This is a genomic window from Sphingomonas oligophenolica (assembly GCF_039522915.1).
GTDB lineage: Bacteria > Pseudomonadota > Alphaproteobacteria > Sphingomonadales > Sphingomonadaceae > Sphingomonas > Sphingomonas oligophenolica.
This window is the reverse complement of the sequence record NZ_BAAAEH010000059.1, coordinates 1-57,671: the sequence shown is the minus strand read 5'-3', so window position 1 is coordinate 57,671 and position 57,671 is coordinate 1. Positions and strand designations below refer to the sequence as shown.

Genomic DNA, 57,671 nt, shown 5'->3' with positions numbered 1-57,671 from the left:
GCCCCGCCAAGGCGTAGTATTGCCGCGTCACTCCCCTGCGGCAGCACGACCGACGCTGCGACCGGCGCATCGCGAAAGCTCAGCCGATCGCGCGGTTCGCGGGCGATGTTGAGGCTCGCTCGCACATCCGCGTCGCCTGCGGCAAGCAGCAGCACGGTCGGCTGCCCGCTGTCTGCTGTCACGGCGATGACATGATCGCTATGTCGCCCGAACGGAACGGCATCGGCCACGCCGCTTGCCCTGCCGTTTGCGATCACGAGATTGTGCCGGTCGCAAATCCCGATCGGGCCGGCCACCGCGTCGATGCCGGCGCGGCTGAGCAACCAGTTGCCGAGCATCGTCTCGCAGACCGGCGCGGGCACGGACAGCGCGCCCGCACACAATGCGACGTCCACCGTGTCGGCCCAGCGCGCGCCAACGCCGCCCCGCGCTTCGGCGGCCAGCGCCAGCGGCAGTCCGGCTTCTTCCACGGCGGCCCACAGCGCCGCCGGCCATGCGCCCTCTTCGGCCGTGGCGATCGATCCGCATGCGACATGCTCGGCGAACAGTTTATGTGCCGTCGTCTCGAACAACTCCCGCATCAGCGCAGCCCCAGCCCGCGGGCGACGATCCCGCGCAATATCTCCCGCGTCCCGCCACGTAGCGAGAAGGACGGCGCGGTCTGCAACAGCAGCCCGAGCACCAGCGCATGATCGGTCCCGCCGTCGGCACTTGGCTCGATGTCGAGCAGGAGGCGGGCCATTTCCGGGATCTCCTGTTCAAAGGAGGTGCCGATATCCTTGACGACCGACGCCGCCCAGGTCGGGTTTTCGCCGCGATCCAGCTGGCCGGTGACGGCAAGCGACATCGACCGCAGCGCCGCGAGCCGGGCGACCAGCCGTCCCACTCCGCGCGCCTGCGCCGTGTCCGGCGCCGCGCCGATCGCATCGATCAGCGTCTTGATCAGCGCGATGCTGCTGAGGAACCGCTCCGGGCCGCTCCGCTCGAATGCCAGCTCGGCCATGACCTGTTCCCAGCCATTGCCTTCCCGCCCGATCAGCGCGTCCGGCCCGAGCCGCACGTCATCGAAGAGTACTTCGTTGAAATGCTCTGCGCCGGACAGATCCCTGATCGGGCGGACGGAGACGCCTGGCGCGGACAGGTCGATCAGGAACTGCGAGAGGCCCGCATGGCGTTCGCTGCTCTTGTCCGAGGTCCGGAACAGGCCAATCATGTAATGAGACCGGTGCGCGTAAGTGGTCCAGAGCTTGCGCCCGCTGAGCACCCAGGCGTCGCCGTCGCGACGCGCGCGGCTCTCGACTGATGCGAGGTCGGATCCTGAACTGGGCTCGCTCATGCCTATGCACATGAACAGCTCGCCGCGGCAGATCGCCGGCAGGATCCGCTGCTTCTGCTCCTCGGTGCCGTAGCGCAGCAGAAGCGGGCCGCTTTGCCGGTCGGCGATCCAGTGTGCCGCGACCGGGGCGCCGGCCGCGAGCAGTTCCTCGATGATCACATAACGCGAGAAGATCCCGGCGTCCTGGCCGCCATAACGGCGCGGCAAGGTCATACCGATCCAGCCCCGCGCGCCGAGCTTGCGGCTGAATACGGCATCATAGCCGCCCCAAGATTTGGCCCGTTCGACCGGGCTCATCCCGGTGAGCGCGTCGCCCAGAAAGGCGCGCACCTCGGCGCGAAGTTGCTCAGCCGCGGATGGGATCGCGGCGGGTCGGAACTGGCGCGTGAGGCTGCTCATGCCGATATCGGGTCGCCGCTCAGCTAACCTGGCCCAGCACGCCGGATCGCGACCAGCGCCTCACGGCAGCGCCGCCATCTGACCGTGATCCTTGAAGACCTTGCCTCCCTTCATCACGAACTGAACGTTTCGAACGGCCTCGATACGGACGAGCGGATCACCGTCGATGGCGATGATATCGGCATAACGCCCCGCCTCGATCACGCCGATGTCCTTGCTGCCGATCAGGTCGGCATTCGTCCCGGTTGCGGCGACGATCGCTTCCTGCGGCGTGAGACCCGCCTGTACCAGACGGATGATACCGTCGGCCTTGTTCGCACCCGCGCCCAGGCTCGATTGATCGGTGCCCATGACGATTTTCACGCCCATCTTGTGAGCCGTTTCAGCGACAGCAATCTGCAGTGGCCACGCCTTCAACCCCTTCGCCACGACTCTCGGGTCATAGACGCTGGGGTTCGCACGAACCGCTTCGAGTTTCACATAGGCGGTGAGCACCGTCGGATCGAAGAACGTCCCCTGCGCCTTCATCTCCCTCAGCGTATCCGCGTCGACGAAAATGCCGTGCTCGATCGAGTCGACGCCGGCGCGGACGGAGGCCTTGATCGCTTCCAGACCAATGGCATGAGCTGCCACTTTCAGGCCAAGCGCATGCGCCGCATCGACGACGGCTTTGATCTCCTCATAGGTCATCGTCAGCGCGTTCGGATCGTCGTTCAGCGACGACACGCCGCCGGACGGCATGATCTTGATGAGATTGGCCCCCCGCATGAAGTGTTCCCGAACCTTGTCACGGGCATCGTCGGCCCCGTGAACCAGGGCATGCTCTCGCTCGTCGGCAGAAACAGTGTCGCCGCCTTCCTGATTCCAGGGATCGGAGTGGCCTCCGACCGGGCCAAGTGGCTCGAGCGCCGCCCAGATGCGCGGCCCGATCAAGCGCCCTTTGGCGATCGAATATTTGATCACCTTCATGTCTACCATGTGAGATCCGCAGTCACGCGTCGACGTGAAACCGTTGGCGATTTCGGCGTAAGCGTTGCGGACCAGGCGGACGTACGCTTCGCCGGAAGACATCATGCGAGGCTTTTCATCATCGCGGTCGTTTGTCAGGACGAGATGATCATGGGCTTCGATGAAGCCCGGCATGACGGTCTGGTGCGAAAGATCGATAATCTCCGCTCCCGCCGCATCGACGAAGCCATCCGTGATCGAAACGATCCGATCGTCCTTGATCACGATCGAAATGTTCGATCGAACCGGTCGCAGCGTGCCATCAAGAAGCCGGCCGGCATGAACAATGATGTCCTTGGCCTGGGCGCCGGAGCCCGGCACGACAAGAAAGGCCGCCGCGGTCAGCGCAGCCAACGCCTTCGATCTGGATTTTGGCACCCTCACGCTCGACACTCCCCGGATCATGATGGCCGCTCCGCATCCGACTGCGAATACCGGCCGGCGACCGAACCAACGATCGATACAACATTGCCAACACTTGGAATTTCGATATTCCTTATGCGCAAGCCCGAAATATTTGTGACCGTCCGCGACTGCGCCGCGCCACCGACGACGGCGCCGGCAAAGATCACCAGTCAGAACCGAGGGAACGATCGGCAACATCCCGCCCACGTTCCTCCAGGGTGTTGTGCAGCGCCCTTCAGCGCGCGACAAGCTCGTGCCCGACGGCCAGATAGCCACGCCGCAGCCGCACCTTCGCTGCGTCGTCGAAGGTCCAGAAGTCGGCGAACTCGACGGCGCGGCGATCCCCTGCCTCGCCCTCTCCCGTAAAGCGACCGCAAATCACCACCAGTCGCTGATCGCCATCATCGACGATCGTCGCGATGTCGTGCGACCCGTTGATCTTCCGCTCTTCGCGGAAGAACCTCTCGATTGCCGCCTTTCCGTCATAAACCGCTCCGGCCCGTCTGTAACAGGCATCGTCACAAAACAGCGCCATCACCCAATCGATGTCGAGCGCATCGATCCGGTGATAATATTCCATGACCAAGTCCGATCGAATACTCACTCTGATCTCCAAACGCCCGCACGCGTGACCGTGCGGGCGTCGTTGGTGTGATGGCGTGAAAGGCTGCGATCAGTAGTTGATCCTGACCTCGGGTGTCGGCTTCGGGTCGACCGGCGCGAAGCTGCGATAATCGTTGGGATCGCCCTTCCCTTTGTAACGGAACTGCGTCGGATAAGGGTAGATCGGCCGCGAAAAGGTGACTTGATCGCCGGCCGTCGGCGCGCGCGCAAATTGCGGCGATGACCATGACTTGGTGCCCACCTCGAGATGGTATGCCACCAGCATGTCCGGCGCCTGCTTCTTCTCGACCCAATTTTCGAGATAGGTGAGGTAATCAGCCATGTTTGCCCCCGATCCCCGGCCGCAATGCGCGGCGCCCGGCATCATGAACAGGCGGGCGAAGTCCTTGGTCTTCTCCGGCCCGCCCATCACGCGCTGGACCTCCTCATAATAATCGACGTTGCTCAGCGGCGACGGCAGACCGCTGTCGTTCCAGCCCTGCACGATCATAAGCTTGCCCCCGCGCGCCTTGAATTCGCGAAGGTCGGGATTGTCCGCATCGAACAGCGTACGCGCGACCCCCAGCCGGGTATAATCAGTATCCGGATCCATCTGCTCGCGCGTCCAGGTTGGGCCGAGGTCGGGAGCGAACAGCATGTACTTGTAATATTCGCTGTACCTCGAATTGGGGACATCGTTGAAGCCATAAGGCGGATCGAGCTCGGTGCCGGGCATCGAACCGTAAAAGACCTGTTTGCCGGTCGACGTGCGAATGCCGGCGTAGATTTTCCTGGCCGCATCCACCTGCTCCTTGCTCAGGCAGTTGCCGGTTGCACCCGCCTTGCATTCAAGCGTCCCCGGCTCGAACCTGCAGAGGCGCGGATCGCCGACGACGCCATCAGCGAGACCATCGATCTTGTCGCACGCCCTGAGCACGGCTTGGTGCAGCAATTCCAAGTCAGAGCGCTTGAAGATCGGCGTGCCGTCGGCGTGCGTCACGGCCTGATAATTATATTCGAGCTGAAGAAGCGAGCGCGACCAGCGCATCACCGGGTCGATCGCGACGATTCCGTCGAACTGGCTGGGATAGTGCTGCGCCATGATCATCGCGCTGCGGCCGCCATCCGAACAGCCGAGAAAATAGGTCAGCCTTATCGCCGCCTTGTAGAATTTCTCGGCGATCGCCCGCCCCGCGATCGTCGTCGCGCTCATCGCCCGCCCGGCATGGTCGATCTTTGCCTGCGGATTCTGGTAGGACCAAAGCCGATCCAGGGCTGGTCGAACCGGGGTCACCGTGAGGTTGGGGCCATGCCCCTGGTCGGTCGCGGCACAAGCATAGCCCCGGCGAAGCGCCTCGGCGCACCATTCCAGCCCAGGGCGATAGGACCCGCACGAGCCGCCACACCCCATCATGATGAATTTCGAGTTCCAGTTCTTCGCTGGCAATTCCAGGCCGAAACCGATGGCCGGCGCAATATAACCCTCGACAAGGCAATGCGCCGGCGCGGACGCGGTCGCCTCCATATATTGCGCTTCCATGATCTGCGTCGGGGCGTCGCGCGTCAGCGAGAAATCCATATCGGCGACGGTCTCGCACGCCGTCTGTTCGGCGGATGCCGGCTGAGGGGCAGCGATCGCAGCATCGGAAAGAAGCATCGTCGTGCAAAACGCGAGCAGCAATAGGGCCGCAGCGCGCCAAACCCGTGGCGTCATTTCACCTCTCCTGTGGTTATGATGGATCAACGCTGCCGCAGCCATCCGGCAGCGGCGCGGGAAGACGGTCGCGATCAATGACGGAAGCGCGGAGGTCGCGAGCCGGGCGGTGTTACCGATCACCAGTTTGGCCCGGTACGCGAGGCACACTTCATCGACCAGGAAAACCCGGGTCATGATTCCTCTCCCTGATCGCCCCGCATGGCGCGGAGTCTTGCTGCTGCGGAAAAGAGAATTCCTGCGCCGCCCGTGAAACCGCGGATGCATCGATCCCGTTGTGCACCGCCCTTCGGCGTCTGCATTTTTCCAAAAGCTTAAGCGGAATCGTAATCCCGCGGTCGTGCAACCGTCAAGGACTTTTCAGTATCATGTACCATCATTCAATATGATGAATAATAGATCGATCATCGGTTCCCCAGGCCGGTCGTGCGCGCCGCCGACGGGCGAGGAATTATGTCGCGAGCCTCGTCCGGCTTTCCAATTCGCTCACCGGCGGCCCCCGAATGTTAGGTCACTGCCGCGGCCCTCGGCAAAGCGACTGTCCGTTCACCTTGTTTATCCTGTCGGACGATCATACCAGGTTCGGCATTGGCACCTGGTTGTTTACAGGGATCAAGCGCACCTTAAATCCAAGATCTGACATCTCCGGGGATTTCCTTGATGCACATCGCACGTTTTTCCGACGGTGACGACACGCGCCTCGGCCTCAAGGTCGCCGATGGGCTGGTTGACTTGACCGCCCGGTTGGAGGGCGCGCCGCGCGACACTGTCGACCTGATGAGTCTTTGGCCCGACCTGGCGCTGGACCTGGCGGCCCTGGCTGCCTTTCCTGCGGACCACGCGCTGACGGGAGTGCAACTGCTTGCCCCTGTTCGCCGTCCACACAAGATCCTGGGTATCGGCATGAACTATGCTGACCATGCGCGCGAAATGGGCCTCGAACTTCCGACCTCGCAATTCTGGTTCTCGAAGCAGAGTTCGGCGCTGAACGATCCGTTCGGCGATGTCGAAATGCCGGTGGGCTCGATCGAACTGGATTACGAAGCCGAGTTGGTCTGCGTGATCGGCCGGCATGTGCGCAATGCGGACGCGACCGGCGCCAGGGAAGCGATCTTCGGCTATTGCGTGGGAAACGATGTTTCTGTGCGGGACCGGCAGACCGAGACGAGCCAGGTCATGCTCGGCAAATGCGGCGACACGCATGCGCCCGTCGGCCCCTGGATCACGACGGCGGATGCGATCGATGTCGCAGACATCGCGATCAGGACGTGGGTAAATGGCGACCTCCGCCAAAATTCGCGTACGCGAGAGATCATCTACGATTGCGTCCGGATGATCGAACATCTCTCGCGGGTCATGACTCTCGAACCCGGGGACCTGCTGTTCACCGGCTCGCCATACGGGGTCGGCAAGGGTTTCTCGCCGCCGCGCTGGCTTCAGCCCGGCGACCGCGTCCGCGTCGAGATCGAAGGCCTGGGCGCGATCGAGAACAAGATCGTTCCGGCGCCGATACCATGAAGGACGACAGACAGCCGTCAGATTTGCATGGGATGGCGCCGAAGCTCGATGATGCCTTTGTTGCTGTTGATCCCCACCGCATGAATGCCGGGCGCCTTGCCGTTGAAGCGCAGCGGGAGTGCCGCCATGCCATCCCCGATCCACTTCGCCATTTCCTCCGCCGACCCGCCGAGCTCAAGCCAGGCGAACCCCGACGGGGCGACCGGTCCGGGTGCGATCGGCTTGGGCGTCCCGTCCCAATAGGTGAAATTCGGCAATCCCTTCGCCCAGGTGGCGGCCGTGTCGGGCACGTGGATGTAAGCGGGGGCAGCGCTGCCATCGACATTGCGGGTGGCGGTGGCTTCGCTCACTTCCGCGCCAAGCCGCCGCGCGATCGCCTGCAATTCCTGCCGAGATCGCACGCGCACGGCCCAGCCGATGAAACAGTCGCCATCACGAAAACGGGCTAGCATCTGGCCGAGGTGCGGGTTGGTCTCGGCCAGATAGGGATCGGTAATGGCATTGACCTCGAGCACCGTATTATCGCCCGTGCGAAAATAGCGATAGGCCATCCCGCCGGTTGGGAACCAGCCTCCCTCGTGGCTAGGCAACCCCATTTCACGTGAGATCCGCGCCGAGCCTTCGAAAAGGTTCCTGACCCCCATCGCAACGTGATCGATCGCAAGCGTTGTCGACGGCGCGCCTGCCGCCCTGCTTATGGCAGAGCCGACTATGAGGCTCCCTAGCCCAGCGGTAACGACCCTTCTGTCCAACATGACGCGCTCCCCATTCTTATGCCGCAACGGCTAACATCCACGGCAATGCCACCGATCAACATAGGCGCGCGGTCAGGGCTTCGCGGCCTGCGCGAGCAGCGCCGCGAAAACCTGCTTTGCCTTGCCGGGATGATCGACCTGCGCGGCTGCCGCCAGGTTGATCGGCTTGCCTACGACGATCAGCCCCACCATTCCCATGGCGTAATGAGGGGTGCACTTGAACCCATAGACCCCGGACTTCGTAACCTTGATCGTAAAGGCCTGGCCCATCTCTCCCTTGAACGGCGCGACACCGGCCGGCAGCATGCCCGGCACGGCGACGACGTCATGGCCCATGTCGGTAGGGACGAAACGAATGGTGTCACCGGGCATGGCCCGGGTCAGAGAAGGCTCGAACACGAAGAAGCCAGACGCGCCACGATTGCGCATCTGGACGATCCGTTCGTGGGGGGTGGCTTGCGGTGCAGCCCGCTCGCGGGCGATGGCTTGCGTCGTCGCCAAAACAGCGCCGACAATCATCAATGATTTCATGAAGGACATAAGGTCTTTCTGCACGGTCTCGGGTTCCAAGGGAGATGCCGTCACCTCGATCATCTCCAGGAATCGCGGCTTTCTTTGCCCGATACCCGTTCGCACCATAGCTCCGCGCCCGACCAGTCTCCAGATCAAACAAGTTATGGCAACCCCCGAACTATATTTGCGCAGTCTTTCTTTTTCCGGCTCGGGCGGGGCGGCAGATCATCACGCGAGCGCGTGAATAGTCGATATCGACACCGGGAACGGCGCGCCGGCGAAGCTCGCCCCGATGCAGCCGATACCCAAACATGGCATAGCATAGCGAGAATATGGGCGCTTTGAACAGAATAGGAGCTTAGGCGCTATGACTCCAGATCATATCCAAATGCCACATTGAGCGATTGCCGCCTGATCCGCAAACACGGATGTTGAGCAACATTCTGGCTCAATCTCGATAGCTGACAGAATATTCGCATGGTAAAAATCGGCGAAAACCTACCTGTCGGCATATAAGCCGCGAACAGAGACAGATAAGTTACGGCAGCGAAAATAAAAACAGGCTGCCGCCTAAATTTACTGTTATTTCAAATTGGGGGATTAGATGATTTTGAAGAAGCAAGCATTCGGCGCCTATCTCCTGGCGAGCACATCAATGCTCTTGATCGCACCAGGCATGGCGCACGCGCAGGTCGCGGCAACTGCCGACGCCAACGCCGACAAGGACGCCACGGGAGCGCCCCCCGCCGACACGACCGCCCAGGCGAGCGAAAGTACCGGGGAGATCATCGTTACTGGAAGTCGCCTGCAACATTCCGGCTTTGACACCCCTACCCCTGTCACCGTGATCGGCGCCAAGGATTTGGCGCAGCGCGGCGCAACGAGCATTTCGCAGGTGCTGCAACAGCTGCCGTCAGTGACGGCGTCGGCCACCGCGCAATCCACCGGACTCCTGTCGGGCGGCGGTAGCGGAAACTATCTGAACCTTCGCAGCCTCGGCACCGCGCGAACGCTTGTTCTCATCGACGGCCAGCGCATGGTCCCGACCTATTCCTCCTCCGCCAACCTGTCTGGGGCGGTCAACCTGAACGTCATACCGTCCATTGCGATCGGCCGGGTCGATATCGTGACCGGCGGCGCCTCCGCCGCCTACGGTTCCGATGCTGTCGCGGGCGTGGCGAACATCATTTTCGATCGCGAGTTCAAAGGCTTCAAAGCCGATCTTCAATACGGGATTAGCCAGCGTGGCGACCGGCCCGACTACAAGATCGGGCTCATGGTCGGACAGGACTTCGCCGATCATCGCGGTCATTTCGTCATCGCCGGTGAGTGGGAGCGCAGCGGTGGCATCGCGAACCAGGGCGCGCGGGCCTGGGGTCGCAAGGGCTACATGATCTACCCCAATCCGGCCAATACCAGTTCCACCGACGGCATCCCGGCGCTGATCACCCGCGCCAACGTCCGCATCGCGGCGACCTACGGCGGACTCATCACGAGCGCCACCCAGAACGGCGTCTCGGCCAGCACCCTCGGCAATTCGACCAGCCCGCTATCCCACATCCAGTTCGGAGATGGCGGCACGCCTATCGCCTTTGTAGACGGAACCGAAGCCGGCCCATCTTACCGGGTGGGCGGCGACGGCGTCAAAGCCACCCAGATTGCACCGATCACCGTGCCGCAAGACCGTAAGGACGTGCTGGCAGCGGCTGACTACAAGATCACGGACAATATCACGGCATTCGGTGACTTCCTGTTCAGCGATAGCCGTGGATCATGGGCGATCCAGCCCTGGTTCAATGCGCTTGGGACTGACCTCACGATCAGCAGCGGCAATCCCTTCATTCCCACCTCTATCCAACAGACCATGACCGCCAACAACATCACGGCGTTCAAGCTTGGCCGGATCAATCAGGATTTCGGTTCGGTGCACGTTGATAACACGTCCACCACCTATCGAATCGTCGGCGGCCTCAAAGGCACGTTGGGCGACACCTCATGGAAGTGGGATGTCGCTGGCTACTACAGCAAGCTCGATTATTCGACGCTGGGTCTCGGCAACATCAACCTGACCAATTACGCTCTGGCGGTCGATGCGGTACGTGACCCGGCGTCGGGCAAAACCGTCTGCCGCGCGACGCTCAATGCCGCTTCGCTCCCGGCCCCGTTACAAGCCTTGGCAAAGGCCTGCGTACCGATCAACGTCTTCGGCAATGGCTCGCCGTCCGCCGCGGCCCTTGCTTATATCAAGGGCACCAGCGAGTATATCTCCACAAATACGATGAGTGGCGGCACCGCCAACATTAGGGGCGATCTGTTCAGTTTATGGTCCAAGCCGGTTTCTCTTGCCCTCGGCGGAGAATATCGGCGGGAACGGCTCGACTCCGATGCCGACCCCGTCATGCAGCAACTCGGCTGGGCGGTCATGAACACTTCCGGCGTCCATGCTGGCCTCGAGGTCAAGGAAGGTTATGCCGAGATCAACGCGCCAATCGTCGACAGCAAGCCCTTTTTGAAATCGCTCGAGGTCAACGGCGCATTCCGGTACACCGACTACAGCACCTCGGGCAGTTCGAATACCTGGAAGCTCGGCGCGATTTGGGAACCGGTCTCGTCGCTCCGGCTTCGCGGCACTGTCTCTCGCGACATACGAGCGCCCAATCTCCGAGAACTCTTCTCCGGCGCGCAGATCACGAATTTCTCGCCCAACGATCCGTGCAATGCGGTTAACCAGGCGGCGAGCGCGACGACGGCTGCCAATTGCCGCGCGGCAGGTTTGCCGGCGAACTTCGTTAGCACGGTGGGCAACGCCCTCACGGTCACTCTTGGCAATACCGCGCTCAGGCCCGAAATCGCCGACACCAAGACGTTCGGCGCGGTCTTTAGCCCGAAATTCCTTCCCGGTTTCCGCATGTCGGTCGACTGGTACGACATCAACATCAAGAATGCGATCGGCGCCATCGGAACAAGCCAGAACATCCTGGATTTCTGCTACAAGCAAAGTCGGCCGGTCTGCGGTTACATCAATCGCGATGCGAATGGCCAGTTGATCTCCGTCAACAATGTCAACATCAACGGCTCGATCGAGACGGAGAAGGGTGTCGATTTCGACATACTGTATGGCTTCGATCTCAATGTCCTTTCTACGCATGGCCGCCTGACGACACATATTCTGGCCAGCTATGTCTACTCGGATTTGCGTTCGCCGGACGGCGTTACCTTCATCCAGCGTGCTGGCGATCTCGTCGGGCGGCCGAAGTGGACCGGGAATGCCACGATCAGCTACGACACCGACAAGTTCGGTTTCTCAATTCTCGAGCGGCTGATCGGGAAGGCCCATATCGACAATACCTTCACCTCGATCGAAAACATCGACAACAACAACATGCCGACGATGCTCTACACCGACATCAACCTGCGCTATGCGGTCACGAATGGCGGCAGGATCGAGCTCTACGGGGGCGTCCACAACCTGCTCGACAAGGATCCGCCGGTAGATCCGGTTCAGTTCATCTATTCCTACGGAACCAACCTGACTTTCTACGATGTGGTCGGCCGCTCCTTCTACATCGGCGCCCGCGTGAAGTTCTGATGCGGCGATGGGGAAGGCCTGCCTTCCCCGTCACTTCAGGATCCGAGACTGTGCAGGCGAAAACCGTCTCAAGAATGAGAGACAAGAACGTTTCGATCTGGAGGAGGGGATTACCCGACCACACCTCCTCCATATCCCAATCCCAAGGACATGCCGCGTTGGCCCATATCGTGAGCTTCTAGATGAGACGTCCGCATCCTCAAGTCCTGACTGATGGGCTCGCAGGATGCGCAATAATATCGGCGATCTGGAGAGAACCCATGGCTCGATCGAAGGAATACCTCTCAGCTTTCCGAAAATTCTGGTTGATATTCGCCGCATTGATCGGCGGCACGGCGACACTGCCGGCGGCGGCGCAGAAGATCGAGCTCTTGCCCGGCTTTACCCAGCCGGAGGATATGGAATTTCTCCCGGGCACGGGGCTGATCATCGTCAGCAATATGTGGAGCGCAACCCTAACCAGGCCCGCTGGGCTCAGCCTGTTCGATCCCAAAACCAATGCGGTAAGCTGGCTCCCGATCACCAATGAGTATGAAAAAGGCTGGGGTGCGGCGGACTGCACGACCCCGCTTCCGAGGATCGGCCCGCACGGCATCCATCTAAAGAAACGGCGCGACGGGCGACTTGAGCTGTTCGTCGTCAACCACGCCGATCGCGAGTCGATCGAAATGCTGGAAATCAAGGTCGACGCGCCGGGTCCGCGCGCGATCTGGCGTGGCTGCACGGTGATGCCGAATCCGGAGGGAACGCGCGGATTCAACGATGTCGCGGGTCTTCGCGACGGCGGTTTCATCGCCACCGTTCCGATTGTCCCGGCGATCTACAAGGCCAACGGTAACGATCCGCGTAACGGAAAGGATTCGGGCTATATCGTCGAGTGGCACCCCGGCGGGACGGTCGTGGAACTGCCCGACAGCCATGCGCCCTTTCCCAACGGCGTTCAGCTCAGCGACGACGAGAAGACCCTCTATTTCAACGCCTGGACCGCCCTGGAAGTGCGGCGGTATGATCGCGCTGCGGGAAGGGTGACCGGACACCTCACGCTCGATTTCATGCCGGACAATCTGGCGCTTCGCCCGGACGGAAAGATTCTGGCGGCCGGCATCACCGACATCGTCGGTTTCTCTACCGACCCCTCCTGCCCCAAGTTCGACGGGATTTGCGCCAAGCCCTTCGGGGTGGCCGTGATCGACCCGAGGAAATGGACCGCGACCGACATCTATCATGCCGGCGCGGCGGTTCTGGCCAACGCCTCGATAGCGCTTCAGCAAGGCAAGACGCTGTATATAGGCGCCTTCCGCGGCGAACATCTGCTCAAGGTCAGGTTGCGGTGACGCCTAAACGCCTCGCTCGCACCGCGTTGATCGCGGGCTCCGCCCTTTTGTTCGCCATGGCGACACAGGCAGCGCCATCCGGTCGGCAGCAGATCGCTGGCGCTGACTGGCCCGGTTACGGCGGCGGCGAAGGCGATACGCGTTACAGCCCGCTTGCGCAGATTCGTCAGGACAATGTCGCCAGCGTCGGACTGGTCTCGCAATACGACATCGACGTCGGCGGCAGTGGACTGACCGCAGCGGTCGAGCATGGAGGCGTCGTCTATTTTGCGATCGGCCAGGCGGTCGTTCATGCCGTCGATCCGCTGACCGGCACGCTGCTGTGGAAATATGATCCCGAGGTCGGCGCGGTTGCCGGCCCGGAAATGCGCGGTGCCTGGGGCAGCCGCGGCATGGCATATGCCAACGGCCGAGTTTTCGTCGGCACCTCGGACGGCCGCCTCATCGCGCTCGACGCCAAGACCGGGAAACTGGCCTGGAGCGCCAAAACCACCGAGAAGGGTGACGGACGCTACATCAGCGGAGCGCCCTGGGTGTTCAAGGACAAGGTGGTGATCGGGCACGGCGGCGCCGATTTTGCGCCGGTGCGCGGCTATGTCACCGCTTATGACCAGAAAACCGGCAAGCAGGTGTGGCGCTTCTACACCGTGCCGGGAAACCCCGCGAAAGGGCCAGACGGCGCCGCTTCGGACGGGGCGATGGCGATGGCTGCGAAAACCTGGAAGGGAGAATGGTGGAAATATGGCGGCGGCGGCACCGCCTGGAACGCCTTCTCCTACGACCCGAAATACAATCGCCTCTATATCGGTACCGGCAACGGCACGCCCTGGAACCAGAAGATCCGCAGCCCTGGCGGCGGCGACAATCTGTTCGTCTGCTCAATCGTCGCGGTCGACGCCGACACTGGCAAATATATCTGGCATTATCAGGTCAATCCCGGCGAGACATGGGACTACAATGCTGCCCACGACATGGTGCTGACCGATCTGATGATCGGCGGCAGGAAGCGTTCGGTGCTGCTGCAGGCACCCAAGAACGGCTTCTTCTACGTGATCGATCGCGAAACCGGGAAGCTGATCTCGGCCGAAACCTTCGCGCCGCAGAACTGGGCCCAGGGTATCGACAAGACGACCGGCCGCCCGATCGAAAACCCGGAGGCGCGCTTTCCGAACGGGCAGGTCTTTACCCTTTTTCCCTCGCCTTACGGTGCACATGGCACCCCCGGTATGTCGTTTAATCCCGAAACGGGCCTCGTCTACCTCCCCGCGATGTTTGCCGGCCGCGCCTATGTCGATCCGCCCTCGATCAACGGGATGACCTTTGTCGACGGAGAACGGTTCAACACAGGCATCGGCATACCGCCACCAGTCAAGATGCCGCCGACCAGTTCGGCGTTGCTCGCCTGGAACCCGACCACGCAGAGGGAGATCTGGCGCATCCCGGCGGCCGGCATGTTCGCACAGGGCGCCACTGCCACGACTGCCGGAAAACTGGTGCTGCAGGGCCATGACGACGGGCGGTTCACCATCCGCGCCGCCGACAGCGGCAAGCTGCTCTGGTCCTTCCAGGCACAGGCTTCGACGACTCCGCAACCGATCACGTATCTGGTGAAGGGCCGCCAATATATCAGCATCATCGCCGGCGGGCGGGTGATCAGCGCGCGTGGCGTCGAGCAGGAATGGAACTACCGCACGCAGCGGATGCAATTGTTGACCTTCGCGCTGGGCGGCAAGAGCAAGCTGCCGCCACCCAACACCACCGTCATGCCATATCTCGACGATCCGGCCCTGAAGATCGACACGGCCACGGCGGCGCGGGGGGCGACTGACTTCGCGGATCGCTGCGCCTCCTGCCACGGCGGGGCGGCACGGTCGGGGGGGGCTGCGCCGGACCTGCCGCGTTCGTCCATCCCGATGGATGCCGATGCATTCAAGGCGGTGTTGCACGATGGCGTGCTCACGTCGCGCGGGATGCCTCGCTTCGCCGAGCTGAGCGACGCCGAGCTCGAGGCGCTACGCCTCTACATCCGACAGCGCGCCCGCGAACTCATCGCCGAGCAGGCGAAGGGCACCGTGAAGACGCAGAAAGGTCCCGACAATGGCCAGTGAAGGCGGCCCTCGCCGATCAGGCAGCACGAGACATATGCTTGGAGATTCCATGTTCGCAAAATCGAAGCTTCTTGTGGCGCTGTCCCTCGGTGCGATTCCTCTGGCCGGCCAGCTTGGCGCCCAAAACCTGACACCCGCCTTCCGTGATCCGTCCGCATCCTTCACCGCGCAACAGAGCGAGCAAGGCAAAGCCAGCTACGCGGCTAACTGTCAGGCGTGCCACGGGCCGGATGCCTCCGGTGGCCGGTTCGGGCCTGGATTGAAGGGCGACGCCTTTGCCGCACATTGGAGTGACAAGCCCGCCGCCGACCTCTTCGCCTTCATCCGCTCGAACATGCCGCCGGGCCGCGCCGGATCGCTGACGAATGCGGAATATTCGGCCCTCACCGCCTATATCCTCCAGCAAAATGGCGTCGCGCCCGGCACCAGGGAACTGGCTCTCGGCCCGACAGCGGCTGGCTCTTCCGCCGCGAGCGCCTCGGAAGATCCGATGAAGGCCAGAACGGCCATGATTCGCCGTTTCTTCAAGGCGACCGAACCCAATCAGGACGCGATCTACCAGCGCGAAACGACCCGAAAGACCGCGATCGCGAGCGCGGTGCGGCCCGTAACCGACGCCATGCTGCAGACACCGCCGGACGGCGACTGGCTGATGTGGCGTCGAACCTATTCGAGCCACGGCTTCAGCCCGCTTAAGCTGATCAACAGCAGCAACGCGTCGCGATTGCGCCTGTCATGGAGCTGGACGCTCGGACCGAGCCTCAACGAGATCACACCGCTTGTCCATGACGGCGTCATATATGTCCACAGCGGCGCTTCGGTGCAGGCGCTCGACGGGGCGACGGGTGACCCCCTGTGGAAATACAGTCGCGACCTGCCCGACAACCTACTAGGCGGCCGCGCTGGTCATTCCAAGGGAATGGCGATCTACGGGAACAGCCTGTATCTGCCGCTGGTCGACGGCCATGTCGTCGCGCTGGACGTCAAGACCGGCGCTCTGGTCTGGGATCATGAAGTGATGACGCCGACCGAAGTCGCCAGCGGGGTGATGATGGTCGGCGCCCCCATCGTCGCCAAGGGCAAGGTGATCCTCGGCACCAACCAGTCACAGAGCCGTCCCGGCAGCATTTTCGCACTCGATGCGAAAACCGGCACTCAGGTTTGGCGATTCAGCACGATCGCCATGCCCGGCGAGACCGGGGGCGACAGCTGGAACGGCGTGCCGGCCGAACAAAGGTTCGGCGGCTCGCAATGGACCGGCGGCAGCTACGACCCCGAACTCAACCTCGTCTATTTCGGGATCGGCAACACCTATTCCGCCGCAACGCTGATCCGCCCGGGCGAACCGCCAAGCGCCAAGAACGCCGGTCTGTTCACCGATACCACTGTCGCGCTCGATCCCGACACCGGGAAGCTCGCCTGGCATTTCCAGCACATGCAACGCGATATCTGGGACGTAGACTGGGCATTCGAGCAGTCGCTGGTCGACCTGCCCATCAACGGACGCATGCGTAAACTTGTGGTCACCGGGGGCAAGATGGCCCTGTTCGACGCCGTCGATCGCACCGATGGCAGCTATGTGTTTTCGCGTGACGCTGGGCTCCAGAACATCGTCGTCGCGATCGATCCCAAAACGGGCGCCAAGACCTACAATCCGGCGCTGATCCCCGTTGCGGGGGAGCAGAAGCTGGTTTGCCCCGGTTCGACCGGAATGCGCAACTGGATGGCCACCTCCTACAACCCCGAAAGCCACGTCCTCTACATTCCCATGTTCGAAGTATGCTCGACATACACCTGGACCAAGCGTCCGCCGTCTGAAGTAGCCGCAGGCTTCCTGGATATCGGTTTCCAGAGCCGCCCCATGCCCAATTCGGACGGCAATATAGGGCGCATCCAGGCGATCGATCTCCAAAGCGGGAAGACTCTCTGGACGCACCGCCAGCGGACCCCGGTTTCCAGCTCGATGCTGGCGACCGCAGGCGGCATCGCTTTCAACGCGACCGCGGACCGCTATTTCCGCGCGTATGACGAAAGGAGCGGCAAGATCCTCTGGCAGACCCGCCTGGCGAGCACCGCCAGCTCGACGCCGATCACCTATACCGCCAAAGGCGCGCAATATGTCGCCGTGGTGACAGGCGGCGGCGGCCCGCAAGACGTGGTCTGGAGAGGGCTGGCGCCAGAGGTCGACAGCCCGGCGGGCGGCATCGTGCTCTGGACGTTCCGATTACCGGACCGGGGCGACCGGGGCCGTTGACCGCCCGTCTGTGGCTCGCGCGCAAGGGACTAGGTTCCGGCAACATCTATTCGCGATTTCTCAAAGGTTATTGACGTTGAAGAGCCGGAGCTTGGCCGCCAAAATCCCGATCTTACAGCACGAAAGCAGGCGGCGCCCGTCATCCGAGCAGAGCTGACGGCGCAATAACGTCACACGATAGGAAGATATGATGATCAAGGGGGTTCGCCAGGGCGCGTTGGTCGCGGGATCGGCGTTGCTGATTGCGATCGTAGCACAGGCTGCACCCGTCAAGAACCGGATCCAGGATCAGGACTGGTTCGGCTATGGCGGCAACCAGGATGACACACGCTACAGCCCGCTCGATCAGATCCGCCAGGACAATGTCGCGCAGCTCGGTCTCGTTTCCCACTTCGACTTCGACGTCGGTGGCATCACCAATACGGCTCCGATCGAACATGACGGCATCGTCTATTTCGCCGCGAGCCAGGCGATCGTTCACGCGGTCAATCCGCTGACCGGCAAGCTGCTGTGGAAATATGATCCCGAGGTCGGCGCGGTTGCCGGCCCGGAAATGCGCGGTGCCTGGGGCAGCCGCGGCATGGCATATGCCAACGGCCGCGTCTTCGTCGGCACGTCGGATGGCCGCCTGATCGCACTGGACGCGAAGACAGGCAAGCTCGCGTGGAGCGCGCAGACCACTGACAAAGGCGATGGCAGGTTCATCAGCGGCGCGCCGTGGGTGTTCAAGGACAAGGTAATCATCGGCCACGGCGGCGGCGATGTTGCACCGATCCGCGGCTACGTCACCGCCTATGACCAGAAGACCGGCAAGCAGGTCTGGCGCTTCTACACCGTGCCCGGTGATCCGGCGAAGGGCTTCGAAAACGAGGCTATGGCGATGGCCGCGAAGACGTGGACTGGCGAATGGTGGAAATTCGGCGGAGGCGGTAACGACTGGAACGCGTTCTCCTACGACGCCAAATACAACCGCATCTATATCGGCACCGGCAACGGCACGCCTTGGAACCGCAAGATCCGCAGCCCTGGCGGTGGCGACAATCTGTTTCTCTGCTCGATCGTCGCGGTCGATGCCGATACCGGCAAATATGTCTGGCATTACCAGGTCAATCCCGGAGAAAGCTGGGATTACAACGCCACCCATGACATGGTGCTGACCGATCTCGTGGTCGAAGGCAAGAAACGCTCGGTACTTCTCCAGGCGCCGAAGAACGGCTTCTTCTACGTCATTGATCGCGAAACCGGGAAGCTGATCTCGGCCGTCTCCTATGTCTATCAAAACTGGGCAAAGGGCATCGACCAGGCGACCGGCCGACCGATCGAGAACCCGGAGGCGCGCTATCCCGACGGCAAGCCGTTTGCCATGTACCCAGGGTCGCACGGCGCGCATGGCACGGCCACGATGGCGTTCAACCCCAAGACCGGCCTCGTCTATCTGCCGATCATGGATATGGGCCGGGTCTATGTCGATCCGCCCTCACTCGAAAATTTCACGTTCCGCGATGGCGAGCGCTCCAACAATGGCCAGGGCAAGGCGCCGGCCGGCATCCCGATGCGGCCGAGCGTCGGCGCATTGCTCGCGTGGAATCCGGTGACGCAAACCGAGGCGTGGCGGGTGCCCACGCCCGACTTGGTCGATGGCGGGGGAACGGCGACGACCGCCGGGAATCTCGTCCTGCAAGGTCATCAGGCCGGGAATTTCGACATACTGGCTGCGGACACCGGCAAGCGGCTCTGGTCTTTCGACATGCAGGCGCCGGGCAGCAATCAGCCGATCACCTATACGATCCACGGCCGGCAATATATCAGCATCCTCGCCGCGGGGCGCGTGATCGGACCGCGACCGGTGGAGCAGCAATGGGATTACCATAGTCTCAAATCCCGACTGCTTACCTTCGCGCTTGGTGGCAAGGATCGGCTGCCGCCGACGAACTTCGCTATTCCGCCATTTGCCGATGACCCGGCGATGAAGCTTGATCCCGCCCGGGTTGCGCTAGGCAAAGCCTCGTTTGCCGATCGCTGCGCTGCCTGTCATGGCCCTGCGGCGGTGTCCGGCGGAGCTGCGCCGGAGTTGCGGCGATCCCAGATACCGCTGAGCGCGGAGACGTTCAGAGCAGTGCTGCACGATGGACTGCTGTCGTCCCGCGGCATGCCGCGCTTCGGGGAAGTCAGCGATGAAGAAATTGAGGCGCTGCGCGAATATATCCGCGACCGTGCCCGCGCCGCGATCGACCACAAGTGATCTGAGGTTCGAGACTCAGCCCGGCTTGCTGGAAGAGGCCCGAAGCGCTGTGGCGCGAATGTCCTCGCCGATCTTGCGCAACGTCGGCACGCCGTGCTGGCCGGTGAACATCGTTCCCGCGACACAATAGGCGACCGCGCCCGTCCGGTCGAAAATCGGTGCGGCGGCCGAGGTCACGCCGGCCAGGAACTGGCTCTGGTCGATGGCATAGCCATCCCGGCGGACCTGCTCCAATTCCGCCATGAAATCCGCGAAACGCGGCGCGGCATGCCACCGCAGATCGGCGAAGCGCCTCTCAAGCTCAGCCTCGGAAAAGGATCCGAAGGCGGCGACGCAGCGGCCGGTAGCGCCGGCCAGGATCGGTGCGCGATGCCCGACCATGATCTGAATCTGGGTATCCGCCCCGGATTCGGCCGTGGCGATCGCTGTCAGGCGCTCGCCGTGGCTGACGCGAAACAGCGACGTAGTCATCTGATAGTCTGTGGCCAGCCGAAAGAGGTCCTGCCGCAACCGGGTCAACATACCCGATTGGGCCAACCCCCGCTGTGCCAGCTCAACCGTCCCGGCGCCGAGCGCATAGCTCTTATCCGCCTGGTCGAAGTCAAGCATCCCTTCCGCCACCAGCGTCCGCACGATGTTGAAGCAAGAGCTCGGACTGATATCGAGCGCCCGCGAAATCGCCGTCACGCCCTGGGGCCGATCAAGGTTGCCCAGATAGCGAAGCACCGCAAGCGCCTGCACGATCGCCGATACCGACTGCCGCGGGTTGCTAAGATCGAGAGGTTCCGACATCCGGCCGCCTATAAGGAATTCGGTTCCGCAGCGCCACCACGGCGCTGCGCCTCGCGCATCAGCCGCCCTGGAAGACCGGCCTGCGGCGTTCGCCGAATGCACGCAACGCCTCGCGATGATCCTCCGTCATATGGGCAAGAGCCTGTAATGCGGCCGAATATTCAAGGGTGTTTTCGAGACGCTCGTTTTGCGCCACGCGCATGAGCCGGCGCGTCATCCGAACCGCAATGCGGGGATTGGCTGCTATCTTGCGCGCAATATCCACCGCGGCATCGATCAATCGGCCATCGGGAACGACCCTGGATACGAGCCCGGCGGCGAGTGCATCGTCAGCGTCGATGCGTTCGCCGGTCAAGACCATCTCACTGGCTTTGGCGAACCCCACGATCCGTGGCAGCAACCAGGCGCCGCCGTCGCCGGGGATGAGGCCGAGGGTGACGAAGCTTTCTGCGAAGACAGCCGACTGGGCGGCGATACGGATATCGCACATGCAGGCCAGATCGCAGCCCGCGCCAATGGCGGGGCCGTTGACCGCGGCGATCACCGGAACATCAATGCGTTCGAACGCCAGCGGCAGGCGCTGGATGCCGGCGCGATAATTCTCGCGCGTCTGTGGTGGAAAATCGCTGACGAGCCCCCCGGCGGCGGCGATCGTTTTCAGATTACCGCCTGCCGAAAAGGCACTGCCGGCGCCTGTCAGGATCAGCACCCGCACGGCCGGATCGGCGTCGAGGGTCGCCGCGGCGGCGATAAGGGCGTCGATCATCGGATTGTCCGAAATCGCATTGCGAACGTCCGGTCGGTTCATCGTCACTACCCGGATTCCGTCACCCAGATCGTCGATCAGCACCAGCGGTTGATCGCTCATCGCGCACCTCCATTTCAAACGATGCATTGGCGTGTACAGTTATTCCTGTTTATGCATATTATCAAATCGTCGTTTAGGAGCGGGTATGAGCCAAGGGCCACTTGCGGGCACGAGGATCCTGGAATTCTCCGGAATCGGGCCAGGCCCGTTTGCGGGCATGCTTCTTTCAGACCTTGGCGCCGACATCATCCGCATCGACCGACCAGGCTACGACCGCGACACGCCGGTCCATGTCACGCGTCGCGGTCGCCGGTCGGTGGCGCTCGATCTGAAAGCACCCGGCGCGACCGAGACGTGCCTTGCGCTGATGGGTCGCGCCGATGCCATCTACGAAGGCTTTCGGCCGGGAGTGATGGAACGGCTCGGCCTTGGCCCGGACGTGGCGCTTAGCCACAACCCGAGGCTGGTATATGGGCGGATGACCGGCTGGGGCCAATATGGTCCCCTCGCCCAGGCGGCCGGCCATGACATCAATTATATCGCGATCAGCGGTGCCCTCGCCGCCATAGGCCCTGCAGAACAGCCGATGCCGCCGCTCAACCTCGTCGGAGATTTCGGGGGCGGCGCGCTTTACCTCGTTGTTGGGCTTCTGGCGGCGCTCCTGCATGCTCGCGAGACCGGCGAGGGTCAGGTCGTGGACGCAGCGATGAGCGATGGCGCGGCTTCGCTGATGGCAGCCTTCTATGGAATGAGGGCGGATGGCAGGTGGAAGTCGGAGCGCGCGGGCAACATGCTCGACGGCGGCTCGCCTTATTATGGCACCTACCGGTGTCAGGATGATCGCTGGGTAGCGATCGGTCCGCTGGAACCGCAGTTTTTCCGACATCTTATCAAGCTTCTCGGCATCGATTTCGTACCCGAGCGGCAAGAGGATCGGGCCGCCTGGCCGGCCCTGCGCCGAAGCTTCGAAAGCGCGTTCCTGCGTCGCCCCCAGGCCGAATGGATCGCACTTCTCGAAGGGACCGATGCATGCGCGGCGGGCGTGATCGGCATGGAAGATGCGCCTCGCCACCCTCATAATAGCGCGCGCGGGACGTTCGTGGAGGTGGAAGGCGTCATACAACCGGCGCCCGCACCGCGCTTTTCGAAAACGCCGGGCGCAATTCAGCAAACGGGTTTCGGCATAGGCGCCCACGACGCCGAAGCGTTGCTGGATTGGGGGATAGATAGAAGTGTGATCGACATGCTTCGTGCCAGCGGAGCGCTCGCCAAAGCCGAGCTTTGATTGTTGAATTCATATTCACGCAGGTGCATAGGCTGGTGAAATCGCTTTTGTGAAAAGGGTAAGGTGGATGGGAATGCTCGAGGGCAAGGTGGTTGCGGTTACCGGCGGCGGGCGCGGAGTCGGACGCAGCGTTGCGTTGGCATGCGCAAGCGCTGGGGCGAAGGTCGTGGTGAACGATCTGGGTTCGTCCGAATCCGGTGATGACGCAGATGCCGGCCCTGCCCGCGACGTCGTCGATGAGATCACCGCCGCCGGCGGCACGGCGATTGCCAACACCGCCAGCGTGATGGAGCCGGAAGGCGCCACCTCGATCATCGAGGACGCGGTCAGGCATTTCGGCCGGATCGACGGCGTGGTGAACAACGCCGGCTTCCTTCGCGACGCGATGTTTTACAAGATGAGCCTCAAGGACTGGACCGACGTCATCCAGGTTCACCTCAACGGCAGCTATTACGTCTCTCGCGCCGCAGCGAATTATTTCAAGGAGCAGGGCTCCGGCGCCTATGTCCACTTTACGTCCACTAGTGGCGTGCTGGGCAATATCGGCCAGACAAACTACAGCGCCGCCAAGGCGGGCATCGTGCAGATGTCCTACTCGATCGCGCTTGAAATGGCGAAATTCGGGGTGCGCTCGAATTGCATCGCGCCGACCGCCTGGACGCGCCTGCTGGAGACCATCCCCATTCGGGACGAAGCCCACCGGATCAAGATGGAACGCATGAAAGCAATGCTCGGGCCGGAAAAAATCGCACCGCTGGTCGTCTATCTGATGTCCGACGACGCCAGGAACGTCAGCGGCCAGACGTTCGGCGTCCGCAACAATGAAGTGTTCCTGTATTCGCGCCCGACCATCCTGCGGACGATGCAGATGTCCGACGGGTGGACGCCCGAGAGCATCGCGGAGATTCTGATGCCGGCACTGCGCCCAAGTTTCCCCAAACTCGCCAAGAGCGCCGACGTCATCGCTTGGGAGTCGTACTGACCGCAAGCCGTTCGCCGCCGGCATGTCGGCGGGAAAAGTCGCAAACACGAGGTTGATCGATGGTCGGAATTCTGGCGCTGGGCGCCTATGTACCGCGCTTACGGCTGCAACGCGCTGCCGTCGCGCGGTCGGTGAGCTGGTTCAACCCGGCGCTGGCGGCGCTGGGAAAGGGCGAACGCGCGCTCTGCGCATGGGATGAAGATACGATCACCATGGCGGTCGAAGCGGCGCGCGACTGCATGGCCGGCGGCGATCGCGCGGCGATCGGCAAGGTCCTGCTCGCCTCAACGACCTTTCCCTATGCCGACCGCCAGAACGCCGGCGTGGTCAAGGAAGCGCTCACGCTGGATGACGATACAGGCACGCTGGACGTGACCGGCTCGCAACGCGCAGGGACTTCCGCGCTGATCGTCGCCCTCGACGCTGCGGGGAATGCGCCTGTTTTGTGCGTGGCATCTGAGAATGCGATTGCCAAGCCGGCCTCGGAAGCGGAATTCGTCAATGGCGACGCGGCAGCGGCCGTGCTCGTCGGGACCGGTGACACGCTCGCCGATTTCCTGGGCTCCCACAGCGTGTCGATCGATTTCGTCGATCACTTCCGGGCGAGCGATCGTCGCTACGCGGTCGCATGGGAAAGTCGCTGGGTGCGTGACGAGGGCTATGCGAAGATCATGCCTGCCGCGATCGGCGCCGCGCTGGCGAAGTTCGGCATCGATCCTGCTGCGGTCGACCATTTCGTCATGCCGTCACCGGTCCGCGGCATCGCCCAGGCCATGGCCAGGGCCGCCGGCATCGCCCCTCCGGCGGTCTGCGATCCGTTGCAGGACGTGATCGGCGATGCCGGTTGTGCACAGCCCCTGCTGCTGCTGGCCGACACGATCGAAAAGGCCCGCCCCGGCGAGATCATCCTGGTCGTGTCGTTCGGTCAGGGCTGCGACATCCTCGCCTTCCGGGCAACGGAGCGGGTCACGCAGGCGCGGCAAGCGCTCGGCGTCCAAGGGTGGCTGAAGCGCCGCGCCGTCGAAGACAATTACGTCAAATATCTCTATTGGACCGGCGAGATCACGCTGGACGGTGGGCTTCGCAGCGAACTCGATCTCAAGATGCCGTTGTCGCTGTTGTATCGCGAGCGCAAGACGCTGCTGGGCCTGGTCGGCGGCCGATGCCGCGAGACGGGGACCGTCCAGTTTCCGAAAACCCGCATCTCGGTCGCGCAAAATGCCCGCATGGTCGATACGCAGGATGATTATCCGCTGGCGGAACTGCCGGCGCGGGTAGTGACCTTCACGGCTGACCATCTCGCGGCATCGGATGCGCCGCCGGCCTGCTACGGCATGGTCGAATTTGACGGCGGCGGCCGGTTCGTGGCCGATTTCGCGGACGTTGATGCCGAAGGCATGGCGGTCGGCGCGCCGGTGCGGATGATGTTCCGACTGAAGCGCAAGGACGAACGCGGCTTCAAGCATTATTTCTGGAAGGCCGTGCCGGACTATCGGCCGGCAGCCTGATCGGGAGACGAAGCATGGCTAGTGGTATCAAGGACCGGGTCGCCATTCTGGGCATGGGATGCTCGCGCTTCGGCGAGCGTTGGGACATGGACGCCCCCGCGTTGATGGTCGAGGCGTTCGAGGAAGCGCTGGCCGATGCAGGCATCGACGTGTCGCAGCTTGAGGCCGGCTGGTTCGGCCACGCCCGCACCGTCGTCGGGGATTCCGCAGTCCCAATGTCCGTCGCGTTGCGACTGCCTAATATTCCGGTCACCCGCGTCGAGAATTTCTGCGCGACGGGCACGGAGGCGTTCCGGGGCGCCACATATGCGGTCGCAAGCGGCGCTTGCGATATCGCCTTCGCGCTCGGCATGGAGAAGCTGAAGGACTCGGGTTATGGCGGGCTACCGGCCAATTCGCGCGGGCTTTTCAACGACGCCGCAGCCGCCAGCGGCACCGCACCCGGCGCCTTTGCTCAAATCGCCTCCGCCTATGGCGCCAAGCATCGCATCGCCCCTGCTGACCTGAAGCGGGCAATGGCGCACGTCTCGGTCAAGAGCCATCTCAATGGCGCGAAGAATCCCAAGGCGCATCTGCGCAAGATCATCACCGAGGAACAGGCGATCAACGCGCCGATGATCGCCCAGCCGCTCGGCCTGTTCGACTGCTGCGGTGTGTCGGACGGCGCGGCCTGTGCGATCGTGACGACGCCGGAAATCGCCCGCGCGCTGGGCAAGAAGGATGTCGTAACGGTGAAGGCGCTGCAGATCGCGGCGTCTAACGGGTGGGAAGCCGAGGGCAGCGGCTGGGACTATAGCTATTTCCACACCACCCGCATCGCGGCCGCCCGAGCCTATCGCGAAGCCGGTATCGTCAATCCCCAGAGCGACATCAGCCTGACCGAGGTCCATGATTGCTTCTCGATCACCGAGCTCGTGACGATGGAGGATCTGGGCCTCAGCCGGGAAGGCGAGGCCGTCCGCGACGTTCTCGACGGCAAGTTCGACGCCGACGGCCGGATCCCGTGCCAGATCGACGGCGGCCTCAAATGCTTCGGTCATCCCATCGGCGCATCGGGCATCCGCATGATCTACGAAAATTACCTGCAGCTGCTGGGCCGCGCCGGCGAGCGGCAGCGCAGCACGCCGCCCTCGATCGCGCTGTCGCACAATCTCGGCGGCTATCCGAACCTCAATGTCTGCGCGATCGCCATCGTCGGGATGCAGAACTGACAAGGCCAGAACGATGATTCCGAGGTCCCTGTTCGACGGCGAGCACGAGGCGTTTCGCGACTCAGTCCGCAAATTCCTCCAGGCCGAGATCGAGCCTCATCACGAGGCGTGGGAGGAAGCTCGCCTTGTCGATCGCAGCGCGTGGCTGGCCGCGGGCCGCGAGGGATTGTTGTGCATGACCACCCCGCCGGAATATGGCGGGCTGGGGCTGGATCGCCTCTATCCGACAATCATGATCGAGGAATTGGCGCGGACCAACCTGACGGCGCCCAATTTCATGCTGCATTCGGAAATCGTCGCACCCTATCTCGTCCGCTACGGGACGGAGGCGCAGAAGCAGCGATGGCTGCCGCGCATGGCTCGCGGCGAGACCATTGGCGCGATCGCCATGACAGAGCCTGGCGGCGGCTCCGATCTCGCCGCGATCCGCACCAGCGCGATCCGCGACGGAGATGATTATGTCATTAACGGCCAGAAAGTCTTCATTTCCAACGGCCAGGCAGCGGATCTCATTGTCGTCGCCACCAAGACCGATCGCACCGCAGGAGCCAAAGGCGTCACGTTGTTCCTGGTGGAGGCAGATCGCCCCGGTTTCAAGCGCGGGAGGAACCTCAAGAAGATCGGGCTGCACGGCCAGGACACGTCCGAACTCTTCTTCGACGATGTCCGCGTCCCGGCCGACAACATGCTGGGCGACTATGACGGCGGCTTCCGATGCCTGATGCGCGAACTCGCCTGGGAAAGGATGAGCCTGGCCATCCGCGCCACCGCCACCTGCGAATATGCAGTCCAATGGACTGTTGCCTATACCCGCGAGCGCAAGGCATTCGGCACGACGATCTTCGACATGCAGCATAACCGGTTCAAGCTTGCCGATTGGCATGCGCAGACGCAGGTTTTACGCGCGTTCATCGATAGTTGCATCCTTCTCGTCAAGGATGGAAAGCTCGATGCTGCGACAGCGGCAGTGGCCAAGCAGCAATCGACCGAATTGATGATGACCGTGCTCGACGGATGCCTGCAGATGCACGGCGGCTACGGGTTCATGCGCGAATATCTGATCGGACGGGCTTATAACGATGCCCGCTATCTCAAGATTGCCGGCGGCTCGAACGAAACGATGCTCGACTTGATCGCTCGAACGCTCTGACCCGTTCGTGAGAGCCGTTCTCGATCTTTTTCGACCGGGCATACGCCTCTATCTGCCCGGCGGATCGGGCGAAATCCTCGCGCTCGCAGACGCGCTTGCCGCCGACCCGCAACGGCTGCAGGGGACCGACCTGACATCGTGCCTGCTGCCCGGCTTCAACGGGTTCGATTACGCCGCACTGGCCCCCGAGACCCGGCTGACGACCTTCATGCTCCCGCCGGCGTTTCAGGGCTCGGCAGCATCGGGCAACACCCGCGTGGTCCCCCTGCCCTATAGCGGCATCGCTCGCTTCCTGGAGGAAAGCCGCTTCGACATCGCCTTGTTCCATGTCGCCGAACCCGACGAGAACGGCTTGTGCTCGCTCGGGATAAGCGCCGATTTCGCCCCCCATGTCTGGCGGACGGCGCGCCACCGCGTGCTGGTCGTCAATCCAGACATGCCGCGCTTCCGACGCGGCCCCAGCTTGGCGCTCGCCGATGCGGATCTGGTCTGCGACTGGGCATCGCCGCTGGTTTCGGGCAAGGAGGACCGGCCGACGCCGGTCACGGAGACAATCGCCGCCACGGTTGCGGCGTTGATCCCCGACAGTGCGACCCTTCAGTTCGGAATAGGCGGCGCGCCGGGCGCGACCTGGCGCCATCTCACCGCGCATCGCGACCTGCGGATCGCGTCGGGGATGGTGACGGCCGGGATCGAGCCCCTTCAAGCCGCCGGCGCGCTCCGTGCCGACGACAGCCATGTCGCCGGCATAGCGATCGGCGATGCGGCTTTCTACGAGCGTCTCGCGAACCGCGACGATCTGCAACTGGCCCCGGTGGGAACGACACACAATGCTGCGGCATTGGGCTGTACCGAGCGCTTCTGCGCGATCAATTCCGCGCTCGAGGTCGATCTTTTCGGCCAGGCCAACCTCGAATGGCGCGACGGCAGGCAGATCAGCGGTATCGGCGGCGCGCTGGATTTCGCCCAGGCGGCAATGGCGTCGCATGGCGGACGGGGAATAACCGCGCTGGCCGCGACGGCACGCGAGGGCAGCGTATCCCGGATCGTCCCTCGCCTCGCCTCGGCGACCGTCTCACTCTCGCGCGATCATGTCGACACGGTCGTCACCGAATATGGCGCTGCCACTCTTCCCGGCATGTCCGTCGAGGAGCGCGCCCAGGCGTTGATCGCGATTGCGGCTCCTGCCCATCGCGACGATCTGCAAGCTGAGTGGCGGCGCCTGCGCTCGCACGCCTGACACCGCCCGGCCCGGTCAGGCCGGGACGCGTGCATATCGTTCGCGAAGCAGGAATTTCTGCATCTTGCCAGTCGGCAGGCGCGGCAGTTCGGGCTCGAACTCGATCCGTTTGGGCACTTTGACGCCCGACAGCGAACCACGTAGCCAATCGCGCAGTTCCTCGGCGAAGGCAGGTGTCGCGTCCTTCATATCGAGCGGTTGAACTATGGCGGTGACGATTTCACCCATCTCCAGATCGGGGACCCCGATGACGGCGGCGTCGGCCACCCTGGGATGAGTGACCAGCAGATTCTCGATTTCCTGCGGATAGACGTTCACGCCCCCGGTGATGATCATGAACCCGCCGCGATCGGTGAGAAACAGATACCCGTCCTCGTCGAGATATCCGACGTCACCCACCGTGGTCCAACCCTGTTCGTTGCGCGCGGCGGCAGTCTTTTCGGGGTCGCCATGATAGATGAAGTCCTGGCCACCCTCATGAAAGACGGTGCCGATCGTGCCGGCCGGAACGGGCTTGCCGTCCGCGTCACAGATATGGACGCGTCCATATCGCGCCGCGCCGACCGAGCCGGGCTTCCGAAGCCATTCGGGCGTCGTGATCGACGTGATGGTCGTCTGCTCGGTGCTGCCAAAATATTCGAAGATGATCGGGCCGAACCATTCAATCATCGCGTGCTTCACCGGCACCGGGCACGGCGCGGCAGCGTGGACCGCCAGTTGGAGCGAGGAAACATCATAGCGATCGCGAACCTCTTTCGGCAGCTTGAGCATGCGGACGAAATGGGTCGGCACCCAAAGGCTGAGCGTCGCTCGATACCTCTCGATCAGGGAGAGCGCATGCTCCGGGTCGAACCGCTCCATGACCACGACGGTACCCCCGGCGCAGACGGTATTGATCGCCAGGCGAAACGGCGCCGAATGATAGAGGGGCGCGGGCAAAATCAGGACCGTCTCTTCGCAGAGGCCATAGGTGCTGCGAGCCCTTGAGGATTGCGCCGACGCATTCGTCCAGCGAATGCCCTTCGGTCGCCCGGTCGTGCCGGATGAATAGAGCATCTCCCCGCCCAGCGACTCATGCATGATGGCCGTGCCTGGCTGCTTCGCTGCCTCATCGCGCCATGATCGGAACCCGGAGTCCGCATCCCCGACGCTGAAAAGAGGAATGTCGCCAATCACTTCCGGCAACTTGCCGAACGCGTCGCCGATGCCGGGAGACGTCACCAGCAAGCGAGCGCCGCTATTGCGGACGACGTAATCGATTTCGACCGCCGTGAGCTTCGACGAGATCGGTACGATGACGATCCCCCCGCGCATCGCACCCCAAGCGAGTTCGATGATCTCGGGGCGATTTTCCAGGCAGAAGGCAGCGATGCCGCCGGCATCGATGCCCAGGCTCCGCATGAGATGGGCGTTCTGGTTGGAACGCCGTTCCAAGTCGCCGAACGTCGTGGTCCGGCCGCTGCTTCCCATGACGATCGCCGGTTTATCGGGATTGTCGCGCGCGATCGTCGAGATCGATTCCTCAATCATACATCCTCACAAGACAGCTATTTATCGGCGGGCAGTTATTTGATTTTTCACCCGCCGAATTCGATTTGATAGCGCGAACAGCTATGGAAGCCGGACGAGAGCTTCGCCTGCCAGCGTGTCCGCTCCGTCCTTGATCTTCGCCTTGATCGCGAGCTTGACCTGTTTCTCGCCAGCTATCTTTTCGATGATCTCGCCGCTGCACACGACCTGTGCATGGAGGGGCGTGATCGACAGGAAGCGCACGCGCCAGGAGATGATCTGCTCCTGCCTTACCCAGCGTGTCAGCAACTGGGCGAGGTACGCCATGGAAAGCATGCCATGGGCGAATACGTCGGTCATGCCGGCGCTCTTCGCGAAATCGCTGTCGATGTGCAGCGGATTATGATCCGCCGACGCCCCGGCATAAAGGGCAAGGGTGGTTCGCGAAATCGGCGCGGTGATGAACTCGGGCAATCCGTCCCCGATCGCGACCTGATCAAAGGTAAGATCCTGCATCCCTTGCACCTCAGTTTCGCACGACGAGATTGCAGCGTTGACGAACGCAGAGTTCGCCATGCTGGTTCACGGCGTCGACGGTCGTGACGACGAACTCCATCGCGCCGTTTTTCTTGTCGTAAATGTCCACGACCTTGGTTTTCATGGTGATGCCGTCACCGGCATAGATCGTCTTGTGATATTCGAATGCCTGTTCGCCATGCAGGAAGCCGCCCACCTTGACGCCAAGCACCGCCATGTAATTCCCAGCCGGGCCAGCCTTGGCCCGCGCAAGCGAATTGAGGACGAAGGCGAACGTCGGGGGCGCCGGAATGGTAGGGTGCCCGGCCGCCCGGGCCGCCTCCTCGTCGGAATAGATCGGGTCGTCGTTCCCGGTTGCCTTCGCAAACGCCACGAGCTGCCCCTTTTCGACATCGACGGTGATCGCCGGTGTTTCATAGCCGATGAATTTTTCTCGATCGATCATAGGTGATTTCGTGTTCCCGTTTCAGCGATGACTAAGATCGCCGCCAGTACGTTTTGCCTGGACAGTCATGTCGCATTGCCCCCGGCCATGCGCGAGATGCCCCAGGCTGATGTTTCTCCCACCCCGACATCGCTTTCTCATACTGCCAGGTGATCGCCGGCGACTCATCCAGCATAAGCCTTGATCAAATCGGTCAGCAGATCGCGCCCCGTATAAAGCGCCTTCACCGACATCTTCTCATTGAGGCCGTGAATGTGGTTGAGGTCGGCATCAGTGATGATCCCGGGAACGCCGTAGCAGGGAATGCCGATCGCCTCGAGAAAGATGTCGTCGGTGCCCGCAGTCAACATCGAGGGAAGCACGGGAACGCCGGGATAATATTTGGCCATCACTTTCACGATCGGCGCGATCACGGCGGGATCGAGCGGCGGCTGCTTGGCGGTCGGCCCCTTTGGCGGGTCGCGCGTGATCTTGACGGCAGAATCGCCGATCACCTGGGTCAAGGTCGCCAGCACCTGCGCGCCGTCCGAGCCCGGCAGCACTCGACAATTGACCGTCGCCTTGGCGTGCTGAGGCAACGCATTGTTGGCATGGCCGCCTTCCTGCAGCGTCGCCACGCACGTCGTGCGCAGCATCGCGTGCAACGACCGGTCACGATCAACGATCGCAGCCGCGGCCCTGTCTTGCGGGTCCTTGGCGATTGCGACCATCGCCTGGCCGACTTCACCACCCTGGATAGCGCCTGCCTTAGCGAAATATGTCCGCGTCACGTCGTTGAACTGGATCGGAAACTCGTAATCGCGGATCTTCAGCAATGCCTCGGAGAGCTGGTAGATCGCATTGTCGCGGACCGGCACCGAGCTGTGGCCGCCGGCATTGAAGGTTTCGAGCTGATAGTTTTCAACGGTCTTCTCGCCGACCTGGATGGTGGCGATGCCAAGCTTGCCAGAGGCATCGGTATGCGCGATCCCGCCCTCGTTCAGCGCGAAAGCCGCATCGACCAGATCGGGCCGGTTCTTGGTCAGCCAGGCATTGCCGTTGAACGCCCAGCTCGTCTCCTCGCCGCAGGTGAAGGCCACCTTGATGGTCCGCTTCGGCTTGTATCCCTGCTCCTTGAATCGGATCATCGCATCGAGCCAGATCGCGTCCATCGCCTTCATGTCGGTCGTGCCGCGGCCGTAAAAATACCCGTCTTCCTCGATCAGCTTGTACGGATCGCGAGTCCAGTCCTCGCGCTTGGCCGCAACAACATCAATATGGCCCATCAGCAGCAGAGGCTTCAGCGTCTTCGAGGTGCCCGGGAGGATAATGACGATGCCGCCTTCCTTGGGATGATCGGGCACCCCATAGCGCGTGATCTCGCTCGACCCGAAGCCTGCCTGACGTGCCTGAGCCTCGATCTTGTCGGAAAGCTCCGTGCAGCTGCCGGTCGTGATCGACGTGTCGGTCTCGATCATCTGCTGATACAGCGCACGGAAGCGCTGCTGATCAGGCCGTAGCTGCTGCGCCCGTGCACAAGCCGGCGAGAGCGCGGCTGACAGGGCGGCGCAGATGAGGGCCATGCGCGCTGGCGCCGCAATTCGCACATTATATCGCATAGTCATAAGCCCCGCTTCCATAAGTGTTCAAAAATTGCTTCCGCCGCGCGGCCCTCAAGGCCGCGCCGTCAGCGGATCGTGAAGTGGTTGCCCCGGCCGTGGCCAGTCGACCGCCATCAGCCGGCCCGTTCCCGACAACGTGACGAACGCAGTCCGCATGCCGATGCCGCCGAAGCAGATGTTGGTGCAGAAAAGCTCCGGCCCGTCGTGGAACTCGACCAGTTCCCCGGCCGGCGAGATAACGCTGATCCCACCGCGCACCAGCGTTCCAACGCAGATGTTTCCGCATGCTTCGACTGCCATGGAATCAAACCGCTGATAGCCGGGCAGACCGTGAAGGAGGCGGCCCCCGTTTGGCGAAGGCCAGGACAGTTTCACCACCTCCCCCTCACCGACGATCTCGAAGCTCCAGAGCCGGCTGGTCTCCGTCTCGGAGACATACAGGGTCTTGTCATCGGGCGAGAGCGCTACGCCGTTGGGCGTCAGGATCGGAAAGATCGCTTCCTTGATGAGGGACCCGTCAAGGCGCGCATAATAGACCGCTCCGCGATCCATCTGGCGGCCATAGGTCTTTCCCATGTCCGTGAACCAAAAGCCGCCGGACCGATCGAAAACGATGTCATTGGGCCCCTTCAGCGCCACGCCATCGCAGGAATCGTACAGAAGCGTGACCGCGCCCGTGTCGAGATCGACACGCTCGATCCGGCCGGTACGATAATCGGATGCGCGCCCGACGATCCGCAGATAGCCATCCGCCTCGCGATGCCACTCGAAGCCACCATTGTTGCACACATAGCATTGGCCATCGGGTCCGATCGCGGCGCCGTTCGGCCCGCCCCCCAATTGTGCGACGAGACGCTTTTCACCGGAGGGCGATATCCGCGTCAGGCAACCCCGTTCGATCTCCACCACGATGACCGAGCCGTCCTGCAACGCAATCGGCCCTTCGGGAAAGGACAGGCCGTCGGTAACTTCTCTCCATGCGAGGCTCACCCTGCTCTCCCTACCGGCATGACCGCCCCATAACCGGAACGGCGCGGCCGCCATCCCTTCAACGATCCGATGACCGCCTGACGACCCATTCCACTCCGGGACCCGGAGTCTTCCGCGAATGCTCGGCGCAGGCGGATTATGCCGGATAGCCTTTGGAATTTGGTTGCGAATTTCTCAGCCAGACCGAAAATGGTGGCACTCCATGCTTGAGATTCCCGGCCCGCTTGGCACAGCGTGCCTTCAGCCCCAGGACCTGCCCCCGCGCTGGTCACGCTGTGCGAGGCCCGATGCGGACCGGGGTCAGCATTTCGCCATGACGCGCGAAGTGCAGAAGATTGTCGACCACCAGTTGCTCCATCGCCGCACGGGTTTCGGTGGTCGCGCTGCCATAGTGCGGCGTGAGAACGACGTTGTCGCGTTCACGCAGCGCCAGCGGCGCACCAGGCTCCCCCTCCAGCACGTCGAACCCGCCGCCCGCGATACGGCCTTTGTCGAGCGCGGCAATCAAGGCAGCCTGATCGACGACCGAGCCTCGACCGATATTGATCAGGATGCCTCCTGGGCCGAGCGCCTGCAACACATCGGCGGACACCAGATGATAAGTATCGGGGCCACCGCCACACGCCACCACGAGGAAATCGGCCCAGGCGGCCAGCGCGGTCAATGACGGTTCGAAGCCGTAGCTGGTCGGCTTGGGCGTTCTGCCATGATAGCGAACCTCCATCGAAAACCCGTTCGCGCGCCTCGCGATCGCAGCACCGATCCGCCCCAATCCGATGATGCCGAGCCGCTTTCCCGACACTTTCGTCGTCAATGGAAATCCGCCCAGCTTCGTCCATTGTCCGGCCCGCACGTAACGATCGGCGGCGCCGATCCGGCGCGCCGTGGCAATCAGCAATCCCCACGCAAGATCCGCCACGCAATCATTCAGCACGTCCGGTGTGTTCGCGACCGCGATGCCGCGGGCGGCGGCGGCATCGATTGCGATCGTGTCATAACCCGCGCCCCAACTGCTGATCGCCCGCAGCGCGGGGAGCGCCGCGATCTGCGCCGATCCACAGCCGTGACGAACCGTGGTGGAAACCATGGTGATCGATGCGAGATCGGATTGCGTCAGCGCACCATTCCCGGACTCCCACGCGCGCACGGTATCAAATTGCTCGGCAAGGAGCCGATCGGCCAAGGGACCGATCGGCGCCAGTTGCAGGACACGCCCGCCAGCCGCGGGACGATCGACACAGACCATCATCCGACCCGCAAATCAGCCGGCCCTGGCCGCATCGCGCCAGGCAAGCAGCCGCCGCAGCCCTTCGCGCATACGGACTTCGGGAGCCCAGCCAATCGCGTTCTTCGCCTCGGCGTGGTCGATCCGGAACGCACCGCCCGCCGTAAGGCGGACCTTGGTGGGATCGGGCTCGACCAGTTCGGGGGTAAGATCTGGACGTCCTGAAATCTCCGAGATCATCGTCACCAGTTCAAGTGTCGTGACCGGGTCCGGCCCGGACGTGTTGACCGCCACGTCGGTCGCGTCAGACGCCAGCGCCATGCAATTGGCGCGGGCGAGGTCGCCGACATAGACGAAATGCTTCGTCTCAAGCCCATCGCCGATCACCTGCGGTCGCGCGCCACGCTGAACCGCGTCGTGGGTCTCGACGATGTAGAGCGCATTGGCGGCGCGGTAATGCTGCCGTTCGCCATAGACGGTCGAATAGCGCAGGATGACGTAATCCTGCCCGTTCTTGCGATGGGCATCGCGGCAGAGCTGCTCGCCCATGATCTTGCTGGCGCCGTAAAGAATCGCCGCCGGCGGCGCGCCCTGGGAATGGAACGGTGTCTGCTCGACAAGGTCACCCCTGACGCCCGGGCCATAGCCGTAAACGGCGTTCGACGAGGCAAACACCAGCTTGCGGATGGCGTTCACGCGGCAACTTTCGAGGACGTTCTGGACGCCGCGGACGTTGACGTCGATCCCCGCCCAGGGATCGCGGTCCATCGACAGAGTCATGAAGGCCGCGAGATGGACGACGCCGTCTAGCCCGGTCATCGTCTGCAACAGTTGATGCAGCTTGAGAATATCCGCTTCAACGACCTTCACGCGATCGTCGTCCCTGAGATGGGCAATCGCCTCGCCGGATCCGAAGGAGAAATTGTCCAGCAATCGCACCTCGGCCGCTCCGCGCGCCAACAGCTCGGCGGTGGTCGCTGCGCCGACCAGGCTGGCGCCACCGATCACCATGAAGCGCCCGCCTTCAATCGGCACCGCTGCGGCGGCGTTCCGCTTGACCGTACTCATCGTGCGACCGTCATGGGCTGGGCGTGGAGTCCGAAATACATGCTTTTCACCTGTGCATAGAGGCGGAGGCCGTCGATCCCTTTTTCCCGGCCGATACCGCTGTCCTTGAAACCGCCGAATGGCGTAGAGATCACCGATTGCTTGTACGTGTTGATCCAGACCGAACCGGCCTCGAGCGCGCGCCCGATGCGCCAGGCGCGCTTGAAGCTTTCGCTCCAGATACCGCAGGCGAGGCCGAAGGCCGTGCCGTTTGCCTGTTCGATCAGATCGGCTTCGTTATCGAACGGCAGCGTCACGAGCACCGGGCCGAACGCTTCTTCCTGGCATGACGCCGCGTCGGCGGGCAGGCCCTCGATTACGGTCGGCAGATAAAATGCGCCGCCGTCATACACGCCCCCCGTCGGCACCGCGCCGCCGACCAGGATCCGCCCGCCCTCGGCGCGCGCGCGGTCGACGAACGCCGCGACCCGATCGCGGTGATGGAAGGATGCGAGCGGTCCGACTTCGACGCCGGGTTCATCGGGCAGCGCAACCTTCAGGCTTCGTGCCCGCTCGACGATTCGCCGCACCACCTCGTCATAGATCGGGCGCTCCACGAAAAGCCGCGAGCCGGCAACGCAGGACTGCCCCGACGATCCAAAGATCCCGGCGACGACCGCAGCGACGGCGTGGTCAAGATCGGCATCGGCAAACACGACGTGCGGCGACTTCCCGCCCAGTTCGAGCGCCATCGGGATCAGGCGTTCGCCCGCCACGCGGCCGATTGCGCGGCCAGTGACGGTGCCGCCGGTGAAGGAGACCATCCGAACATCGGGATGCGCGACGAGGGCCGCGCCGATATCGGCGCCACGACCCTGCACCACCTGCAACAACCCTTCCGGCAGCCCGGCCTTCAGCGCGATGCGCAGGAGTTCGGGGGCCAGCAGCGGCGAATCCTCGGACGGCTTCAGGATGACGGCGTTGCCCGCGGCAAGCGCCGGCGCAACCTTGGCTGCGTCGTTCATGACCGGCGAGTTCCAGGGCGTGATCGCCGCCACGACGCCGAACGGTTCCAGCACCGTGAAGGAAACATAGTCACCGCGCGCCGGGGTCACGTCGGTTTCGATCGTCTCGCAGACGCCGGCATAATAGCGGAAGGTGCCGATCGCCGATTCGACCATGGCGCGACATTCCGTGAGCGGCTTGCCGTTGTCGCGCATCTGAAGTTCGGCGAGCGATTCCTTCTCGGCCGCCAGACCGTCGGCAATCGCGTGCAACGTCAGCGCACGGCGATGCGGCAACAGCGCCTTCCAGCCGGACGCGTGAAAGGCATGCAGGGCATCGACGACCACCTGATCGAGCTGCTCGACGGACGTCATCGCGACGCTGCCGGCGACCGAGCCGTCAGCGGGATTGATGCTCACCAATTGCCCGGGCGGATCACCCGTCTGGCTCTTGGCTTCGGCATTTATTGTCATCTCACTTCTCCACTCTCGGCGCTGCTTCGCTGCACCGCCCGCACCGCCCTCGCCAGGCGCCGGACCCCCTCTTCGATCCGCTCGACCGGATTGAAGGTGAAGTTTAGTCGAATCGCCGCATTGTTGCCGTCCGACGGGAAAAAGACGCTGCTGGGTCCGACCAGAACCCCCTCGTCCATCCCCGCTGCCAGGAGGCGATCGGTGTCGATGCGCGAGCCATCGATCGTCGCCCAGACGAACATGCCGCCGATAGGAACATCCCAGACGAACATGTCCGACAGATGCCGCTCCATCGCGGCGCAAAGTGCGTCGCGCCGCTCGCGGTAGAGGGTGATGAGCCGTGGGCGCATTTCATCGACGAGCCCATGCTGCATCGCCGCCAGCCCGATCCGTTGATTAAGCCCCGGCGAGCACAGATCGGCGCCCTGCTTGGCCGCTTTCAACGCCCGGATCATCTCGGGTGCCGCAATGATCCACGCGACGCGCAGCCCCGGAGCCAGTTCCTTCGAGAAGCTGCCCATGTAGACGACCGGACCGTCATAGATTGCCCCCGGCGATCGATGTGCGGACAGATCGATCAAGCGGGCCAGGGGCGGCCCATCATATTGAAGCGCCCCATAGGGATCGTCTTCCACCAACCAGATGCCTGTCACATGGGCCGCGGCCACGATCTCCTCACGCGTCGGCAGATCCAAAAATTTGCCGGACGGGTTGGAGAAATTGGGTACGGTGTAGATCAGCTTCGCACCGGCGAAGGCCGACGCCAGATCGCTGCACCCGGCATCGAAGACAATCTCCCGATACTGCGGTTGCCGCGGCCGCCATGCGTCCATCGCGCCGACATAGGTCGGAAATTCCGCGGCGATGACCTCGCCGGGCTCGATCAACACCTTGCCTAGCAGATCGAGGCTCTGCGTGCCCCCCGTCGTGATCAGGACATTCTCGCGGGAGAGGCACAGGATCGGAGAAGTGAAGCGATCAGCGATCGCGTCACGCAATTCAGGCAGCCCGTCCGTCGGACCATAGCCCAGACAGTCCTGCGGATATTGCAAAGTCAGTTCCTTCGCCAGCGCAGCGAGAGCGTCGGTGGGGAAGGTTTCCAGCGCAGGCAGGCCGCCGGCAAAGTTGATCAGATCGGGAATCCGGGCAGCCGACACGAAACGACTGGTCAAGTCGTTCGTCGCGGTCAGCCACGTCGAAAATTGCGGACGTCGAACCGCCAAGTTATCCACCGGCATCCCCAGACTTAAGCCACACCTTGCCTGCGGGATCGAAAATTCCGGCGCTTCATTCGATGTATTTCGGGACAGCGAATTGCCGCTTTTCGATCAGTAGGCGGCAAAACATCTAGCACCAACGCGAAGGCCGTTGGTTTCAAAGTGCACCCCTACTGACGCCAAAAAAGGCGAGGCCTGCCATGACTCGCCCGATATGTGGTTTTTGATGCCAAGAAGGATTTCCGGCTTCGCGAGCCGGTCGAAACCGCTTCGAAGTCGCGTGGCAACGTCGCCTCGCCGTACGACAAATGGCCAGCCAAGAATGAACGATCCGATCAGATCGGCAGTTCGGACGTGAGCTTGATCCGCTGCATCGGAATGTCCGTCTTGACGCTCTGCACGCCCTTGATCCGCGCCAGATGATTGATCTGAAGCTTCCGGTAATCGTCAAGATCGGAGGCAACAACCCGAAGTAGAAAATCGCAATCGCCAGCCATCAGATGACATTCGACAACCTGTGGCAGCTCCAAAACTTCGCTGATGAAATGATTCGACGTCGCGGCGTCCTGTCCGGTAAGCCAGATGCGCGCAAAAAGCGTCATGCCCATGTTGATCTTTGCGGGATCGAGCAACGCGACATATTTCTCGATCACCCCAGCCTCCTCCAGCAGCTTGACGCGCCGAAGACAGGGCGATGGAGACAGGCCGACCTCCGCCGCCAGTTCGATGTTTTGCATGCGCCCGTCGCGCTGCAATGCACGCAGGATCCGGCGATCGATGTTATCCAGCTTCACCATGCCCGATCCTCAGAGATGTAGATGCCAATGATATCATATTTGTTGGGATATAGTACCATTATTGTGATCAAATATGGCATCAAAAATGGATCAGGAAATACAGGATTGGACCACGGTCGGTGATCGTTAAATAGAGGCGGTCATTGAGAGGCCGACGCAACGAACGCCAGTTCAAGCATTGTCCTGCGGGTGAACACCCTCATATACGCCTCCACCCTTCGCTCTCAAACTTCAGTCATACCTTTGCTGGCACCGCCGGGGTCAACCTTGGCGGGCCGCGCGCGGGGAAATGCCGAACGCTCGCTTGAACGCCGTGGTGAAATTGCTGGGATGATCATATCCCGCCTCAAACGAGATCATCGCGATCGACGCGTCCGAAGTGTTGAGGCGCTGGTAAGCGCGCTCCATGATGATCCGATGGCGATAATTGGCGATGGTGAGACCGGTGACCTGCTTGAAGCATTCCATCATCTGCGTCTCGTTCCAGCACAGCTTTCGACAGAGATCGGAGAGTGAGAGCTTTGCGCCCGTATCGGCCCGGAGCAGCGCGCACAATTCGTCGATGCGGGCCTGATCGCGCCGCTTCAGCGGACGCGTCTCGCCACACCGGTCGACCATCTGGTCCAACGCCGCACAGAGCAGTTCGAGCGCCTTGGCCTCACGCATCATTTGCGGGAATCGGGCAGAGGGCGACTCGTCCAGCATTTCCTTGGCAATGCGACGCATGCGGAGGGTCGGCACGATCCGTTCCACGCTGCGCGAGACCCGACCATCGAGCAGATCGCCGACAAGTCCCGGCAACGGCGTTCGCGACTGGCGCGCCGCACCGGACAGAAAATCGCGCGAGCATGACAGGATAACCGAACGCTCGCCTTTCGCGGCGCACGCGTCGACGGTATCGAGGCCATCGAGCTGCGCCAGGATCATCAGCGCGCCCTTGCGACGCCCCTCGTTGCGCGCGAACGCTCCCGCGACCCCTGCGCATCCTTGCAGGCGGACCTCGACCCGCAGCATCTCGTCATCGCGCCACCGGACCGCATCGGCATATTCAGTTGTGTCGGAGGGAATGAGGCTGATCATGGCGACGTCGAAGCCCGGCCGCAACGCCGCCTTCGTCGTCCACGGCACATCCATGTCCAGCGGCTCAATGGCAGACCGCCCGATCGGATGGCGCGCGGCGCTGACGCCAGTGTGAGCGATAGCCGATTCGTACATTATATCCTCAACTACTGTGCCGATGCTGGGCGTCAGATCGCGAAGGTAATTTATGCTAAATTTCTTGGAATGTGCTTGCGATGTGTCCCCTTTCTGCGGGGATTAAGACAATCGAAGATCGCATTTCCGTCATTTCGTGGCATCAAATTCCACGCAGGGTTCCATCGGCGATTCGGCCGATGCCTCCGCAGAATCGCCCGCAAGCGGCACCTCATCACCTAGCGCGCCTTCCCATTGGGTGACGACACTGGCCGCGATGGCATTGCCAAGCACGTTGGTCGCGGTTCGTGCCATATCAAGGAAATGATCGACCGCCAGGATCAGCAGCAGGCCGGCATCGGGTATCCCGAACATGGGCATCACCGCCGCGATGATCACGAGGCTGGCACGGGGTACGCCTGCCGATCCCTTGGAGGTGACCATGAGGACGAGCAGCATGCTGAACTGCTGGCCGAGCGACAGCGGGATGCCATAGGCCTGGGCAACAAACAGTGACGCGAAGGTCATATACGTCATCGTGCCATCGAGATTGAACGAATAGCCGAGCGGCAGGACGAAACTGCCGATCCTTCCCGGCACGCCGAACCGTTCCAAAGCGGCCAGGGTCTGCGGATAGGCCGCCTCCGACGAGGCAGTCGAAAAGGCTAGCAGCAAGGGCGCGCGAACGCAGGAGAGGAGGGACCAGATTCTCCGGCCGATCACGAGATAGCCGAGCCCGATCAGCAGCACCCAGAGCACCGCAAGTCCGAGATAGAAGCTGCCCATGAAATAGCCGAGCTGGCCGATGACGCGCGGACCACGATCGGCGAGCGCGCCAGCAACCGCCGCGAAGACAGCTATCGGGGCGAACTGCATCACATAACCGGTCATTTTCAGCATGATCGCCATCAGGGCTTCGACCCCGCGGAGGACCGGTGCCGCAGCATCGCCGACCGCAGCAATGGCGATCCCGAAGAACAGCGAGAAAATGACGATGGGCAGCACGTCATTGCCCGCCATCGCTTCGATGATTGAGGAGGGCACGATATGGGTGAGGAATTTCGCCATGTCGAAGCCGGTCGCCTGGACCGGCGTCGATGCACCGACAGGCGGCAACGGCAAATTCAACCCGACGCCGGGATGCAGGACGTTCACAAGCAGCAGGCCGAGCAGCAATGAAATGAAGCTTGCGCCGACGAACCACAGCAGGACGCGCAAACCCACGCGTCCCAGCATCGCCTTGTCGCGCATATGGGCGAGACCGGCGACGAGGGTCGAAAACACCAGTGGCGCGATGATCATCTTGATCAGCCGCAGGAAGGTCGCGGTAACGATTCCGAGACCGTAGACGATATCCCGCAACCGTGCCGTGCCGGCACCGCCATCGTCTAGGGTCGCGCTGCATATCCAACCGACCAGCAAGCCGAGCAGCAGCGCGAGAAGGATGTAGGGGGTCAGGGATCTACGCATCGAAACCCCTCCCATGCCCGCGCGCATCATAGCCGGCGACGCGATCGACGTCCCGCGTCATCCGCCGGCCTTCATCGTCGCAGCCGCGCGGACGAAACCACCGGCGAGTTGCACCATCGCTTCGTCGTCATGCGCGAAAGAAAGATAGAGGCGGCCGTAGCCGGAGGGCATGATCAGAGCCCCGGCGCGGCGCATCTCCAGGTGGAGCGCACGCGACCATTCAGGTCGTATCCGCTCACGGCTCTCGGCATAGTTCCGCGGGGGCTCGGCCGAGGGCCAGATCGTAAAGACTGTGCCGTAGCCGCTCGTGCTGACCGCCTGACCGGTTTGCGCGAAGGCGGAAGCGATGAGCGCGCGCAGGCGCTCGCCTTTCGCCAGCAGGGCCGGGTAATCGGCCTGATCGAGCAATTCCAGCGTCGCGATCACTGCGGCGGACGCAACCGGATTCCCGCTGAAGGTTCCGGCGCGGATCCCGCGGCCGTCGGTGAAGACCTGCATGATTTCCGGCCGCCCGGCGACCGCCGCCACGCCAATACCGCTGCCGATCGCCTTGCCCACCGCAGCAAGATCGGGGTCGAGCCCCCAAAGCTGCGATGCCAGACCCGCATGGAGCCGGAAGCCCATCAACACTTCGTCTACGATCACCAGCGCGCCGTTGCGACGCGCGATATCCTGGAGCGCCATGAGATACTCAAGCTCAAGCATCAGGCAGCCGGCGTTGGCAAGCAACGGCTCGAACAGGACGGCGGCGATATCGTCCCGCTGCGCGAAAAGCCGCTCTGCGTCGGCAATGTCATTGGGCCGCAGCAAGGTGAACCGATCGGTCTCCGGACGGGCGCCGTCGGAAAAACTGGCTTCGGCGGTGCCAGCCGTGCCGAAAACGACGTCGTCCAGCCACCCGTCGAAGCCGGCGGCGAGCTTGGCGATGCGGGGGCGGCCAGTCACCAGGCGCGCCGCGCGGCAAGCGAGATGCACGGCTTCGCTGCCCGTGTTGTTGAACACGATCTGCGACAGAGGACCGGTGTGGGCGGCGATTGCAGCTGCGGCCTGCTCCTCACGCGGATGCACAAAGGCGGGAAGCGGCCCCGAGCGCAACGCCTCGGTCGCGGCGTCGACCACGGCGGGTGGGGCATGGCCCAGCACCGTGCCGCCATAGCCAAGCGCCGTATCGGCATAGCGCCGGCCTGTCTGGTCCCAGATCCACGGCCCGGACGACCTGGCCGCGACGAGGTCTTCGCCATCCAGCTTCGGCATCACGCGCGCGCCGCTCGAGACGCCGCCGAGAAGGTGTGTCGTTCTCATGCGGCGCACCGATATGCGTGCCCCCTGCCCTCGCTCGGGCATGGTGACTGATCGTGAATGATGGAATGAACACGGTTCCGGAACGACGGCAAAATCTTCTCCCGCCTCAGCGATCTTCGAGTGGAATAGCGCCCAGCATCCTGTCCACCTTGCCAACCGACAATCCGCTCGTTATGCCTTCGAGGTATGAGCATGGATCATACCGGCGCGTTGGCCGGAATTCCGCTGGCCAAATTGCACGTCTTTGACGCCGCTTCCCGTCACAAGAATCTCGTCCGCGCCGCGGTCGAATTGCGGATGACGCAGAGCGCGGTCAGCCGGCACATCAAGGCGCTTGAGGAACATTTGGGCGTGAAGCTTTTCCATCGCGGCCCGCGCGGCGTGCTGTTGACGGAAAGCGGTGACCTGCTCGCCGATTACGTGCGCCGCGCCTTCGGCGAGCTGTCCACCGGACTCTACCGGCTCGGGCAACCACGCCGGCGCGAAAGCCTGGTCGTCATCGTTCCGCGCAGTTTCGCACTGCGGATCCTCGCGCCGCGACTTGGCAGCTTCGTGCGAGAATATCCCTGGATCGACCTGCGCATCGACACGCATCGTTATTATGACGAACTGGAACAGTCCCAGCGTGACATCGCTATCCGCGCGGGCGACGGACATTGGCCCGACATGCGCGTCGAACGGCTAACCTCGGACACCTTCTTCCCGATCTGCGCGCCGTCGCTTCGCCCGCCCGAGGCGGCGCTTGCCGAGTCCTGGCTGCGTGCGAACATCCTTCTGCATTATTCTGAACGGCGGTTCTGGCCGCTATGGCTGCAGACCGCAGGCTACGATGCCGAGATCGGCCACAACGGCCCGCAATTCAGCGAGACCGCCTTCGCCCTGACCGCCGCCGAATCTGGCCACGGCGTCGCGATCGCCCGTGGGCCGCTCGTCGCCGACGCGCTGCGTAGCGGCCGACTGGTCCGACCGTTCGCCGCGGAAATTGTCGACGGAAGCGGATATTTCGTCGTGGTGCGGAAAAATGCACCGCGCAACGCCATGATCACCGCGTTCACCGAGTGGCTCATCGAGCAGATGGCCGATCTTCAGCGCGCCATCGAGACTTCATGAGCGGGCGCTTCGGCGCCATTGCTCGACCAGTTCGGCAACCGTCATGATGTCGCTCTCATCGTTATAGAGATGGAACGAGAAGCGCAGCAGGTTGCGTCGGATCGTCAATCGCACGCCACCGGCAACGAGATGCCGGTAAAGGCTCACAAGAGCCGGGTCGCCGGTCGCATCATGATCCTCCCCAAGGTCTCTGCCGATCGTGACGATGTGGCTGCTATGCTGCCCCGGACGGCCGCCGAAGACAGGCAGCCCCAGATCGAGCATGCGATCGGCGAAGCTGGAGGCCAATCCGAGGACCCTCGATTCGATCGCGGCGGGGCCGATGTCGAGAAGCAGCCGCAACGCCTGCTCGACGGCGAGGATCGCCGGATAATTGTAATTACCCAAGTCGAAACGTCGGGCGCCGGGCGCACATTCGAATGAGGCCGGGTCGCCCCGGCTGGCTTCATGGCCGGTGACGTCGACGCCGAACCGCGAGATATAGACCGGGGTCAACGCTTCGGCGACCTCGCGGCGTACATAGAGCATCCCCAGGCCGTAAGTGGACAACAGCCCCTTCTGGGTCGAGACCGCGATCGCGTCCGCCTGCCAGGCACCGACATCGGTCTCGATGACGCCGATCGACTGCGCGGCGTCGACCAACAACAAGATGCCACGTCGCCGGCATTCGGCGCCGAGTTGCGCGACGGCGAAACGGAATCCGGGCGCGAACGAAACCGACGAAACCGCGATCACCCGCGTGGACGGTTCGATCGCCTCGACGATCCGGTCGGCAGCCAACGCCCCGTCAACCGGCGCGATCGTCTTGATCGCCAGCCCGAACCGGCGGGCGAGCCCGAACCAGGGATAGATATTGGCCGGATGCTCAAGCTCCTCGCAAAGCAGAACGCCGTCGCCGACCTTCCAGTCGAGTCCAGCACCGAAGGCGGCAATGCCATCGGTGACGTTGCGCGTGAAGGTGATCTCGTCCGGCGTGGCGCGGATCAGCGCAGCGAACAGTCCACGCGTTTCCTCAACGCTGGCGAACAACGCCGCCTTGTCGGTGGTCCCGCGCGCCGCGTCGTCGAGATGCGCCATCAGCGCGGCGCGGCCGCCTTCGAACAACAGGCCGCGTGCGGCCACGTCGAGATAGGGGCCGCTCTCGACCCCATTAAACGATTTGCGGACATCATCGAAGCGAACTCGTTGACCCAATGGCATGCCGTTCTCCCTTTTTTGTGAAAAATCGGCTGCTGGCTGCCGGGCGGCAAGCTACTCTCGCCCCCCTCCCGATATGACCCTGGGGCATATCGGTCCCGCCGGAGCCCCAAGTTTTAGCCCCGATCGAGCCGCCATGACTTTTGAGGCGCCGCGAAAGACTATTGCTATTCAGGGGAATCGAAGATCGCGAACCCGCTACCATCTCGCAAATTTCCGGGAGAATTCCGACGATTCAAAAGGGGATAACGGAAAGAAGAGCGCGCCTCCCGTCCGGCAATCCGGTTTTGCGCGACCGGCGAGCATCTTGAATTCATTACGATTCTAGGGTGATGACGGCCGTCCGCGAGACCAGCCCAAGTGCGATCACGCAAGCAGACGAGATGGTCGACCATGGCGTGGCGGACGGAGCAGGGAAAGTCTTGCCACACTTCGCGTCCTGCGGGGTCTCGGTTTCGCAAGGGACTTATGAGGAGACAGCACATGCAGCTGAGCAGATTGTGGACGATCGCAGCATTGATGGCCGCCGGCATCGCAACCGTCGCGCCGGCCGCGGACCAGACTCCCCAGCCGGTTCCGGATACGTCCTTGACGCCGCTTGGCCATCTGACGCCAAAACCCGTCGTCACCAGTCCGCATCTCTATGTGATCGACTGCGGAACGATCACCAATGATCGGCCCGAAAAGAATGGCCTGACCCGCGACGAGGTCAAATATTCGACCTATGCCGACATGTGCTACCTGATCGTCCACCCGAAGGGCACATTGTTGTGGGACACGGGCATTTCCGACGCGATGGTCGGTCGGCCGTTCTACGACACCACATTCTTTACCGGCGGCGGCTTTCTCAAGTGGAATACGCTGGTCGGGCAACTGGCGGATATCGGCTATCGGCCGGCAGACATCGATTACCTGGCGCTGTCGCATCTCCATGCGGATCACAGCGGAAATGCCAATCTGTTCAGACATTCGACCTGGCTTGTCGCAAAGCCCGAATATGACTTCGCCTTCGGCCCCAATCCCAGCCCGCATCGGTTCGGCCTCGAAAATTACGATCAACTGAAGACGTTCAAAACCATCTTCATCCCCGCCGATTACGATGTATTCGGCGACGGCAGTGTCGTGATCAAACAGGCGTTCGGGCATTCTCCGGGCCACAGCGTTCTGGCGGTGAAGCTGGCGCACACGGGCACCGTCGTGCTTGTCGGGGACCTCTATCATTATCCCGAGGAGCGGACATTGCATCGCATCGGGGACTATGACGCCCACACCAAGACGCCCGAGGCGCGCGCCGCTGTCGAGGAATGGGTCGCGCGCAACCATGCGCAACTGTGGATCGCGCACGACATGGAGCTTTTCCGGACGCTGCGGCACGCTCCGGCCTTTTACGACTGACCGTCCGGTGGGGGCGGAGATCGGCCTCCGCGGATCAATCACCGACACTTTGGAGGATCGAGATGGCGTTGAGCAGCTTGCAGGGAAGCGATTACCCCGAAATACGAGAGGAAATCGTCAAGCTCTGCGAGCGGTTTCCGGACGAATATTGGCGCAAGCTTGATCGCGAAATGGCCTATCCGGCGGAATTCGTGCAGGCATTGGGCGACGCCGGTTATCTCGCCGCATTGATTCCGGAGGAATATGGCGGCTCCGGCCTGCCGCTGTCAGCGGCGGCGGCCATTCTGGAAGAGGTGCAACGCACCGGCTGCAACGGCTCGGCCTGCCATGCCCAGATGTACATCATGGGTGCGCTGCTGCGCCATGGCAGCGAAGCGCAGAAGCGCGAATATTTGCCGCGTATCGCAAGCGGCGAGCTTCGCCTCCAGGCATTCGGCGTCACCGAGCCGACCAGCGGCACCGATACTGGTGCGCTGAAGACCACAGCCATACGCGACGGCGATCGCTATGTGGTCAACGGGCAGAAGATCTGGACCAGCCGCGCGGAATATTCGGACCTGATGCTGCTGCTGGCGCGCACCACGCCGCGCGACCAGGTGCGGCGCGGCATCGATGGTCTGTCGATCTTCCTTCTCGACATGAACGCCGCGCGCGCCGCAGGAGGACTCACCATCCGGCCGATCCGGACCATGATGAACCATTCGACGACCGAGGTCTTCTTCGACAATGTCGAGGTGCCCGCGGCCAATTTGATCGGTGAGGAAGGCAAGGGCTTTCGCTACATCCTTTCCGGCATGAACGCCGAGCGCATCCTGATCGCAGCGGAATGCATCGGCGACGCCAAGTTTTTCATTGAGCGATCGCGAAATTATGCCAACGAGCGCGAGCTGTTCGGACGCCCGATCGGCCAGAACCAGGGCGTGCAATTCCCGATCGCCAAGGCGTACGCCCAGATGCGGGCTGCCGAGCTTATGGTGCACCACGCAGCCGAGCTGTTCGAGGCCGGCGAGGCGATTGGCGAGCAGGCGAATATCGCGAAAATGCTCGCCGCTGATGCCTCCTGGGCCGCTGGCGAGGCCGCGATCCAGACCCATGGCGGCTTCGGCTTCGCCGAGGAATATGACATTGAACGCAAGTTCCGCGAGACTCGACTTTATCAGGTCGCGCCGATCTCGACCAATATGGTGCTGAGCTACATCGCCGAACATGTTCTCGGTCTGCCGAGGTCCTATTGATGACGTCCTGGCTCGACCCGGTTGATTTGCGTGGCTGGATCGGCGCGGAGGAGATTGTCGAGGATGTTATCACCGACACGCTTATATCGCGCTTTTGCGCAACCATGCCTGGTGCCGGCGACGCCGCGGGCCGGGGCATGCCGGCGCCCCGCCTGATCCACTTCTGTCTCTGCCAATCAGCGGCACCTATGGAAGCGCTCGGGACCGATGGGCATCCAGCCCGGGGCGGCTTCCTGCCGCCGGTACCATTGCCGCGCCGGATGTGGGCGGCAAGCCGTGTCGCCTTCCATGGCGATCTCTTCAGGGGCGACACCGTTCGCCGCCGCTCGCGTATTGCCGATGTCGTGATGAAGGAAGGGCGGACCGGCACCCTATGCTTCGTGACCGTGGAGCATGTTATCACCGTGGACGAAGAAGTCATGGTCGAGGACCAGCAGACGATCGTTTATCGCGAACAGTCTTCCGCGCCCGCTCCGGCCGGCGCCTCGGCACCACGAGGGGAGAGCATCGTCGCCATCGAGCCGACACCAACGCTCCTCTTTCGCTATTCGGCGCTGACCTTCAACGGCCATCGCATCCATTATGACGCCCCTTATGCGCGCGATATCGAGGGCTATTCCGGCCTTGTCGTGCAGGGACCGCTTCAGGCGACGCTGCTGCTGCAGCGCGCGGCCGCGATCATGGGGCGGGAGCCCGACCTTTTCACATTCCGCAGCCTGTCGACGCTCCATGCCGGTGACGGCCTCCTGTTGCACGCCGGCGTTCCGGACGGCGGCTCATTGCAGCTCTGGACCGCGAAGGCCGACGGCCCGGTTGCGATGCAGGCCGAGGCCTGCTGGCGGTGAGCGACCTGAACACCTTGATCGCGCCGCTTTTCGTCCCCGCAAATCGTCCCGAGCGGTTCGTCAAGGCGGCGGCAAGCGAGGCCGATGCGGTGATCATCGACCTCGAGGACGCGGTCCCGGTCGACGCCAAGGATGCCGCGCGGGCGGCCTTGAGGGAGGCCGCTCTCGCAAAGCCACTGATCGTCCGGATCAACGCGGTCGGTACTGCCTGGCATGTCCCGGACTGCGCCGCGCTCACCACGCTGCCGGTCGCGGCGATCATGCTTCCCAAGGCGGAGCGCATCGCGGATCTGGATCATATCCGCAGAATCGCACCCGTGGTCGCCCTGATCGAAACCGCGCAGGGGGTCGCCGCGGCGCGCGAGATTGCGCGTTCGGGACTGGCGGCCAGATTGGCCTTCGGATCAATCGACTATGCCGTCGATATCGGCTGCGATCATACCCACGCGGCCCTTGCCGCCGCACGCACCGAACTCGTGCTGGCGTCACGCCTGGGCGGACTGCCCGCTCCGCTCGACGGCGTGACCGCCGCCTTCGACGCGCCGGCGACGCTCGCCGAGGATGTCGAGATGGCGCGCTCGCTCGGCTTCGGCGGAAAGCTGTTGATCCACCCGGCTCAGGCAAAGGTGACCCTGGAAGGATTCCGTCCAAGTGCCGAGGCGATCGCCTGGGCACGCCGGGTGCTCGACACGGGCGACGGGGCGACGAAAATCGATGGCATGATGATCGACGAACCGGTCCGCGCCCGTGCGCGCAACATCCTGAAACGCGCCGGATAATGGTGGGACCGCAGATCGAAGGCTGGCGTCCCGGTGCTGCGCCTCGTACCGATGCCGTCCGATATCAATTCGAATGGCAATATCTTCGGAGGGTGGGGGCTGGCTCGGATGGATATCGCGGGCGGCGGCGTCGCATCGGCCGAGGCGGATGGCGCGTCGCCAGGGTCGCGATCGAGACGATGTAGTTCCTCTCGCCGATCTTGGTCGGCGATCTCGTCTCCGTTTACGCGCGTTATCAAGCGCGGGGGAACCAGTATCTGCGTGAAGATCGACCTTGTCGCCGGGCGGGCGACACTGACATCAAGGTGACCGAAGTCGTTTTCACCTTCGTGGTGCTGGACGAGAATGGAAAACCAAGGGCTTTGCGCTGAGGCGCGCGGGGTCTAACGTCCCGCCAATTCTGCTCCTGCGTCGCGATCGAAGCGCAGATTGGCGAAAAGAGCGGTCGCCGATATGGCGGTGATGGTCCAAAATGCCGCCGCGAAATCACCGAAGGCCGGCACGACATGGCCGGACAGTACCATGGAAATGTGAAGCGCGGTGCTGGCGGTGCAGACGCCAAATGAAAGCGCGAGTTGCTGAAATGTCGAATAGAAGCTGGTGGCCGCGCTCATCCGCGCGGAGTCGATCTCATCATAGGCGATCGTATTATAGGCGGTGAACTGAAACGACATCAGGAAACCGGAAACGAGCATGACCGCGAACATCACGGGCAACGGCCAGCCCGGCCTGAACAGCCCGCAGACGGCGTAGGTCGAGCTGCTGAGCAATCCCATCAACACCAGGCCGTGTCGATAGCCGAGCCTGCGCAACAGGCTTGCACTCACGCCCTTCATGACGAAGAAGCCGATGGCGGTTGCCAACGTCATGAGCCCGCTTCCGACGGCAGACATGCCGAACGCGACCTGCATCAGCAATGGTTGGAGGAATGGCTGGGCACCACTGGTGATACGGGTCAGCGAACCACCAATCATCGAAAGCCGAAAGGTCGGGACCCCCAGCAGCGACGGGTCGAGGATTGGAATAACGCGGCCCGCGGCATGCCGGAGATACAAGGCACCGCTTGCCGCGCCGATCGCGATCAGCGCGGCGGCGAATCTGACGGCACCCGGCCAGCTCGTCGCCTCGAAGCCGACCAGCAGACAACCGAGCGACGTCGCGGAAAGGACGAAGCCAACGAGATCGAAGCGCCCCGCCCATGGCTCGCGGACGTCGGCCAGGAAGCGACCGGCAAGCATAATACCGAGAAGCCCGATCGGCACGTTAAGCCAAAAGATCCAGCGCCACCCCAAATAGGCGGTGATCGCGCCGCCGATGGGCGGACCGACCATCGGCCCGATATGAGCCGGGACGAGCAGCCAGGACATCGCCGAGACCATGTCGCGCTTGGCCACCGAGCGAAGCAGGACCAGCCGTCCGACCGGCATCATCATCGCCCCGCCGATCCCCTGAACGAAGCGCGCAACGGCGAACGCGGCAAGGTTCGACGCCAGCCCGCATGCCAGCGATCCCAGGACGAACAGCGCGATCGCCGCCCGGAACACGCGAAGCGCGCCGAACCGGTCGGCCGCCGCGCCCGAGGCCGGGATCAACATCGCCAGCGCCAGCAGATACGCCGTCAGCGCAATACCCATCTGAGGCGCGGGACGGTGGAACTCCAGTGCCATGGTCGGCAGCGCCGTCGCCAGCACGGTGGCGTCGAACGCCTCCATGAACATCGCGCAGGCGATGATCAGCGCGACGGTGCGATAATTGGCGCTGCCGGGCGCGGCCTCCGGATCCTCGCAGGACGTGGTCGTCGGAGGCGCGCCACCGAGATCGCGTCGATCGCTTTCCTGTTGCGAGCGCGTTGTTGAGCCGGGGGACACACGAAACATTCGTCGGCGTTCGATCAAAGGAGGATGCTATGCATGCGTATGCACATATGTGCATTGTTGCGCAACTTCATCTCGCCGGCGACAAGGGCATTGATGAGGAATGGCTGCCGATTAGCTGCGGCCTTCCCATCGTTTCATTCGCCTCCTGGCCGTCGGGAATCCGATGGACCCTACATTTTACCCATGGTCCCGAAATGCCCTTGACCTTAAATCATGATTGAAGGTTTATCAGCACGTCTCCGATTGCAGATGATGAAGGAGACGACATGGCTCGAGTGTTGGTTACGGGCGCCACGGGCTTTCTCGGCGCCCATTGCTTGCTTCGACTGATAGCGGCGGGCCATGAGGTCCGCGGGACGGTGCGCGATCTCGGCCGTGCGGAGGAAGTGAGAAGCATGTTGCGCCAGGGCGGCGCGGGGATCGCCGCCGATAGCGTCGCTCTCTTCGCTGCGGATCTCAACAAGGATAAAGGCTGGGCGGAGGCTGTGGCCGGTTGCACTTATGTGCTTCATGTTGCCTCCCCCTTCCCGAGCCGGGTTCCCAAGGATGAGAATGACCTGATCCGCCCGTCTCGGGACGGCGCCTTGCGTGCGCTCGCGGCCTCGCGCGATGCGGGTGTGAAGCGCGTCGTCCTCACCTCGTCGTTCGCCGCGATCGGCTATGGCGCCAGCAACCGAAAAGCCGAATTCACTGAAAGCGACTGGACCAATCCCGATGATCCGTCGGTTCAGCCCTATCAAAGGTCGAAGACGATCGCCGAACGGGCGGCCTGGGACTTCATCAATCGGGAAGGTCGCGGTCTCGAACTTGCCGTCATCAATCCGGTCGGCATCCTGGGACCGGTGCTCGGCGCCGACTTTTCCACCTCCATTCATCTGATAAAGCGGATGATCGAGGGCAGGACGCCGGGGTGCCCGCAAATGTGGTTCGGCTTCGTAGATGCCCGCGACGTGGCCGATCTGCATATCCTGGCGATGACAGCCCCGGCGGCGAACGGCGAACGCTTCCTCGCGACTGCCGGTCATTTTCTGAGCGTGCAAGAGGCCGCGCAAATCCTGAAGGATGGCCTGGGCGACGCCGGAGCTAAGGTTTCGACGCGCCGCCTTCCCAACTGGCTGTTGCGGGTCGTTGGACTTTTCGATCCCGAGATCCGGGGAATGCTGCCCGAACTCGGCAAGCGGAAGGATGCGACGGCGACCAAGGCGCAGACTTTATTGGGCTGGACTCCACGAAGCCCTGACGAGGCGATATTGGCCACTGCCATCAGCCTGGATAAACTCGGCCTGCTGAGCAGCAAAACCTCGGCGTGAGCGGCGGGGCGCGGCGCCTAACAACGCCGCGCTCCCACGTGTGAAGTGACAGTCTGACGACTCTGTTCATAGCATCTGATGCGAGACGTTCTTGACGACCGTGTAGCCCTGAAGGCCCTCAATGCCACCTTCTCGGCCGAACCCGCTATCCTTGACACCTCCCATAGGCGTCTCGGCGATCGACGAGACGAAATGGTTGATCGAAATGTTACCGACCTCCATGCCGTCCGATATCCGGTCCGCGTTGGTGGCGGACTGGGTGAACGCGTAACCAGCCAGCCCGAACGGCAGCGCGTTCGATTTCTCGATCGCCTCGTCCAGGCTGGAAACGCGATTGACGAGCGCGATCGGTCCAAACGGCTCCTCGCGCATCGCCAGCGCATCGTCCGGTACGTCGGCCAGCACCGTAAGCGGGAAAAACAGCCCCAAGTTGCCGATCCGCTGCCCCCCGGTCAGCAGGCGTGCTCCGCGTGCCCTGGCATCGGCGACCATCGTCTCCATCACTTCCAGGCGCCGCGGGTTGGCCAATGCCCCCATCTGGCTCGCAGGATCCATCCCATCGCCGACCGTAATCGCGGCCGCGCGTTCCGCGAACGACTGGCAGAAACGGTCATAGACGGCGTCGGCCACGTAGAATCGCGTCGGGGACACACAGACCTGCCCGGCATTCCGCGACTTGCTCAAGGCGGCAGCCGCACCGGCCACCTCCGGGTCGGCATCGGCACAGATGATGACCGGGGCATGCCCGCCCAATTCCATCAACGATGGCTTCATGTGTGCGCTCGCCATCGATGCGAGGTGCTTGCCAACCGGGATCGATCCGGTGAACGCGACCAGCCGGACCAGCGGCTGGGGTATGAGGTATTGCGATATCTCGGCCGGTTCGCCGAAGATGAGATTGAGGACGCCGGGCGGCAAACCGGCGTCAATGAAGGCCTTGACCATGAGATAGGCGCCAGCCGGCGTCTCCTCCGACGCCTTGAGAATCAACGCGCACCCCGACGCCAGCGCACCGCCTACCTTTCGGGCAGGCGAACTCATCGGGAAGTTCCACGGCGAAAATGCCGCCACGACGCCGATGGGTTGCCGCAATACCGTATGTCTCATGCCCGGGGCGGCCGGAATGATGCGGCCGTACAGGCGGCGGCCTTCCTGCGCATCCCATTCCAGGATGTCACATCCGCGAAGTATTTCGAGCCTGGACTGCGTCAGGGGCTTGCCCTGCTCCAGGGTGATCGCGGTCGCGATCTCCTCGATCCGCTCGCGGATCAATGCGACTGCCCTCAAGATGGTTGCGGTCCGCTCGGCCGGCGCCGTGCGCGACCACACCCGTAACCCCTGCTCCGCAGCCGCGAGCGCATCGTCCAGATCGACGCGCGTCGCGTGGGGCACCGTGCCGATCACGGTCTCATTGGCCGGATTGATGACCGGCTTACCGTCGCGCGCGCGCCAGGTATCACCAATTCTCAGGTACAAATTCGGATAATTCATGGTTTCGATTTCCTCATCGAGCCTCGTGATGTCCGACGGTGGTCACCGTATGGCGCCTGATCGACGTTGCGGTGGCGCTCACCGCAACGACAAATGCGGTATGGCGCTCCTGCCAGGACAGTCCGGCGACGCTGGGCCAGGCACGACCGCCAAACAACCTCCCCTGACAGAACCTGGATATGATTTCCGATCATAGCTGCGCCCCCCATCTCCCCTCAGCCAGGCTTATGACCGAAGCAAAAAAAGAAGGGGGGAGCTCAAGCCATTCCAGATTTGAATACCCCATCACATAATGAATTGTCCAAAGCCGTCGGCGCCTTCCTAGATCAGCGAACGGTCCGTTCGAGATCGACTAACAGAGAGAGGGCCTCTATGCATAAGAAGGCATTCGTCGCGTGCTTGCTCACCGGCGCTAGCGTCGTATTATCGCCGGCCGCATTGGCGCAAACGGCCGCCGGGGCGAGCGACGCTCCTGCAATCCAGGACATTATCGTACAAGCTCGCCGCGTCGATGAATCGCAGCAGTCCGTGCCGATCGCCGTTTCCACCGTCACCTCCCAACAGCTGGCCGCAGCAACGGTGAGCTCGGCATCCGACATTCAGCGTCTTGTCCCCTCGCTCCAGATTGCTTTCAGCACGGTGGGATCGTTTGATTTCACGATCCGCGGATCCTTTGCCGGGTTTAGCAGTGATCCCGCCGTCGCCACTTATATCGACGAGGTTCCAATCGATGCGCGTACCCTGTCCTATGCGCTTTTCGACCTGGCCTCGGTCCAGCAGCTGAAGGGGCCGCAGGGCACGCTTTTCGGGCGCAACAGCACCGGCGGCGCTGTCCTGTTCGCCTCAAATCGCCCGGATGTCTCCAAGTTCAGCGGATATCTCGACGCCCGCCAGGGCAATCTGGATGAGACCCGCCTCGAAGGCGCTCTTAATGTCCCCTTGAGTAGCAATCTCGCGGTACGCATTGCAGGTGAACTCGAGCGGCGCGGCGGCACGCTGAAGAGCCTGACCGCGCCGGGGCGGGAATACGATAACCGCCATAACGAGAACATCAGGGGATCGCTTCTTTGGAAACCCGGCTCGGTGGTCACCGACTATGTCCAGGCAACACATTATCGCGTGAGAGAGCATCGGTATCCTCAGATACCGGTCCATTTGACCGGAGGATGTACGGGACCGACAACGCCCGTTACCTCATGCCTTTATCAGCCACCCTTCAACACCTTGGTCGGCACTGGTAATCTCGCTGCGGCTGTCGCGGCCGAACTTGCGTTGCCCGATGGCGTAACCAATAATAACGATCCGACCACCGACAATTATGATCGCAATTCCGTCACAAATATGCTAGATGTCGATCTGGACGCCGTTCACATTCGTAACACAAGTTATTACGGTGTAAACAAAATTGGGCAAAGCCGCGATTATGATGGGACGCCGATTAGTGTAATCGACGCTATCACAACAGAGCGGACAAAATCGTTTTATACGGAAACACAGGTTTCCGGCACACTTCTATCTGGTAAGCTGGATTGGCGCGTCGGCGGCTTGTACAGCAATGACATCGGAGATCATTTTCAGTATCTGAGCATTTTTTCCACGCCGCTGGCCGCTGCCTACCCAACGCGCACGTCATCGCGCACGAATTATCGCTCGACTGCCCTGTTCGCCCAGGCAACATATGATTTCTCGAATCTTGTGCACGATCTGTCTTTCACAGCGGGCTATCGTTATACGTGGGACAAGCGAAGGATCGCCACCTTCGCCCTCCAGGGCGCTGCACAAACATGCGCACTCCAGTCGGGCGGTATATTGTTCCCGGGCACGGATTCGACCTGCACCAGGCGTTTGAACGCCGCATTCAGCGACTCCAACTACAACGTCACGCTCCAGTGGAAGCCGGTGAAAAATGTGCTCCTCTACGCCGCCACGCGAAAGGGATATAAAACGGGGAGCTTCAACGAGGTTATTCTCAACCCCGCATTGACGGAATACCAACCCGAAGTCGTCCATGATGTCGAAGTCGGCCTCAAAGCCGACTGGAGAATCGGCAACGTACCGGTGCGCACGAACATATCGGTATATCGCGCGAAATATAACAACATCCAGTCCAGGGAGACGGTTCTCCTTGCCAATGGCGCCGTGCTCGCGATCACCGTGAACCAAGACACGGTCACGGGCGCGCCGAACAAGGCCACCACGCAGGGCGGCGAGTTTGAAGTAACAGTGGCTCCAACCCGCTGGCTCAATCTGATGGCCTATTATTCGCTGGTAGACGCCAAATACAGTCAATTCTTCTCCGTTGGGCCGAGGATAGATCTGTCCGGCCAGGCCGTGCCTTTCATATTCCGGAATAGCGGTGGCGGTACGGCACAGGTTGATGTGCCGATTTCGGGAATTGCCAAGACGTTCAGTGGTACCCTGACCTATTCATGGCACGATAAGCCGACGACCAACGCGTCAATTTCTCCAGACGATATTGCGCAAACGGGCTATTCGCAGATCGATGCGCGATTGGGCTTGAAGGGCATTTTCAGGACCAATCTTGACATTGCGCTTTGGGGCAAAAACCTGAGCGACAATAGCTTTCGTCCCCGCAACAATGTCGTCGGCGGAGAGTTCACCGAACAGATCAGCGAACCTCGCACCTACGGTATAGACGCAAGATTTCACTTTTAAGCCAGAAACTTCGGAAATCGGCGCGAGAACCTCACTTCTCTTTCAGCGAAGCGTAACGTGGAGATCTCGCCCGATACTACTGATGTTTTCACTCTCACCGACGATCGGATGGGCGCCTTCTAATCTTACTGAGTCACGAAAGTGGACGTCGGGGGATTCGCGGGGCGGTTAGTTATGATAGGCTGCTGAT

General features: G+C 62.6%; 45 protein-coding genes and 1 pseudogene (1 of these 46 running past the window's edge). 21 read left to right on the top strand and 25 right to left on the bottom strand.

Going from position 1 to position 57,671, the window contains the following annotated elements:
- From ABD050_RS25800 to ABD050_RS25780, 5 genes are all read right to left on the bottom strand, one after another.
- Positions 1–581, bottom strand: partial view of an acyl-CoA dehydrogenase family protein gene (locus tag ABD050_RS25800; protein WP_343892424.1) — the 5' portion only. 472 nt of this gene lie to the left of the window's left edge; the window shows 581 of its 1,053 coding nt (coding positions 1–581); the start codon lies at positions 579–581; the stop codon falls past the left edge of the window.
- Positions 581–1,735 (bottom strand): acyl-CoA dehydrogenase family protein, encoded by a 1,155-nt coding sequence (locus tag ABD050_RS25795; protein ID WP_343892423.1) that lies wholly within the window; start codon positions 1,733–1,735, stop codon positions 581–583. The genes ABD050_RS25800 and ABD050_RS25795 overlap by 1 nt, the downstream gene beginning before the upstream one ends.
- A gap of 60 nt (positions 1,736–1,795) precedes the next feature.
- The gene (locus tag ABD050_RS25790; RefSeq protein WP_343892422.1) at positions 1,796–3,148 is read right to left on the bottom strand and encodes an amidohydrolase family protein; all 1,353 of its coding nucleotides are present in this window, start codon (positions 3,146–3,148) and stop codon (positions 1,796–1,798) included.
- Positions 3,149–3,383: 235 nt separating this feature from the next.
- Positions 3,384–3,752: a nuclear transport factor 2 family protein gene (locus ABD050_RS25785; RefSeq protein ID WP_343892421.1), complete on the bottom strand. Its 369-nt coding sequence runs from the start codon at positions 3,750–3,752 to the stop codon at positions 3,384–3,386.
- Positions 3,753–3,821: 69 nt separating this feature from the next.
- On the bottom strand, positions 3,822–5,642 hold the full coding sequence (locus tag ABD050_RS25780) for a tannase/feruloyl esterase family alpha/beta hydrolase (protein WP_343892420.1): 1,821 nt from the start codon (positions 5,640–5,642) through the stop codon (positions 3,822–3,824).
- A 483-nt stretch (positions 5,643–6,125) separates the two neighbouring features.
- Here ABD050_RS25780 and ABD050_RS25775 point away from each other — a divergent pair, with 483 nt between their 5' ends.
- Complete coding sequence (locus tag ABD050_RS25775; RefSeq protein ID WP_343892419.1) at positions 6,126–6,983, top strand: fumarylacetoacetate hydrolase family protein; 858 nt, start codon at positions 6,126–6,128, stop codon at positions 6,981–6,983.
- Positions 6,984–7,000: 17 nt separating this feature from the next.
- Here the strand turns inward: ABD050_RS25775 and ABD050_RS25770 are convergent, their stop codons facing one another.
- Together ABD050_RS25770 and ABD050_RS25765 are read right to left on the bottom strand one after the other, a co-directional pair.
- Entirely contained in the window at positions 7,001–7,738 is a 738-nt protein-coding gene (locus tag ABD050_RS25770; RefSeq protein WP_343892418.1) for a VOC family protein, read from the bottom strand.
- A gap of 72 nt (positions 7,739–7,810) precedes the next feature.
- The gene (locus ABD050_RS25765; protein WP_343892417.1) at positions 7,811–8,332 is read right to left on the bottom strand and encodes a pseudoazurin; all 522 of its coding nucleotides are present in this window, start codon (positions 8,330–8,332) and stop codon (positions 7,811–7,813) included.
- A 523-nt stretch (positions 8,333–8,855) separates the two neighbouring features.
- Between ABD050_RS25765 and ABD050_RS25760 the strand changes: the two genes are divergently transcribed.
- The 5 genes from ABD050_RS25760 (at position 8,856) to ABD050_RS25740 (ending at position 19,778) form a co-directional block, all read left to right on the top strand.
- A complete protein-coding gene (locus ABD050_RS25760) occupies positions 8,856–11,840 on the top strand; it encodes a TonB-dependent receptor domain-containing protein (RefSeq protein ID WP_343892416.1) in 2,985 nt (994 codons plus the stop codon).
- A gap of 260 nt (positions 11,841–12,100) precedes the next feature.
- Positions 12,101–13,174 (top strand): SMP-30/gluconolactonase/LRE family protein, encoded by a 1,074-nt coding sequence (locus ABD050_RS25755; RefSeq protein WP_343892415.1) that lies wholly within the window; start codon positions 12,101–12,103, stop codon positions 13,172–13,174.
- Positions 13,175–13,230: 56 nt separating this feature from the next.
- Positions 13,231–15,282, top strand: coding sequence for a PQQ-dependent dehydrogenase, methanol/ethanol family (locus ABD050_RS25750; RefSeq protein WP_425542518.1), 2,052 nt, complete (start codon positions 13,231–13,233; stop codon positions 15,280–15,282).
- A 49-nt stretch (positions 15,283–15,331) separates the two neighbouring features.
- The gene (locus tag ABD050_RS25745; protein ID WP_343892413.1) at positions 15,332–17,536 is read left to right on the top strand and encodes an outer membrane protein assembly factor BamB family protein; all 2,205 of its coding nucleotides are present in this window, start codon (positions 15,332–15,334) and stop codon (positions 17,534–17,536) included.
- 190 nt (positions 17,537–17,726) lie between these two features.
- Positions 17,727–19,778, top strand: coding sequence for a PQQ-dependent dehydrogenase, methanol/ethanol family (locus tag ABD050_RS25740; RefSeq protein ID WP_343892412.1), 2,052 nt, complete (start codon positions 17,727–17,729; stop codon positions 19,776–19,778).
- A 15-nt stretch (positions 19,779–19,793) separates the two neighbouring features.
- Here the strand turns inward: ABD050_RS25740 and ABD050_RS25735 are convergent, their stop codons facing one another.
- Both ABD050_RS25735 and ABD050_RS25730 read right to left on the bottom strand, forming a co-directional pair.
- A complete protein-coding gene (locus ABD050_RS25735) occupies positions 19,794–20,519 on the bottom strand; it encodes an IclR family transcriptional regulator (protein WP_343892411.1) in 726 nt (241 codons plus the stop codon).
- Positions 20,520–20,628: 109 nt separating this feature from the next.
- Positions 20,629–21,438, bottom strand: a complete 810-nt coding sequence (locus tag ABD050_RS25730) for a crotonase/enoyl-CoA hydratase family protein (RefSeq protein ID WP_343892410.1) — start codon at positions 21,436–21,438, stop codon at positions 20,629–20,631.
- A gap of 85 nt (positions 21,439–21,523) precedes the next feature.
- On the opposite strand from ABD050_RS25730, the gene ABD050_RS25725 reads away from it, so the two are divergent.
- From ABD050_RS25725 to ABD050_RS25700, 6 genes are all read left to right on the top strand, one after another.
- Complete coding sequence (locus ABD050_RS25725; protein WP_343892409.1) at positions 21,524–22,663, top strand: CaiB/BaiF CoA transferase family protein; 1,140 nt, start codon at positions 21,524–21,526, stop codon at positions 22,661–22,663.
- Between the two features lie 73 nt (positions 22,664–22,736).
- Complete coding sequence (locus ABD050_RS25720; protein ID WP_343892408.1) at positions 22,737–23,645, top strand: SDR family oxidoreductase; 909 nt, start codon at positions 22,737–22,739, stop codon at positions 23,643–23,645.
- Between the two features lie 59 nt (positions 23,646–23,704).
- Entirely contained in the window at positions 23,705–25,153 is a 1,449-nt protein-coding gene (locus tag ABD050_RS25715) for a hydroxymethylglutaryl-CoA synthase family protein (protein ID WP_343892407.1), read from the top strand.
- Positions 25,154–25,167: 14 nt separating this feature from the next.
- A complete protein-coding gene (locus ABD050_RS25710; RefSeq protein WP_343892406.1) occupies positions 25,168–26,364 on the top strand; it encodes an acetyl-CoA acetyltransferase in 1,197 nt (398 codons plus the stop codon).
- 13 nt (positions 26,365–26,377) lie between these two features.
- Positions 26,378–27,514, top strand: coding sequence for an acyl-CoA dehydrogenase family protein (locus ABD050_RS25705; protein ID WP_343892405.1), 1,137 nt, complete (start codon positions 26,378–26,380; stop codon positions 27,512–27,514).
- A gap of 7 nt (positions 27,515–27,521) precedes the next feature.
- Entirely contained in the window at positions 27,522–28,754 is a 1,233-nt protein-coding gene (locus ABD050_RS25700; RefSeq protein ID WP_343892403.1) for an acetyl-CoA hydrolase/transferase family protein, read from the top strand.
- Positions 28,755–28,769: 15 nt separating this feature from the next.
- Here ABD050_RS25700 and ABD050_RS25695 read toward each other — a convergent pair whose 3' ends face one another.
- The 13 genes from ABD050_RS25695 to ABD050_RS25635 form a co-directional block, all read right to left on the bottom strand.
- Positions 28,770–30,284 (bottom strand): acyl-CoA synthetase, encoded by a 1,515-nt coding sequence (locus tag ABD050_RS25695; RefSeq protein WP_343892402.1) that lies wholly within the window; start codon positions 30,282–30,284, stop codon positions 28,770–28,772.
- Between the two features lie 81 nt (positions 30,285–30,365).
- Positions 30,366–30,839: a MaoC/PaaZ C-terminal domain-containing protein gene (locus ABD050_RS25690; protein ID WP_343892401.1), complete on the bottom strand. Its 474-nt coding sequence runs from the start codon at positions 30,837–30,839 to the stop codon at positions 30,366–30,368.
- Positions 30,790–31,245 (bottom strand): MaoC family dehydratase N-terminal domain-containing protein, encoded by a 456-nt coding sequence (locus ABD050_RS25685; protein ID WP_343892400.1) that lies wholly within the window; start codon positions 31,243–31,245, stop codon positions 30,790–30,792. Before ABD050_RS25685 ends, ABD050_RS25690 begins: the two co-directional genes overlap by 50 nt.
- 164 nt (positions 31,246–31,409) lie before the next feature.
- Positions 31,410–32,807 carry a M20/M25/M40 family metallo-hydrolase gene (locus tag ABD050_RS25680; RefSeq protein ID WP_343892399.1) on the bottom strand — a complete coding sequence of 466 codons (1,398 nt, stop codon included), beginning with the start codon at positions 32,805–32,807 and terminating at the stop codon, positions 31,410–31,412.
- Between the two features lie 90 nt (positions 32,808–32,897).
- The gene (locus ABD050_RS25675) at positions 32,898–33,836 is read right to left on the bottom strand and encodes an SMP-30/gluconolactonase/LRE family protein (protein WP_343892398.1); all 939 of its coding nucleotides are present in this window, start codon (positions 33,834–33,836) and stop codon (positions 32,898–32,900) included.
- Between the two features lie 268 nt (positions 33,837–34,104).
- The gene (locus ABD050_RS25670) at positions 34,105–35,085 is read right to left on the bottom strand and encodes a 2-hydroxyacid dehydrogenase (protein ID WP_343892397.1); all 981 of its coding nucleotides are present in this window, start codon (positions 35,083–35,085) and stop codon (positions 34,105–34,107) included.
- A gap of 12 nt (positions 35,086–35,097) precedes the next feature.
- Positions 35,098–36,129 carry an NAD-dependent epimerase/dehydratase family protein gene (locus ABD050_RS25665; RefSeq protein ID WP_343892396.1) on the bottom strand — a complete coding sequence of 344 codons (1,032 nt, stop codon included), beginning with the start codon at positions 36,127–36,129 and terminating at the stop codon, positions 35,098–35,100.
- Positions 36,126–37,586, bottom strand: coding sequence for an aldehyde dehydrogenase (locus ABD050_RS25660; RefSeq protein WP_343892395.1), 1,461 nt, complete (start codon positions 37,584–37,586; stop codon positions 36,126–36,128). The genes ABD050_RS25665 and ABD050_RS25660 overlap by 4 nt, the downstream gene beginning before the upstream one ends.
- Positions 37,583–38,824, bottom strand: a complete 1,242-nt coding sequence (locus ABD050_RS25655; protein WP_343892393.1) for an aminotransferase-like domain-containing protein — start codon at positions 38,822–38,824, stop codon at positions 37,583–37,585. The genes ABD050_RS25660 and ABD050_RS25655 overlap by 4 nt, the downstream gene beginning before the upstream one ends.
- Before the next feature lie 314 nt (positions 38,825–39,138).
- Positions 39,139–39,600: an Lrp/AsnC family transcriptional regulator gene (locus ABD050_RS25650; RefSeq protein ID WP_343892392.1), complete on the bottom strand. Its 462-nt coding sequence runs from the start codon at positions 39,598–39,600 to the stop codon at positions 39,139–39,141.
- Positions 39,601–39,861: 261 nt separating this feature from the next.
- Positions 39,862–40,734, bottom strand: coding sequence for a helix-turn-helix domain-containing protein (locus tag ABD050_RS25645; RefSeq protein WP_343892391.1), 873 nt, complete (start codon positions 40,732–40,734; stop codon positions 39,862–39,864).
- 210 nt (positions 40,735–40,944) lie between these two features.
- Positions 40,945–42,264: a dicarboxylate/amino acid:cation symporter gene (locus ABD050_RS25640; protein WP_343892390.1), complete on the bottom strand. Its 1,320-nt coding sequence runs from the start codon at positions 42,262–42,264 to the stop codon at positions 40,945–40,947.
- Between the two features lie 57 nt (positions 42,265–42,321).
- Complete coding sequence (locus ABD050_RS25635; protein WP_343892389.1) at positions 42,322–43,566, bottom strand: aspartate aminotransferase family protein; 1,245 nt, start codon at positions 43,564–43,566, stop codon at positions 42,322–42,324.
- A 186-nt stretch (positions 43,567–43,752) separates the two neighbouring features.
- Here ABD050_RS25635 and ABD050_RS29135 point away from each other — a divergent pair.
- Positions 43,753–43,908, top strand: a pseudogene (locus ABD050_RS29135) (LysR family transcriptional regulator); the annotation flags it as partial.
- A gap of 9 nt (positions 43,909–43,917) precedes the next feature.
- Positions 43,918–44,676: a LysR substrate-binding domain-containing protein gene (locus tag ABD050_RS25625; protein WP_343892475.1), complete on the top strand. Its 759-nt coding sequence runs from the start codon at positions 43,918–43,920 to the stop codon at positions 44,674–44,676.
- Here ABD050_RS25625 and ABD050_RS25620 read toward each other — a convergent pair.
- The gene (locus ABD050_RS25620; protein WP_343892387.1) at positions 44,671–45,876 is read right to left on the bottom strand and encodes an aminotransferase class V-fold PLP-dependent enzyme; all 1,206 of its coding nucleotides are present in this window, start codon (positions 45,874–45,876) and stop codon (positions 44,671–44,673) included. The two genes, ABD050_RS25625 and ABD050_RS25620, sit on opposite strands and share 6 nt — an antisense overlap.
- A gap of 480 nt (positions 45,877–46,356) precedes the next feature.
- Here ABD050_RS25620 and ABD050_RS25615 point away from each other — a divergent pair, with 480 nt between their 5' ends.
- From ABD050_RS25615 to ABD050_RS25595, 5 genes are all read left to right on the top strand, one after another.
- On the top strand, positions 46,357–47,268 hold the full coding sequence (locus ABD050_RS25615; RefSeq protein ID WP_343892386.1) for an N-acyl homoserine lactonase family protein: 912 nt from the start codon (positions 46,357–46,359) through the stop codon (positions 47,266–47,268).
- Positions 47,269–47,330: 62 nt separating this feature from the next.
- Positions 47,331–48,503, top strand: coding sequence for an acyl-CoA dehydrogenase family protein (locus ABD050_RS25610; RefSeq protein WP_343892385.1), 1,173 nt, complete (start codon positions 47,331–47,333; stop codon positions 48,501–48,503).
- Entirely contained in the window at positions 48,503–49,348 is an 846-nt protein-coding gene (locus tag ABD050_RS25605) for an HTD2 family dehydratase (RefSeq protein WP_343892384.1), read from the top strand. Before ABD050_RS25610 ends, ABD050_RS25605 begins: the two co-directional genes overlap by 1 nt.
- Positions 49,345–50,127: an HpcH/HpaI aldolase/citrate lyase family protein gene (locus ABD050_RS25600; protein ID WP_343892383.1), complete on the top strand. Its 783-nt coding sequence runs from the start codon at positions 49,345–49,347 to the stop codon at positions 50,125–50,127. Before ABD050_RS25605 ends, ABD050_RS25600 begins: the two co-directional genes overlap by 4 nt.
- A 200-nt stretch (positions 50,128–50,327) precedes the next feature.
- The gene (locus tag ABD050_RS25595) at positions 50,328–50,498 is read left to right on the top strand and encodes a hypothetical protein (protein ID WP_343892382.1); all 171 of its coding nucleotides are present in this window, start codon (positions 50,328–50,330) and stop codon (positions 50,496–50,498) included.
- Positions 50,499–50,510: 12 nt separating this feature from the next.
- On the opposite strand, the gene ABD050_RS25590 is transcribed toward ABD050_RS25595, so the two are convergent.
- Positions 50,511–52,004 (bottom strand): MFS transporter, encoded by a 1,494-nt coding sequence (locus ABD050_RS25590; RefSeq protein WP_343892381.1) that lies wholly within the window; start codon positions 52,002–52,004, stop codon positions 50,511–50,513.
- 266 nt (positions 52,005–52,270) lie between these two features.
- On the opposite strand from ABD050_RS25590, the gene ABD050_RS25585 reads away from it, so the two are divergent.
- Positions 52,271–53,314, top strand: coding sequence for an SDR family oxidoreductase (locus tag ABD050_RS25585; protein WP_343892380.1), 1,044 nt, complete (start codon positions 52,271–52,273; stop codon positions 53,312–53,314).
- 66 nt (positions 53,315–53,380) lie between these two features.
- Here the strand turns inward: ABD050_RS25585 and ABD050_RS25580 are convergent, their stop codons facing one another.
- Entirely contained in the window at positions 53,381–54,805 is a 1,425-nt protein-coding gene (locus ABD050_RS25580) for an NAD-dependent succinate-semialdehyde dehydrogenase (protein ID WP_343892379.1), read from the bottom strand.
- A 372-nt stretch (positions 54,806–55,177) separates the two neighbouring features.
- On the opposite strand from ABD050_RS25580, the gene ABD050_RS25575 reads away from it, so the two are divergent.
- Positions 55,178–57,481, top strand: coding sequence for a TonB-dependent receptor (locus ABD050_RS25575; RefSeq protein ID WP_343892378.1), 2,304 nt, complete (start codon positions 55,178–55,180; stop codon positions 57,479–57,481).
- The last annotated feature ends 190 nt before the right edge of the window (positions 57,482–57,671 follow it).

Bases quoted from the DNA above. Each gene is read 5' to 3' on its own strand.
- ABD050_RS25795 (WP_343892423.1), bottom strand. From the start codon at position 1,735: ATGAGCAGCCTCACGCGCCAGTTCCGACCCGCCGCGATCCCATCCGCG.
- ABD050_RS25790 (WP_343892422.1), bottom strand. From the start codon at position 3,148: ATGATCCGGGGAGTGTCGAGCGTGAGGGTGCCAAAATCCAGATCGAAG.
- ABD050_RS25780 (WP_343892420.1), bottom strand. From the start codon at position 5,642: ATGACCCGGGTTTTCCTGGTCGATGAAGTGTGCCTCGCGTACCGGGCC.
- ABD050_RS25775 (WP_343892419.1), top strand. From the start codon at position 6,126: ATGCACATCGCACGTTTTTCCGACGGTGACGACACGCGCCTCGGCCTC.
- ABD050_RS25770 (WP_343892418.1), bottom strand. From the start codon at position 7,738: ATGTTGGACAGAAGGGTCGTTACCGCTGGGCTAGGGAGCCTCATAGTC.
- ABD050_RS25765 (WP_343892417.1), bottom strand. From the start codon at position 8,332: ATGATCGAGGTGACGGCATCTCCCTTGGAACCCGAGACCGTGCAGAAA.
- ABD050_RS25760 (WP_343892416.1), top strand. From the start codon at position 8,856: ATGATTTTGAAGAAGCAAGCATTCGGCGCCTATCTCCTGGCGAGCACA.
- ABD050_RS25755 (WP_343892415.1), top strand. From the start codon at position 12,101: ATGGCTCGATCGAAGGAATACCTCTCAGCTTTCCGAAAATTCTGGTTG.
- ABD050_RS25750 (WP_425542518.1), top strand. From the start codon at position 13,231: ATGGCGACACAGGCAGCGCCATCCGGTCGGCAGCAGATCGCTGGCGCT.
- ABD050_RS25745 (WP_343892413.1), top strand. From the start codon at position 15,332: ATGTTCGCAAAATCGAAGCTTCTTGTGGCGCTGTCCCTCGGTGCGATT.
- ABD050_RS25740 (WP_343892412.1), top strand. From the start codon at position 17,727: ATGATCAAGGGGGTTCGCCAGGGCGCGTTGGTCGCGGGATCGGCGTTG.
- ABD050_RS25730 (WP_343892410.1), bottom strand. From the start codon at position 21,438: ATGAGCGATCAACCGCTGGTGCTGATCGACGATCTGGGTGACGGAATC.
- ABD050_RS25725 (WP_343892409.1), top strand. From the start codon at position 21,524: ATGAGCCAAGGGCCACTTGCGGGCACGAGGATCCTGGAATTCTCCGGA.
- ABD050_RS25720 (WP_343892408.1), top strand. From the start codon at position 22,737: ATGCTCGAGGGCAAGGTGGTTGCGGTTACCGGCGGCGGGCGCGGAGTC.
- ABD050_RS25715 (WP_343892407.1), top strand. From the start codon at position 23,705: ATGGTCGGAATTCTGGCGCTGGGCGCCTATGTACCGCGCTTACGGCTG.
- ABD050_RS25710 (WP_343892406.1), top strand. From the start codon at position 25,168: ATGGCTAGTGGTATCAAGGACCGGGTCGCCATTCTGGGCATGGGATGC.
- ABD050_RS25705 (WP_343892405.1), top strand. From the start codon at position 26,378: ATGATTCCGAGGTCCCTGTTCGACGGCGAGCACGAGGCGTTTCGCGAC.
- ABD050_RS25695 (WP_343892402.1), bottom strand. From the start codon at position 30,284: ATGATTGAGGAATCGATCTCGACGATCGCGCGCGACAATCCCGATAAA.
- ABD050_RS25690 (WP_343892401.1), bottom strand. From the start codon at position 30,839: ATGGCGAACTCTGCGTTCGTCAACGCTGCAATCTCGTCGTGCGAAACT.
- ABD050_RS25685 (WP_343892400.1), bottom strand. From the start codon at position 31,245: ATGATCGATCGAGAAAAATTCATCGGCTATGAAACACCGGCGATCACC.
- ABD050_RS25680 (WP_343892399.1), bottom strand. From the start codon at position 32,807: ATGGCCCTCATCTGCGCCGCCCTGTCAGCCGCGCTCTCGCCGGCTTGT.
- ABD050_RS25670 (WP_343892397.1), bottom strand. From the start codon at position 35,085: ATGATGGTCTGTGTCGATCGTCCCGCGGCTGGCGGGCGTGTCCTGCAA.
- ABD050_RS25665 (WP_343892396.1), bottom strand. From the start codon at position 36,129: ATGAGTACGGTCAAGCGGAACGCCGCCGCAGCGGTGCCGATTGAAGGC.
- ABD050_RS25660 (WP_343892395.1), bottom strand. From the start codon at position 37,586: ATGACAATAAATGCCGAAGCCAAGAGCCAGACGGGTGATCCGCCCGGG.
- ABD050_RS25655 (WP_343892393.1), bottom strand. From the start codon at position 38,824: ATGCCGGTGGATAACTTGGCGGTTCGACGTCCGCAATTTTCGACGTGG.
- ABD050_RS25650 (WP_343892392.1), bottom strand. From the start codon at position 39,600: ATGGTGAAGCTGGATAACATCGATCGCCGGATCCTGCGTGCATTGCAG.
- ABD050_RS25645 (WP_343892391.1), bottom strand. From the start codon at position 40,734: ATGGATGTGCCGTGGACGACGAAGGCGGCGTTGCGGCCGGGCTTCGAC.
- ABD050_RS25640 (WP_343892390.1), bottom strand. From the start codon at position 42,264: ATGCGTAGATCCCTGACCCCCTACATCCTTCTCGCGCTGCTGCTCGGC.
- ABD050_RS25635 (WP_343892389.1), bottom strand. From the start codon at position 43,566: ATGAGAACGACACACCTTCTCGGCGGCGTCTCGAGCGGCGCGCGCGTG.
- ABD050_RS25620 (WP_343892387.1), bottom strand. From the start codon at position 45,876: ATGCCATTGGGTCAACGAGTTCGCTTCGATGATGTCCGCAAATCGTTT.
- ABD050_RS25615 (WP_343892386.1), top strand. From the start codon at position 46,357: ATGCAGCTGAGCAGATTGTGGACGATCGCAGCATTGATGGCCGCCGGC.
- ABD050_RS25610 (WP_343892385.1), top strand. From the start codon at position 47,331: ATGGCGTTGAGCAGCTTGCAGGGAAGCGATTACCCCGAAATACGAGAG.
- ABD050_RS25605 (WP_343892384.1), top strand. From the start codon at position 48,503: ATGACGTCCTGGCTCGACCCGGTTGATTTGCGTGGCTGGATCGGCGCG.
- ABD050_RS25590 (WP_343892381.1), bottom strand. From the start codon at position 52,004: ATGTTTCGTGTGTCCCCCGGCTCAACAACGCGCTCGCAACAGGAAAGC.
- ABD050_RS25585 (WP_343892380.1), top strand. From the start codon at position 52,271: ATGGCTCGAGTGTTGGTTACGGGCGCCACGGGCTTTCTCGGCGCCCAT.
- ABD050_RS25580 (WP_343892379.1), bottom strand. From the start codon at position 54,805: ATGAATTATCCGAATTTGTACCTGAGAATTGGTGATACCTGGCGCGCG.
- ABD050_RS25575 (WP_343892378.1), top strand. From the start codon at position 55,178: ATGCATAAGAAGGCATTCGTCGCGTGCTTGCTCACCGGCGCTAGCGTC.